Genomic DNA, 56,035 nt, shown 5'->3' with positions numbered 1-56,035 from the left:
GCCGTGGGTGGTCAGATCCGCCAGCAGCGCGTCGACCTCGCTGGCCGGCACGTCATAGGGCGGATCGGCGAACACCAGGTCGACGGCCATCGGCGCGTCCACCCCCAGCAATGACCCGGCCGTTCCGCGCCGCAGCGACCCTCCCGGCAGGCCGAGAGTGGAGATATTGCCGTCGATGACCGCGGCCGCGCGCGCGTCGGACTCGACGAACACCGCGCTCGCCGCGCCGCGGGACAGCGCCTCCAACCCGAGTGCCCCCGACCCGGCGAACAGGTCCAGCACCGCCATGCCGTCGAAGTCCAGCCGCGCTTCCAGCATGTTGAACAACGCCTCGCGCACCCGATCGGTGGTGGGCCGGGTGCCGCGCTGCGGGACGGCGATGCGACGTCCGCCGGCCGCCCCGCCGATGATGCGGCTCAGCGCAGCACCAGCAGCAGATCGCCGCCCTCGACCAGGGCGCTGTCGGCAGCGACGATCCGGGCGACGGCGCCGGAGCGCGGCGCGGTGATGGCCGCCTCCATCTTCATCGCCTCCAGGATGGCCAGCGGCTGACCGGCCGACACCCGCTCCCCCGCGCGCACCACCAGGGTGACCGCGCCGGCGAACGGGACGTTGACCGGTGTCTCAACCACGGTGGTCACGGCGCGCTCCTCTCGTCGGCGGGTGTGCGGGTGCTCAGATCAGTGTCGACCAGTAGCTCCAGAACCGGACCAGGATCAGCAGGATCAGCCCGGTGAACCACAGCACCACCAGCGGCCAGCGCCACTGGTAGATGGCGTGCGCGACGGCGTTTCGGGTGGCCAGCGGGCGCAGCGCGATCCCGGCGGCGACCACCAGCAGCGTCATGGTCATGGCCCAGACCACCATGCAGTACGGGCACAGCGCGCCGATCCGGTACAGGCTTTCGAAGATCAGCCAGTGCACCAGCGCCGCGCCCAGCACCGTGCCGATCAGCAGCCCGTTCCAGTACCACCGCGGCAGACTGACCTTGCCGATCGCCAGCATCCCGGTGGTGATCACGACGGAAAACGCCATCAGCCCGATCAGCGGGTTCGGGAAGCCGAACACCGAGGCCTGCCAGGAGCTCATCACCGGGCTGCAGGACATCACCGGGTTCAGACTGCAACTCGGCACGTAGGCCGGGTTGACCAGCAGTTCGAGCTTCTCGACGGTCAGCGTGAACGACGCGGTCAGGCCGACGATGCCGGCGATCAGGATCCACCAGGCGCTCGCCTTGCCGACGATCACCGCGTCGCCGTCGTCGGCAGCCCCGTCATCCAGGACGACCTCCTCGACGGCGGCATCGGAGACGGTGACTTCCTCGACGTTCTCGCCGGCGTCGGTCACGGCGCGGTCTTGGTCGCGGCCTTCAGCCCCGGCACGTCGCCGACAACGTCGGTGATCTGGGCGATGAACTCGTCGGTGCTGATGAAGTTGCCCTGGTCGTCGGCGAACTTGATGTCCTCACCGTTGAGCCGCACGGTCGGGGTGCCGCTGATGCCGGCAGCCTTCGCCAGGCCCAGGACCATGTCGTCATTGCGGCCGGCCCGGATGCACTCGGGCACCTTGCCGACGATGCCGGACTGCCGCGCCAGCTCGGTCAGCGCCTTGTCGTCGAGGACCTGCGCGCCTTCGGTGCGGACCTTGGTGAACACGCCGGAGTGGAAGCGGCGGTAGGCCTCCTTGTTGGCCGAGGTGTCCTCGGCGCCGACGCAGTAGGCGGCGTTGGCCGACCGGGTGGAGAACTTGGACGCGTCGTCCATGATCGAGACGGAGTAGTAGTCGACGGCGGCGGCGCCGCTGTCGATGATCCGGCTCAGGGTGCCGCCGAAGGCCTCTTCGAATTCCTGGCAGTGCGGGCAGCGGAAGTCCTCGTAGACCGACAGGACGGCCTTGGGCTCGCCCTGCTCGTTCTTGATCACGTTCTCCGCGGCCGCGCGCACGGCGAGCACTTCGCCGGCCTGCTTGGCCTTCTCACCGCTGAGCAGGATGTAGCCGACGAGTCCGACGGCGAACACCACGACCAGGGCGGTCAGGCCGACCTTCACGAACAGGTCGCGCTTGCCTTCGGCGGCCTTCAGATCGTACTTGGCGGGGCGATTCGATTTGCTTGCCACAGTCTCCGGTGTTCCTCGCGCTGGGCGGCTGAGCCGCTTCGGGTTAAGCCGTTCCAGGGTACCGGCTGGCGGCGGTGGCTCAGCCGCGGCTCAGGTGGGCGCGCAGCGCGGAGGTGATGTCGGCGATTGAACGGCTGACCTCGCCGCCGAACCCGTTGAAGTTGGTGAACCCGTGGATCATCGGCCGGTACCGCCTCAGGTCGACGGCCACGCCCGCCTCGCGCATCCGCTCGGCGTACGCCTCGCCCTCGTCGCGCAGCGGGTCGAATCCCGCGGTGACGACCAGCGCCGGCGGCAATCCGGCCAGGTCCGCGGCCCGCAGCGGCGACACCCGCGGATCCTCGAGGTCCAGCTCCGAAGCGCCCAGGTAGTAGTTGATGAACGCGGCGATGTCCAACGCGGTGAGCAGGAAACCGGCGCCGAACAAGGTCCGCGACCGGGTGGTGGCCAACTGGTCGGTGATCGGGTAGAGCAGCAGCTGCAGGGCGGGCAGCGGATCCCCGGCGTCGCGGGCGGCCTGGGCCACCACGGCCGCGAGGTTGCCGCCGGCGCTGTCCCCGCCGACCGCCACCCGAGCCGGGTCGGCGCCCAGCTCGGCGGCGTGTTCGACGGCCCACAGATAGGCGGCGTAGGCGTCCTCGAACGCGGCGGGTGCGGGATGTTCGGGCGCCAGCCGGTAGTCGACGGACAGCACGTGCACGTCGGACTCGCGGCAGATCTGGCGGTAGAAGCCGTCCCAGCCGTCCAGGCCGCCGAGGGTCCAGCCGCCGCCGTGGTAGGCGACCAGCAGCGCGCGCAGCTCCCCGTCGCCGGGGTGATAGTGGCGGGCCGGGATCGGCCCGGCCGGGCCGGGGATGGTCAGCTCCGCGACGGCGACGGCCGCCCGCTGCCCGGCGTACTTGACGGTGGCGTCGTCGAGGTTGCGCCGACTGGCGGCCACATCGCCGTCGACGATCAGCCCCTGGAATCCGGAGAGCCGATAGGCGTTCAGGAACAACTGCAGCGACGGGTCCAGGGTGTTCCCATCGATCACCACCGACCGGCCGCCGGACAACAGCTGCTTGGCCGGTCCGGGCAGCGTCGACAGCACCCGGCCCATGCCGCGATTGGCGATCCGCAACACCGGTTCGGGTAGGCGGAGTCGCGAATTGTCCGACGGCGGGACGCTGGGGAGGGTCACAGCTTCCGAACCTATCGACCCCGCCCTGCCGGCCGGGCGCCGGGACCGTTCAGAAGCTCAGCTTTTCCCGCTGCCGGCCGTCGGCGTCGAAATTGTCCGGCGCCAACCACCGCCGGTAACCCTCGCGCAGCCGCGGCCACTCGGAGTCGATGATGGAGAACCAGGCGGTGTTGCGGTTGAGGCCCTTGACCACCCGGTCCTGCCGGAACACTCCCTCGAAGGCGAACCCGAAGCGCTGCGCGGCGCGCTTGGACGGGACGTTGAGGTCGTCGCATTTCCATTCGAACCGGCGGTATCCGAGGCCGAAGATGTGGTCGGCGAACAGGTACAGCGCCTCGGTGGCGATTCGGGTCCGGGTCATCGCCGGCCCCCACATGATGTTCCCGATCTCGGCGACGCCGTTGGCGGTGTCGATCCGCATCAGCGCCTGACGGCCCTCGGCCCGGCCGGTGGCCCGGTCGATCACCGCGAAGAACATCGGGTCCGAGGTTTCCACGGCTCGGCGAATCCAGTCTTGCAGGTCCGCGCGGTCGACCGGCGGGCGGTCGGGCAGGTAGCGGAACCGCTCCTGCGCGCCCTCGGCGCTCGCCGCTTGATACAGCGCGTCGACGTGCCGGTCGGGGTCCAGCGGTTCCAGCCGGGTGTAGCCGCCCTGCAGCGGCGCGCGTTGCGGGAAGGGCACACCGGACCAGTCGGTCAGGTCGGAAGCGGGGTTCATGCCCCTAGCTCATCACGGCGTGCCGGGTCCGGGCCACCGATTTCAGCTCAGCTTGCCCGCCATGGTGATCAGCTGGTTGAGCACGTTGTCGAGTTCTTTCACCCGGCGCTCCTGCGGAGCGAAGCCGCCGTCGGCGAAGTCGGTGAACAACGACAGCGCCAGCTGGGCGCGGACGTCGACCATGTAGAAGTTCACCACGATCTGCCGCCACTGCTCCACCGCCCGGACACCGCCGTCGGCGCCGTAGGAGACGAATGCGACGGCCTTGCCCTGCCATTCGCTCGCCAGCGAGTCGATCGCATTCTTGAACGCGCCGGGCACCCCGTGGTTGTACTCGGGGGTGACGAAAACGAAAGCGTCGCAACCATCGATCGCCTCGCTCCACCGCCTCACCTGCGGGGATTCGTACTGCCGATTGGCGGTCGCCGGGATGACGGCGGTTGTCAGCAGCGGCACCTCGAAGCTCTTCAGGTCGATCACCACGAACTCCGCTTCGTCACGGCTCGCGGCCTGGGCGGCCACCCATTCGGCGACACCAGCGCCCAGACGGCCGTCGCGGATGGACCCGATGATGATTCCGATACGCACTTCGCTTGCTCCTCCGGTTCGATCCCCAACGGTTGTCTCTGTTGTTTCTATCCGATCGGGCACGTCGCCGCGGCGTCTCGCAGCGCCCGGGCCGAGCGCTGGTCCACCGGAAGGTGATAGCCGCGCAGCACCTCGATGAACTGGATCGAATATTGGCACCAGAACGCTTGATTCGGCGGCATCCAGGAACCCGGCGGCAGATCGCCCTTGTCCTGGTTGGCCTGACCCTGCACCGCCAGCAGGTTCGCCGGATCGTTGGCGAACCGGGCCCGTAGCTGCGGGGTCCAGTCCCGGGCGCCCATGTCCCACGCGTACGCCAGCGGCACAATGTGGTCGATCTGCACCGACTGGCCGATGGTGTCTCCGCGGGTGAAGTCGACGGTGGTGCTGGTGTACGGGTCGCGCAGCACGCCGGTTGCCACCGCATTCGGGCATCGCGACGTCATCTTGTAGGTCTTGTCGATCAGGTCCCGGTTCAGGATGTCGTTGCGGGTGTCGCAGCCGTTGCGGCCACCGGGGGCGTCGGTGTCATCGGTCCAGGATTCGCCGAACATCCCCCGCTGGTAGTCGCGTCCACGAATCCTCTTGGGCACCACCGTGATTCCTGCCAGCACATCGGATCCGGCGGCCACCGAGGGCGGGTAGGTGTCCACGGCGGACGACGATCGGTTGCGGTTGTAAATGACTTGTGCGGCCACCACCACGGCCAGCACGGCTGCAAGACAGAGCAGCAGCGTCATTTTGCGCCGAGTCATCGCAGCACCACCCCCGGCCCGAACCCACCAGCTCCCGTCGTCGGCGGCCTGCCATCGGCGGATCCGCGTCAGACGACCGGGACGATCTTGCCGAGGAGGTTACCGCGGGGCATGGCCTAAACGCCGTCAGCTCCGCGGCCGCCTGTGGAATTCTCCGCGCGGCAGGCGCGAAATTCACGTCCGGGGCGCTGTACCGGCCCTGCGTCCAGCGGCGGCCCTAGCGTGCTGGGCCTTGGGGCGGGTCCGTCCCGGGTGGGTGTTGGTGTCGGAAGCGTTTGTGGAAGTGGGCGAGCATGTCGGCCGGCTGGTGATACGGATTGACCCGCGGCTGCCCGCGATCCAAGTGTGGTGGTGGGATCCACTCCACGCGGCCGTCGGTGTTGAGTCGGGTGCTCCAGTTCTGTTGGTAGGCCATCCGATTGTCCGGGCCGCAGTCCAGCCCCAGCTCGTCGACATTCGTCTGGCCGTCCTGGCTGAAATTGTCGAGGTGATCGGCCTGGCACCGGTAGGCGCTGGCTGTGCACCCCGGCCGGGTGCATCCCTTGTCCCGGGCGAACAGGACCAGCCGCTGATCGGCTGACGCGAGACGCTTGGTCCGACCCAGCCACAACGGTCGGCCACGTCCGTCGAAGATCACCAGGTAATGCAGGGCATGCGATGCCATTCGCAGGAAATCACTCATCGGAACCATCGACCCGCCCGCAGTCACCGCCCACCCCGTGAGCGCCGCGGGGACGTAGGGGGTCGGGAGTCCGGCAGGATCAGTGGCAGTCGGGTTCTCGGGCGGTTCCGGCACGGCCGGGGTCACCGGGCCGCCGCTCGGGGCGCCCGGGCCCGCGATCGTCACCACCGGGTCGGTGACCGCCGCGCCCCCGAGATCGGCGGGCACCCCACCGTGGGCCGCGGCGTTCAGCTCCGCAAGTGTCGTCGTCACAATCACCGTGACGGGTAGTCCGTTGTGTTGCCCGAGGTCGCCGGAGGCCAGCAGTGCCCGCATCGCCGCGACCAGGGCGTCGTGGTTGCGCTGGGCGATCGTGCGCCGATCACCCTGAATCTGCTCCTCCGACGGTGTTCCCGAGACACAGGGGTGTTCATCGTCGGGATTGCACATGCCCGGCGCCGCCAACTTTTCCAGGATGGGTTCCAGGGTGGCCCAGGCTTCGGGGGTCAACCGCGCCCGCAGGTTGCGCATCCCGTCATGGGTCTGTGCGCCGACGGACAGGCCGCGGGCGGCGGCGCGGCGCCGATCGGCGAAGTCCCCGTCCGGATCGAGGACCATGAGCAGCATGGTCGCCAGTTTGCTCAAATGCGAGGGCCCGTACTGCGTGGCGAGCTCGGCCAACTCCTTCTCGGCATCAGCCCGGGTCTCCGGATCCACCGCCGCCGGGATCTTCGCGTAGGTGTCTCGCACGATCGCGACCTGTTCCGGGCCGATCACCCCGTCCGCCACCCCTTCAGCAACCGACGGCATCACCGGTTCCAGGGGTTGCCCATCCAACGCGACCCGGGGTCCGAGGTCGGCGGCCTCAGCCAGACGCCGTCGGGCGACGCCGCGGGAGATCCGCAGACGCTCCTCCAACACGAGGGTGAGGTTCGCCGCCCCCAACACCCCCGGATTGCCGTCAGCCACCAACCGGGCGAGCAGTCGGTGGTCGGCCGCCGGGGCCCGCCACGCGAGCGCCTCCCGGCGCGCGAGCACCTCCAACACCTCCTCCGACGAGAGCGCGTCGAGGGACGCCGAAGCCAAGACACGGTGAGCAGTTTCGGCCTGCGCGAGGGCGGCGAAGATCGCCTCCCGGTCGGCGTAGGCGTTGCTGCTCATAGCAAGAACGCTATACCTCGGGTCCGACAAGTTCCGTTGCGAGACAACGGAAAACAGACCATGTGGGTTGAGAGTTCTATGAGAAAATTCGACCCTCACACGGGCACCGTCTCACCATCAGCGACACCCGCCCGAAACCCGCCGTGTTTAGGACTTCTCCAAGTACTGCATGCGCTCGTCCTCGATGAAATGCGCTGCCAGCTGGTCCATCCCGGGCTGATTCGACAGGTCGGGATCCTCGGCGGCGATCTCGTCGCATAGCAGCCGGGCGGTCTCGATGATTTCCCGATGCTCCAGCAGCGACAGCAGTCGCAGTCCGACGCTGCGCCCGGATTGGTCGCGCCCCAACACATTTCCCTCCCGGCGCTCGGCGAGGTCCAACTCGGCCAGCGCGAACCCGTCGAGGGTGTCGGCCACCGCCTTGAGTCGCACTCCGGCCTTCGACGTCGAGGGCAGTTCGGTGAGCAGCATGCACACGCTGGCGTGCTCGCCGCGGCCGATCCGCCCACGCAGCTGATGCAGCTGGCTGATGCCGAACCAGTCGGCGTCGACGATGGCCATCGCGGTGGCGTTCGGGACGTCGACGCCAACCTCGACGACGGTGGTGCAGACCAGCACATCGATCTCGCCGTCGCGGAACGCGGACATCGCCGCGTCCTTCTCCTCCGCGCTGAGTTTGCCGTGCATGAGGCCCAGCCGCAGGCCGCGCAGCTCGCGGATCCCGAGCTGCTCGTACAGCGTGGTGACCGCGGTCGCCTTCCGGACGTTCTGCCGGTCGGCGGGGGCGTCGGTGTCACCATCGTCGGGATGCTTGGCGTCGTCGTCATCGTCGATCCGCGGCGCGACGACGTAGGCCTGACGGCCCTGCGCCACCTCCTCGCGAATCCGATCCCACACCCGGTCGTACCACTTGCGCTTGCCCTCATCCCGGAAGAAGACCGCGCTGGTGCTGATCGGCTGGCGCCCCTTGGGCAGCTCACGCAGCGTCGAGGTTTCCAGATCGCCGTACACGGTCAGCGCGATGGTGCGCGGAATGGGAGTGGCGGTCATCACCAGCAGGTGCGGGGTGATCCCCTCTTTCGCCTTGGCGCGCAAGGTGTCTCGCTGTTCCACCCCGAAGCGGTGCTGTTCGTCGACCACCACCATGCCGAGCTTGTGGAACTCCACGGTGTCCTGCAGCAGGGCGTGGGTGCCGATCACAATGCCGGCCTCCCCGGAGGCGATCTCGTCGCGCACCTCGCGCTTCTGCGCCGCGGACATCGAGCCGGTCAGCAGAGTGACCCGGGTGGCGTGCTCGGCGCCGCCGAGTTGGCCGGCCATCGCCAAGGAGCCCAACACATTTCGCATCGATCGGGCGTGCTGCTCGGCGAGCACTTCAGTGGGCGCCAGCAGCGCGCACTGGTATCCGGCGTCCACCATCTGCGCCATCGCCAGCAGTGCCACGATGGTCTTGCCGGAGCCCACCTCACCCTGCAACATCCGGTTCATTGGTCGGGTCCGGGCAAGGTCGTCGGAGATCACCTCCAGCACATCCCGCTGGCCGGCGGTGAGCTCAAATGGCAGCCGCGCCACCAAGTCCGAACGCAGACCGGAACTCAGCACCGCAGCAGACGGTCCGGATTCGGACTGTTCGCCGTATCGCCGGCGGGCCAGCGCCCACTGCAAGCCCACCGACTCGTCGAACCGGATCCGGTGCAACGCGCGTTCCCGCTCCCCCGGATGCTCGGCCAGGTGGATGGCGCGCAGCGCCTCGTCTTCGGACATCAGTCCGTAGCGCGCGACGATCCAGTCCGGCAATGGATCCGGCACCGGGTCCAGCATCGCCAGCACCTGCCGCACACACAGGTAGATGTCCCAGCTCTGCAGCTTCTTGGTGGCCGGATAGATCGGGAGGGAATCGCGTTTGAACGCCTCCAGCCCCACCACGCCCTCGGTGTCCCGGGCCGCGGTGGCGACCTTGACCATCGAGCGTGACCCCTTGCCCGCATGCCCCAGTGGGGATTTCAGGATCAGGAACTCCGGATGGGTGAGCTGCAGATCGCCGCGGAAGCTGCCCAGTTCGCCGGAGATCATCACCAGCGACCCTTCGAGCAGGATCTGCTTGAGGAACCGCGCGTTGAAGAACGTCGCGCTCAGCTTGGGCCGATGATGCCCGAGGGTGGCGACGATGAATTCGCGCGACGGTTTGCCGCGGGTCCAGCGGGAAGTGACGCCGGTGACGGTGTCGACGAAGGTGACGTGCTCCCCCTCCTTGGGGATGTGGCCGTCGTCGATGACCGTGGTGCCCTGAATGTACTTGCGCGGGTAGTGCCGCAGCAGGTCGTCGACGGTGCGGATGCCGAGGTGCTCATCGAGTTCGGCCGCCGCCTTCGCGCCGACGATGAAGTCCAGCTGATCGCTCAGTTTCGCCATCGAGACCCCGTCACTCAACTCCGATGAGGATCTCGTCGCCGCGGTGACCGCTGACGTAGCAGACCAGTTCGGCGGCCAGGTGGTAGCGGCGCACGTGCTCGGCCAGCAGCTCACCGATCCGCGGGTCGACTCCCTCTCCCAGCAGCACCGTCACCAATTCCCCGCCGGGCCCCAACATCAGGTCGATGAGTCCGCGCGCGGCGGCGGTCAGGTCATGACGCACCACCATCACCTCGTCGCCGGTGATGCCCAGACCGTCGCCGACCCGGCAGGATCCGGCCCAGGTCAGCGCCTGCTCGGTGGCCACCCGGACCGAGCCGTGCCGGGTGACGCCGGCGACCTGCGCCATCGCGTAACCGTCGTCGACGGCGCGGCGGGCGGGATCGTGCACCGCCATCGCCGCCAGGCCGGCGACCATGGAGCCGGTGGGCAGCGGGACGACGTCGATGCCCCAGCCGATCGCGGCGGTGCAGCCCGCGACGAGTTCCTCGACGGCGACGTAACCGTTGGGCAGCACCATCACCTTGGCCGCGCCGGTGTCGACGATCGCGCGCAGCAGCTGGTGCGCGCTGACGAACGGGCCGTCGCCGGTGTGCTCGGGCCGCAACACCACCGCGCCCTCATCGGCGAACAGTTGCGCGGCGCCGTCGCCGTCGACCACCGCCAGCACCGCGCGTTCGCGCTGCCAGCCGGCGGGCGCCACCTCCGCCTGACCCGGGCCGGTCAACGAGGCGACCCGGATCCGGGACACCGCGCCGTGCGCCAGGCCTGCTTCGATCGCGGCGCCCGCGTCGTCGGTGTGCACGTGCACGGAATGTTCGCCGGCGCCGTCGGCGGCGGCGGCGATGGACACCGAGTCGCCGAGGTCCTCCAGGCGGCGGCGCAACTGGGGCACGGCGCGCTCGGAGAGCCCAGACAACAGGTACATCACCTCGAATGCGGGCGCGGACGGCGAGAGCTCAACCGGCTCAGCATGCTCGGCGTTCCACCGCTCGGCGGCCTCCGGCGTCATCCCCGCGCAGGTGATGTCCACCTGCGGCTCGTAGGCGGGCCGGTCGGAGGCGTCCTGCCCGGTGACCGTCGCGCGCAGTTGGTCCAGAAGCACCAGCAGCCCGCGACCGCCGGCGTCGACCACCCCGGAGCGGGCCAGCACGTCCAGCTGATCCGGGGTGTGGTCCAGGGCGGCGGCTGCGGCGTCGGTGACCGCGCCCAGCACCGCGGGCAGGCCGTCCCCGGAGGCCGCGCCGCGGTCCGCGGCGTCGCCGGCGGCCTGCAGCACCGAGACGACGGTGCCCTCGATCAGCTCACCGCCCATCGCGGTGACCGCGACGGCCACCCCGTGCCGGAGCCCGGAGGCCAGCACCGCCGCGTCGATGGCGTCGAGCGTGCCACCGGCCTTGGCGGCGGCGAAGGCGGTGACGTCGGCCAAGCCGCGCAGGATCTGCGACAGGATCACCCCGGAGTTTCCGCGGGCGCCGCCGAGCGCACCTGCGGCCAGCGCGCCGGCCACCGCCACCACGTCGGCGCCGTCAGCGCAGCGATCGGCCTCCGCTGCCGCGGCGCGCATGGTGAACAGCATGTTCGTGCCGGTGTCCCCGTCGGGCACCGGGAAGACATTGAGGCGGTTGATCTCGTCGGTGTGGGTGATCAGCGCGCCGACGCAGGCGTGCGCCCACTGGCGCAGCGCGGAGCCGTCGAGCTGACGTTCCGCCATCGCCGCACCCCTTCCGCGCCGCCGTGTCCAACGGGGCCATGCTAGCCACTGTGACCGACGGACCTGACTCCGGATTTTGGCTATCTGTGCATCCTCGGTATTCTGGTCAGGTTGTCGGGCCACCCGTGAGGTCGTTGGCCCGGAAAGTTATCGACTTCGAGGAGTGCTACATGGCTGCCGTCTGCGACATCTGCGGAAAGGGCCCCGGCTTCGGCAAGTCGGTGTCGCACTCCCACCGTCGCACCAACCGCCGGTGGGATCCGAACATCCAGGTCGTGCACTCTGTTGACCGCCCGGGCGGCAACAAGAAGCGCGTCAACGCCTGCACCTCGTGCATCAAGGCCGGCAAGGTCGCGCGCGGTTAGTCGGCGTTGCGGGTGCCCGCACCCGCTTCCCTGAGCGTCACCAGGCGCCTCGTCACCTTTCGGTGGTGGGGCGCTTTTGGCGTGCCCGCACCCTCCCTGTCAGGGCAGCTGCCAGTCGATGGGCCCGGCGCCCGCCTCGGTCAGCAGGGCGTTGGCCCGGCTGAACGGCCGGGACCCGAAGAAGCCGCGGGAGGCCGACAGCGGCGAGGGGTGCGGGGACTCGATCACCGCGCAGCGCGGCCCGAGCATGGGTTTGAGGGTGCCGGCGTCACGGCCCCACAGGATCGCCACGTACGGCTGCGGGCGCTCCGCGAGCGCCCGGATGGCGCATTCGGTGACGTCCTCCCAGCCCTTCCCGCGGTGCGATGCGGGGGTGCCGGGCCGCACCGTCAGCACCCTGTTGAGCATCATCACGCCACGCTGCGCCCACGGCGTGAGGTCGCCGTTGGACGGCATCGGCAGGCCCAGGTCGGACCCGTACTCGGTGAAGATGTTCTGCAGGCTGCGCGGTATCGGCCGCACGTCGGGCGCGACGGAGAAGCTCAGTCCCATCGCGTGTCCGGGCGTGGGGTACGGATCCTGGCCGACTATCAGCACCCTGACCTGCTCGAACGGGAAGGTGAACGCGCGCAGCACGTTCTCGCCCGCCGGCAGGTAGCCGCGGCCGTGGCTCAGTTCGGCGCGCAGGAACGCGCCCATGTCGGTGATCCGGTCCCGTACCGGGGCCAGCGCCGTCGCCCAGCCGGGGTCGACGAGTTCTTCCAGCGGACGCGGGCCTGCTGCTTCAGTCACCCGGTCAACCTAACGGGTTGCGCCGTATGAGTCCCAGCCCGCCGGACCCTGCCACGCCTGCCCGTCCACCCGGATCCCGGGCTGCTCGACGACCTGCCCAATGGCTCGCCAGCGCTCCGGCAATTCGATGTGCGACGGGAACGTGGCGGCCAGCGCGTGGTCCTCGCCGCCGCCGAGCACCCATTCGTTGACGACGGCCGGGTCCAGCGACAGCGCCGCCGCGGCGACGACGAGCGCGTCGGTGTCGGGCGCCAGCTCCGTGGTGGACAACTCGATCCCCACCCCGGACGCCTCGGCGAGCTGGGCGAGGTCGGTGATCAGACCGTCGGAGATATCGGTCATCGCGGTCGCGCCCGCCGCCGCGGCCACCGCACCCTGGCCGTACGGCGGGACCGGGGTGAGGTGGCGCTCCACCAGCGCGGACAGCTCCGGGCCCAGCTCCGTGGCTCCGGCTGCCAGCAGCGCGTACCCGCCAGCGGAGCGGCCCAGTTCGCCGCTGACGGCGACGACGTCACCGGCACGGGTGCCGGAGCGCAGCACAGCGGGGCGGCCGCCCAGGTCTCCGAGCGCGGTCACCGACACCACCCACTGCGGCGCGGTCACCAGGTCCCCGCCGACGACGGATGCCCCGACCTTGGCAGCCTCCTCCGACAGTCCGTCGGACAGTTCGGTGGCCATCCGCGCGGGCGTCTCGGCCGGGGCGCCGAACGCGACGAGGAATCCCGTCGGCATCGCGCCCATCGCCTCGATGTCGGCGGCGTTCTGCGCGATGGCGCGGCGGCCGATCTGCTGCGGGGTGGACCAGTCCAGCCGGAAGTGGCGGTCCTGCACCAGCATGTCGGTGCTGACGACAGTCCGCCCGTCGGGGGTAGCGAGCACCGCGGCGTCGTCGCCAGGCCCGACCAGCACCCCGTCCGGGTGTGCCCTACCTGCGGCGACGGCGTCGATGACGGCGAATTCGCCCAGCTCACCGAGGGTGGGATCGTGCTGGGTCACGGCGGTCTCCGGTCAGGTCGCTGCGGTACGTTGGCCCGAGTATGGCATTGCAGAGACGCGAGGCGAGGAGACGGCTGTGACGGAACCGGAGCCCGACGCCGACGCAGAGCGGCCGGATTCTCCAGCGTCTGACGGCCCGTCGACCACCACGATGATCATCGCGGCGCTGTTGGGGATCGGCGTGCTCTCGACGTTCCTGGTGGTGGCGCGCAGTAAGTCGCACGATTTCGGTCCCGTGCCGGTCGCCACCGTTCCCGCCCCGCAGGCCGAGTCACCAGATTGTGCGAAATTGCTAGACGCCGTTCCGGATCAACTGGGCGACTATGAAACCGCGGAGATCGCGGACCCGGCCCCGGCCGGGGTGGCCGCATGGCGTGACTCGGGCGAGTTCCCCGTCATCATGCGCTGCGGGCTGGACCGGCCAGGGGACTTCGTGGTCGGCTCCCCCATCCAGCAGGTCGACGACGTGGGGTGGTTCCGGGTCGCCGAGGGCGATCGGGTGACCTGGTACGCGGTGGACCGGCCGGTGTATGTGGCGCTGACATTGCCCGACGGGTCCGGTCCGGCCCCGATCCAACAGCTGTCTCGGGTGATCGCCGAGGTGCTGCCCGCCCAAGCGATCGATCCCGCTCCCCCGCGCTGAGCTTCCAACGCAGACCGGGCCCCCTCGGTGAGGGGGCCCGGTGCTGTTGGTGCGTTTAACGCTGGTTGGCTTAGCTTTCGCTGCCGGAGTTGCCGCTGTCCTTCTTACCGGACAAGCTCGACGCCGCCTTCTTCACGGAGTCGGTGACCTTCTTGACCGAGGACTCGACCTTGCCGGTCAGCTTCTTAACCGAAGCCTTGGCATCATCGCTGGCCTTCTTGAGACCGGTGCTCAGTTGCTTCACCGGATCCTTCGAGTCGCTGCTGTCAGCGGCTGCGGACTTGGCCAGCGTGGTGGCGGTCGCCGCGTCCTTCTTACCGAGGATGCCGTCGAGCTTCAGTGCGTCCTTCAGCTTGTCCAGACCCAGACCCGAGCCGCTGAGCAGCGACTTCTTGGGAGCGTTAGGGGTGTTGTCAATTGACGTTGCCACCGACTGCCCCATTCCGGTCAGTGCCTGGTAGATCAAGCCACCGGGGTGCTGCTGCCCCTTGGGGGCAAACAATCCCGGCCAGGACTCAACGCCAGTTTCACTTCCGCAGTTGCGCGCACAAGTATCGTCCGGCAGATAGTCAAACCCGTTGACCAGGGCATTGACCGTCATCCCCGGGGAATTGACGACGACGTTCAGGGCCGTCTTGAAGTCCTGGTCTTGGATGGCCGTGGACAGTTCGCTGATGTTGCGGGCCATCTCATAAGGCACCCCGCCGAATGACGACCATGTCGAGTAGAAGATTCCGTTGTTGACGGTCTTGGTGTTGAACAAGGTGTTCACAGCGTCAGCGACGTTCTGCGCCATAATTGCTGGAATCCCCGGGACCTCGGCCGTCTGGCCTCGGGGGACGGTGCTCAGGAACAGCCCGGCAATCGGGGTGCTCGCAATCGTGTTGCTGTACAGAACCATGGTGTTGAACTCTTCGTATGCCGTGAAGATATCGCCGGCCTCGATAGCCTCCAGCATTCGCGTACCGTGAACGTAGCCGTTGCCCTGCTGAATGCCAGTCTGGTCCGGATTGGTGTCCTGGTCGGAGAAGAAGTTGCCAGCGTTCTTCTGGATCGTCTCGAACGCCTTAACGACCCGCTCAAAGTAGCCCTGCTGGTTCTCACCGATCTGCGTCAGCAGCGGGAACGGGTTGGCGATGATCGACTCGCCCAGTCCGGTCAGGTTATTCACCGTGATGTCGAAGATGCCGTTGTAGACGGTGCCTGGATCCTGGGTCACAACCGGGTTGGGGATGTATCCCTGGTAGGCAGCGGTCAACGCGACATCGCGATCCTGGGACATGGCGATATTGGGACCCGCGGCAATCGGGGTGATGGCGATCGCGCCTGCGCTGAGCGCGGCGGCACCGGCGATGGCTGCCCTCTTCTTGCGGCTGACGACCTTGGCTGGCGCCTGGTCGGGACGTGGTGCGAGCTGCACGGAGATTCTCCTTGAATCGATCAGTGTTAGGTCACCCTCCGGTAACGGGAGACGCCTGAAAGTTAGCTGAGTGCAAGCTTAGAAACAATAGGGCTGCCTTACCTAAGCGTCAGATACTGCCGAGTAGCAAAGACCTAAAGTGAGTTAGCACACACGCTCCCGTCATGGGTGCCTACCTTCATGGTGATCACTTCCAAAATCGACCAAATATGCTGCACCACTGCAGATTTCAAGAGCATGACAAAGTCTGCAAAGTGGTGCGTCGGCGCCATTTTCGCAGCACATCGGCCAACAGGGCGACCGCCGCACGTATGGGTCAATGGCTGGTACAAATTAGGTACCGCTAACCTAAGAAATACTATCCTGTGAGTTTGCTGATTGTTTGCTGGATGTACCCTGTCCATGCCCCGACCTGGGGTGCGCGGTCACGGCTGTGGCGGCCGTCACCGACGGCACAAACGGCGGTTCAAAGACGCCAAAACAATCACTCAGGGGCAAAACCTGAGCGAAACCCCGGAAGTGGGAGCAGCTCTCAGCGCAGGCCGGTGCCGCGCGCCAGGGCGGTGTCGACCATCGCCGACAGCAGCGTCGGGTAGTCCACCCCGCTGGCCGCCCACATCCGCGGGTACATCGAAATGGTGGTGAATCCGGGCATGGTGTTGATCTCGTTCACCACCGGACCGTCGTCTGTCAAGAAGAAGTCCACCCGCGCCAGGCCCTGGCCGTCGATCGCCCGGAACGCCCGGATCGCCAGCTCGCGGATCTCGTCGGCGACCTCGGGCTCGATTTCGGCGGGCACATCCAGCTCGGCGCCGGCCTGCAGGTACTTGATCTCGAAGTCGTAGAAGCCGTCGTCGTGGCCTTCCACCCCGGCCACCCGAATCTCACCCAACACGCTGGCCTCCACCCGGCCGTCGGGCAGCTCCAGCACGCCGCACTCCACCTCGCGGCCCACGATCGCGGCTTCGACGATCACCTTCGGGTCGTGTGCGCGGGCGTCGGCGATCGCGCCTTCGAGCTGGGACCAGTCGGTCACCCGGCTGACCCCGATGGAGGAACCGCCGCGGGCCGGTTTGACGAACACCGGCAGCCCCAGGCGCTGCTCCTCGGGATCGCTCAACGCCTTGCGGTCCGACCGCAGCACCACATAGTCGCCGATCGGCAGGCCCTCGGCCGCCAGCAGCTTCTTGGTGAACTCCTTGTCCATCCCGGCCGCACTGGCCAGAACCCCGGCGCCCACGTAGGGCACTCCGGCCATCTCCAGCAGGCCCTGGATGGTGCCGTCCTCGCCGTAGGGGCCGTGCAGCACCGGGAACACCACGTCGACCTGGGCCAGCACCGCGCCCGGATCGCGCCCCAGGGACAGCAGTTCGCCGCGGCGGGACGGGTCCGCGGTCAGCGCCAGCGCCGACCCGGACTCGGCCGTCACCTCCGGCAACCGGCCGTCGACGATGGCCAACTGCTCGGCGGTGGCCGAGCTCAGCACCCACGCGCCGTCGGGGGTGATGCCCACCGGGATGACCTCGAAGCGCTCCGGGTCCAGATTGCGCAGGATACTGCCCGCCGAAACGCAAGAAATGGCGTGCTCAGAGCTGCGCCCACCGAACACCACGGCAACGCGTTTGCGGGAATCGGCAGTCACAGTTTCAACACGGTACCCGTCGACTCAACCCAATGCGCGCGTGAAGTCGGCGATCACGTCGTCGGTGTCCTCGATGCCCAGCGAGATGCGAGCGAACCCGTCGCCCACCGGATCACCCCAGCGAGCACGGCGGTCGATCGAGGTGTGCAGCCCGCCGAAACTGGTCGAGGAGACCAGCAGCTCGCTGCGCGCGACGAGATCGTGTACGGCCGCCGCGTCGGCCAGCTCGATCGACACCAGCGCGCCGAAGTGCTGCATCTGGGCGCAGGCCAGCGCGTGCCCCGGATCCGACGGCAGGCCGGGATAACGCACCGAACTCACCGCCGGGTGGCCGGACAGCACGGTCGCCAGCGCCTGGGCGTTGGCGCACTGGCGGCCGAACCGCAGCCCGGCGGTGCCCAGACCGCGCAGCAGCAACCAACTGTCGAAGGCGCCCAAGATGGCCCCGGACAGCAACCGCTCCCGCGCGATGGCCTCCATCAGCTCCGGCCGGCTGCCGGCGACGTACCCGCCGAGCAGGTCGCTGTGGCCGGCCAGCGCCTTGGTCGCGCTCGCCACCACCAGGTCCGCGCCGAGCGCCAGCGGCTGCTGGCCCAGCGGGGTGGCGGCGGTGTTGTCCACGATCAGCCGCTTGTCGCGGCCGCGGCAGATTCCGGCCAACCGGTGCAGGTCGACGACGTCGAGGTTGGGGTTGGTGGGCGTCTCGGCCAGCACCACGTCGGCGCTCTCGGCGGCCGCGTAGATCTCCTGATGATCCGCCTCGATGACGGTAACCCCCATCGGCACAAGGGATTCGGAGGCGTACCGGCGGACCTGGTAGTACCCGTCGGACGGGATCACCACGACCGAGTCCGGGCGGGCCAGCACGCGCAGCGCTGCGGTGATCGCGGCCATCCCGGAGCCGAACACGACGGCCGCGGCGGCGCCCTCCAACTCGGCCAGACCGGCTTCCAGTTGCCGCCAGTTCGGATTGGAGGCGCGCCCGTAGAAGTCCAGCTCGGCGGATTCCTCGGGGTCTAGGTGATACGCCGAGACGGGGACCGGGCCGGGCGACACCGGAGCTCCGGGCCGAGCCGGCGGGGTGGCCGCGCGCAGGGTGCGGGTGGACTCGCCGTAGCGGCGCGGCAGCGTGGTCAACGCCGGCTCCTCTTCACTCGGGTTTGGTGCGCCGGCCGAGCAGCAGGGCGATCGCCTCGATGACGGACAGTCCCTCGTGGCAGACCTGTTCGACGGCTTCGGTCAGCGGCATTTCGACGTCGTAGCTGGTGGCCAGCGCCAGCACGGACTGGCAGGACGCCACCCCCTCGGCGACGTGCCCCTCCCCGGCCTTGCGCGCCTCGGCGACGGTCATGCCGGCGCCGAGGCGGTGACCGAAGGTGAAATTCCGCGACTGCTTGGACGTGCAGGTGGCCACCAGGTCGCCGACGCCGGCCAATCCGGCCAGGGTGGCCGGCTGCGCGCCGAGCGCCATGCCCAGCCGCATGATCTCGGCCAGCCCGCGGGTGATGATCGCGGCGGCGGTGTTCTCCCCCAGTCCGATCCCGCTGGCCATGCCGCAGGCCAGCGCGATGACGTTCTTGCACGCCCCACCGATCTCGGTGCCCACGACGTCGGCGTTGGTGTACGGCCGGAAGTACCCGGTGTTCAGGGCCCGCTGCAGGGTGACCGCGCGACCGGAGTCGGTGCAGGCGATGGTGGTGGCCGCCGGCTGGCCCTCGGCCACCTCGATGGCCAGGTTCGGCCCGGACAGAACCGCGACCTGGCTGGCGTCGAATCCGGTGACCTGCAGGATCACCTGGGTCATCCGCATCAGGGTGCCCAGCTCGATGCCTTTGGCCAGGCTGACCAGGGTGGCGTCCGGCGAAAGCAGCGGCGCCCAGTCCGTGAGGTTCGCGCGCAGCGATTGGGCCGGCACGCCGAGCAGCACCGTGTTGACGCCGTCGAGCGCCTCGGCCGGGTCGGCGGTGGCCTGCACCTCCGGCGGCAGGATGAGGCCGGGCAGATAGTCGTCGTTGCGGCGGGTGGTGTTGATGGTGTCGGCGACCTCGGCCCGACGGGCCCACAGCCGGACGTCGGTTCCGCCGTCGCCGAGCACTTTGGCGAGCGCCGTTCCCCACGCCCCGGCGCCCATCACCGTCGCCGTGCCCACCGTGCCGGTCATCGTCGTATCTTCACCCGTCCGCCGTGGCGCCGCCGGACGGGCCCGGCGGCGCGCGCCATCCAGCGCCCCGCCAGCGTACCCAGCGGCACTGGCAGGATGGCCGACATGAACCCGATCCCGCCGGAGCGGCGTCCGGTCGGCGTGATCATCGCGGTCAAGCGCCTGGCCCGGGCCAAGACGCGGCTGTCGCCGGAGTTCGACCCGGACGTTCGCGAGCGGTTGGTGCTGGCCATGCTGCTGGACACCGCGTCGGCGGCCGCCGAGGTGCTCGGCGCGCCCGCGGTCACCGTCGTCACCCCCGACCCGACGGTGGCGGCCGCGGTGCGGGCGCTCGGCATGGTCTGCGCGACGGACCCGACGCCCGCCGGGCACCCCGATCCGCTCAATCAGGCGCTGCGCGCCGGCGTGGGCGCCATTGATTCGGTGGTGCTGCACGGGGATCTGCCCGCGCTGCGGCCCGAGGAGTTTGCCGCCGCGCTGGAGTCGGCCCGCGCGCACCCGCGCAGTTTCGTCGCCGACCGCCACGGCGACGGGACGTCGGCGCTCTTCACCTTCGGCGCGTCCTTCGACCCGCGATTCGGGCCGGGTTCGGCGGCGCGCCACCGCGAGTCCGGCGCCGTCGAGCTGGCCGGTGATTGGCCGGGTCTGCGCTGTGATGTCGACACCCCGCAGGACCTGATCGCCGCCGCCGCGCTCGGTGTGGGCCGGCACAGCCAGAACTTCATCTCCGGTTCATCGGCGCGACATCCACACTCTTCTAGCGGCGGCCACCGGGATGGGGAATGATCACATCCGTGACCGAGACCGATGCCACCACCGCCGACCAGAACGCCAACGCCGACGACGTGATCATCGAGGACGCGCTGAAAACCGAGCGGGCCGTCGAACTCGACGAGCTTCCCGAGGACCGCTATCTCAACCGTGAGCTGAGCTGGCTGGACTTCAACAACCGGGTGCTGCAACTCGCCGAGAACACCGAGCTGCCGCTGCTGGAGCGGGCGAAGTTCCTGGCCATCTTCGCGTCCAATCTCGACGAGTTCTTCATGGTCCGGGTCGCCGGTCTCAAGCGCCGCGACGAGATGGGGTTGTCGGTGCGCTCGGCCGACGGGCTGTCCCCGCGCGAGCAGCTCAAGCGGATCGGTGAACGCACCCAGGACCTTTCGGTGCGGCACGCCCGGGTGTTCACCGATTCGGTGCAGCCGGCGCTGGCCGAGGCCGGCATCACGGTGGTGACGTGGGCCGAACTGTCCGACGACGAGCGCGACCAGTTGTCGACGTACTTCCACGAGCAGGTGTTCCCGGTGCTGACCCCGCTGGCGGTCGACCCGGCGCACCCGTTCCCGTTCGTCAGCGGACTGAGCCTGAACCTGGCGATCACGGTCCGCCAACCCGAGGACGGCACGCAGCATTTCGCCCGAATCAAGGTGCCCGACAACGTCGATCGGTTCATCAAGCTGCAGGGCAGCCAGCGTGAGGACGGCCATCACAACGAGCGCTTCCTGCCGATGGAGGAGCTGATCGCCGCGTTCGGCCCGCAGTTGTTCCCGGGCATGGAGATCGTTGAGCAGCACGCCTTCCGGATCACCCGCAACGCCGATATGGAGGTCGCCGAGGACCGCGACGAGGATCTGCTGCAGGCCCTGGAGCGCGAGCTCGCGCGCCGGCGGTTCGGCAAGCCGGTGCGCCTCGAGGTCGCCGACGATATGACCGAGAACGTGCTGGAGTTGCTGCTGCGCGAACTCGATGTCGACGCCGACGACGTGATCCAGGTGCCCGGGCTGCTGGACCTGACCTCACTGTGGCAGGTGTACGGGGTGGACCGCCCCAAGCTCAAGGACCGGCCGTTCGTGCCGTCCACGCCGGCGGTGTTCTCCGAGTCGGCCAAGAGCCTGTGGCGCAATCTGCGTGAGGGCGACCTGCTGCTGCATCACCCCTATGACTCGTTCTCCACCACGGTGCAGCGGTTCATCGAGACCGCCGCCGCGGACCCGAATGTGTTGGCCATCAAGCAGACTCTGTACCGCACCTCCGGCGATTCCCCGATCGTCAACGCGCTGATCGACGCGGCCGCCTCCGGCAAGCAGGTGGTGGCCCTGGTGGAGCTCAAGGCCCGCTTCGACGAGCAGGCCAACATCAAGTGGGCGCGCAAGCTGGAGCGCGCCGGCGTGCACGTCGTCTACGGGCTGATCGGGCTGAAGACGCACTGCAAGACCGCGCTCGTGGTGCGCCGCGAAGGTTCGGCGATCCGGCGCTACTGCCACATCGGCACCGGCAACTACAACCCCAAGACCGCTCGGCTCTACGAAGACGTGGGCATCCTGACCGCCTCGCATGAGATCGGCGCCGACCTGACCGATCTGTTCAACACTCTGACCGGCTACTCCCGCAAGGACTCCTACCGGAATCTGCTGGTGGCGCCGCAGGGCATTCGCCGCGGAATCCTGGAGCGCATCGACCGGGAGATCGAGGCCGCCGGCCGCGGCGAGGACGCCCGGATCCGGATGAAGATGAACTCCCTGGTCGACGAGCAGGTGATCGACGGCCTGTACCGGGCCTCGCAGGCCGGGGTGCGGGTCGAGGTCGTGGTGCGCGGTATCTGCGCGCTGCTGCCCGGGAACCCCGAGTTCTCCGAAAACATCACCGTGCGTTCGATTCTCGGGCAGTTCCTGGAGCACTCCCGGATCATCCACTTCAACGCGATCGACGAGTTCTGGATCGGCAGCGCGGACATGATGCACCGCAACCTGGACCGCCGCGTCGAGGTGCTGGCTCAGGTCGAGGATCCGCGGTTGACCGCCCAGCTCGACGAGGTGTTCTCCTCGGCGATGGATCCCTCGACCCGGTGTTGGGAGCTGGGTCCCGACGGCGGCTGGACCGCCTCGCCGGGCGCAGGCGAGCCGTCCTTCGACCACCAGGTGAAGATGATGGAGCGTCGCCGCCACTGACCGAGCGCGTCCCGTCCCCTCCGAAACGACTTGCAGGAGAACAGGTGACGCTCAACGGAAGCGTTCGGTCCGGTTCCAACGGTGTGGTGGTGCTCGCCGCCGGCGCGGTGCTGTGGCGTCCCGGCGCCGACGGTGAGCCGGAGGTCGCCCTGGTGCACCGGCCGCGCTACGACGACTGGTCACTGCCCAAGGGCAAGGTCGACCGGGGCGAGAGCGAGCCGGTGACCGCGGTGCGGGAGATCCTGGAGGAGACCGGATTCGGGTCGGTGCTGGGCCGCAGCCTGGGCTCGGTCAGCTACCAGGTTCGGCAGGGCGGCAAGCGGGTCAGCTACTGGGTGGCCCGTGCCGTCGACGGCGAGTTCACCCCGAACCACGAGGTGGACGAGCTGCGCTGGCTGTCGGTCCCCGACGCCGCCAAACTCGCGACCTACCCCTATGACCGCAAGCTGTTGCGCCGCTTCGCGAAATTGCCGCCCGACACCCAGACGCTGCTGGTGGTTCGGCACGGCACGGCCGGGCGGAAGGCGCGATACAAGGGCGACGACCGAAAGCGTCCGCTGGACAAGCAGGGCCGCGCCCAGGCCGAGGCGCTGGTGGGCCTGCTGCTGGCCTTCGGCGCCGAGCACCTGCACGCCGCCGACCGGACCCGCTGCGCGCAGACGCTGCAACCGCTGGCCGACGAGTTGGGCGTGAAGATCGCGGCCGAGCCGGCGCTGACCGAGGAGGCCTACGCCGAGAAGCCGAAGAAGGCCCGCAACCGGTTCGCCGAGATCGCGGCGGCCGACGGCATCGCGGTGGTGTGCTCGCAGGGCAAGGTGATCCCGCACATCATCGACTGGTGGTGCGCCAAGGATTCGATTCGCCCGGACAAGTCCCGCAACCGCAAGGGCAGTGTCTGGGTGCTGTCGTTGCACGACGGGAAGCTGGTGGCCGCCAACCACATCGGGTCGCCACTGCCGGTCCGCTACTGAGCTTCACCGAGCCAAAAGAGCGCCGCGGGACTTTTGTCCCGCGGCGCTCTTTGGTGCTGAGATTACTTGCGGCCGCGCTTGGCGGGCGCGGCCTTCTTGGCCGCGGTCGCCTTCTTGGCGGGCGCGGCCTTCTTCGCCGGGGCCGCCTTCTTGGCGACGGTCTTGGTCACGGCCTTCTTGACCGGAGCCTTCTTCGCGACGGTCGCCTTCTTGGCCGGAGTCTTGGTGGCCGCCTTCTTGGCCGGCGCCTTGGTCACGGCCTTCTTCGCGGGCGCCGCCTTGGTGGCGGCCTTCTTGGCCGGGGCCTTGGTCGCGGCCTTGCGAACCGGAGCCTTGGTCGCGACCTTCTTGGCCGCAGCCTTGGTCGCCGTCTTCGCCGGCGCCTTGGTCACGGCCTTCTTGGCGGGCGCGGCCTTGGTGGCGGTGGTCTTCTTGGCGGGCGCAGCCTTCTTCGCCGGAGCCTTGGTGGCCGCCTTCTTCGCGGCGGCGGCCTTCTTCGCGGGCGCCTTCTTGGCGGCGGTCTTGGTCGCCGCGGCGGCGGTTCCACCGCGCTTGACGGCAGGTCCGGACGCCGGAAGTCGCTGAGCCCCACCGACAACAGCCTTGAACTGCGCGCCCGGACGGAAGGCCGGAACAGAGGTCGGCTTCACCTTGACGGTCTCACCGGTGCGCGGATTGCGCGCCACTCGGGCTGCGCGCTTACGCCGCTCGAATACGCCAAAGCCGGTGATCGTCACGCTCTCGCCGCGGTGCACGGCGCGAACGATGGTGTCGACGATATGCTCGACGGCCGCAGTCGCTTGCCGACGATCCGAGCCCAATTTCTCTGTCAGTTCGTCGATGAGCTCTGCTTTGTTCATGCAAATCCTCCGAAGCCGATGGCCCCGCGATGGGCCGACTAACGGACACGGTAAACCCTGGCAACCCTGATTTCCAAGCGCCACGCGCATTTTCAGGTAATGCCAGCGAACATTTCAGCAATCCGGTTGGGCCACTGACTGATTGGGACAACCGTCCCAAAAGCCGCGCTATGCGGTGAAATTCCGTGAATCGGACTTGGTCACGGAGCCGGAAGTGTGCGCGGCTTCCAGCTCGGGCGGCGCGCTTCATATGCCTCGATATCTTCGAGTTTCCGCAGCGTAAGGCCGATATCGTCAAGACCTTCGGACAGTCTCCACGCGGTGTAATCGTCAATCGTGAACGGGGCCACCACCGTTCCGGCGGTGATCGTTCGATCCGCAAGGTTCACAGTGAGTTCCATACCGGGATTCTGTTCGATCAGCTTCCACAGCAGTTCGACATCGTCTTGGCTGACCTGCGCGGCCAGCAACCCGGCCTTGCCCGCGTTGCCGCGGAAGATATCGGCGAATCGGGACGAGATGACCACCCGGAACCCGTAGTCCATCAGCGCCCAGACCGCGTGTTCGCGTGAGGATCCGGTGCCGAAATCGGGCCCGGCGACCAGCACGGTGCCCTTGTCGAACGGCGCCTGATTGAGAATGAATGACGGATCATTGCGCCACGCGGCGAACAGGCCGTCCTCGAATCCCGTTCTGGTGACTCGCTTCAGATACACCGCCGGAATGATCTGGTCGGTGTCGACATTGGATCGGCGCAGCGGCACCGCGACGCCGGTGTGGGAATGAAAGGCTTCCATGGTGATTCTCCTTCGAGCTTCGCGGTTCTAGGCCAGGTCCGCCGGCGAGGACAGCGTTCCGCGCACCGCGGTCGCGGCGGCCACCGCCGGGGAAACCAGGTGCGTCCGCGAGCCTTTGCCTTGGCGGCCCTCGAAATTGCGGTTCGAGGTGGAGGCGCTGCGCTCGCCCGGGGCCAGCTGATCGGGGTTCATGCCCAGGCACATCGAGCAGCCGGCCTGCCGCCACTCGGCACCGGCCGCTTCGAACACCTCACCGAGTCCTTCGGATTCGGCCTGCAACCGCACCCCGACCGAGCCGGGCACGATCAGCATCCGCACGCCGTCGGCGACCCGGCGGCCGCGCAGCACCTCGGCCACCGTCCGCAGGTCCTCGATGCGTCCGTTGGTGCAAGAGCCGACGAACACGGTGTCGACGGCGATGTCGCGCATCGGGGTGCCGGGCGTCAAATCCATGTAGGCCAACGCCTTCTCGGCGGCCTGCTTCTCGGCGTCGTCGGTCATCATCTCCGGATCGGGCACCGCCGCCGACAGCGCCACGCCCTGCCCCGGATTGGTGCCCCAGGTGACGAATGGGCTCAGTTCCGCGGCGTCCAGGTACACCTCGGTGTCGAATTCGGCCCCCGGGTCGGTGCGCAGCCGGTCCCACGCGGCCACCGCGTTGTCCCAGTCGGCGCCGGTCGGCGCGTGCGGGCGGCCCTTCAGGTATTCGTAGGTGATCTCGTCGGGGGCGACCATGCCGGCTCGCGCGCCGGCCTCGATGCTCATATTGCAGATCGTCATCCGGCCCTCCATGGACAGCGATTCGATGGCGCTGCCCCGGTATTCGATGACGTGGCCCTGCCCGCCGCCGGTGCCGATCTTGGCGATCACCGCCAGGATGATGTCCTTGGCGCTGACGCCGGCCGGCAGCACGCCGTCGACGTTGACCGCCATGGTCTTGAACGGGCGCAGCGGCAGGGTCTGGGTGGCCATCACATGCTCCACCTCGGAGGTGCCGATGCCCATGCCCAGCGAGCCGAAGGCGCCGTGGGTGGAGGTGTGGCTGTCGCCGCAGACGATCGTCATACCGGGCTGGGTCAGGCCCAGCTGCGGGCCGATGATGTGCACGATGCCCTGGTCCCGGTCGCCCATCGCGTGCAGCCGGACGCCGAACTCCTCGCAGTTGCGGCGCAGCGTCTCGACCTGGGTGCGCGACACCGGGTCGGCGATCGGCTTGTCGATGTCCACCGTCGGCACGTTGTGGTCTTCGGTGGCGATGGTCAGATCCGGGCGGTGCACCGGTCGGCCGGCCATTCGCAGGCCGTCGAACGCCTGCGGGCTGGTGACCTCGTGCACGAGGTGCAGGTCGATGTAGATCAGGTCGGGTTCGCCGGGTTCGGAGGCGACGACGTGGTCGGCCCACACCTTTTCAGACAGGGTTCTCGGCTTGTTCTGCGGCTGTTCGGACATCACAACTCAATTCATTCGCGTGGGATCCACGGGGCTGGTGATCTCACAATGCGGGACGTTAGTATCTCCCTATGAGACAGAATAGCGGCATCGGCGTCCTGGACAAAGCCGTGGGTGTGCTGCACGCGGTCGCCGAGTCTCCGTGCGCGCTGGCCGAGCTGTGCGAGCGCACCGGGCTGCCCCGCGCCACCGCCCACCGGCTGGCCGCCGGCCTGGAGACCCATCGCTTGCTGGCCCGCGACAGCGACGGCCGCTGGTCGCCCGGGCCGGCGCTGGTCGAGCTGTCCGCGCACGTCAGCGACCCGCTGATCGCGGCGGCCGCCACCGTGCTGCCCCGGCTGCGCGAGATCACCGGCGAGAGTGTGCAGCTCTACCGCCCCGAGGGCGCCGCGCGGGTGTGCGTGGCCGCGCTGGAACCGGCCTCCGGGCTGCGGGACACCGTGCCCGTCGGCGCGCATCTGCCGATGACCGCCGGCTCCGGGGCCAAGGTGCTGCTGGCCCACGCCGACGCCCGGTTGCAGGCGGCGATCCTGCCGGAGGCCAAGTTCACCGAGAAGACCCTCGCCGAGGTCCGCCGACGCGGTTGGGCCCAGAGCGCCGCCGAGCGCGAGTCGGGCGTGGCCAGCGTCGCCGCCCCGGTCCGCGACCGCTCCGGAACGGTGATCGCCGCGGTCTCGGTGTCCGGGCCGATCGACCGGATGGGACGACGCCCCGGCGAGCGCTGGGCCGCGGACCTGCTCGCCGCCGCCGACGCCCTGGCGCGCCGGCTCTAGCGCGCAAAAAAGGGTTAATGGCCAAAATGTGTGTATAGATCCGCCGATTTCTGGTCTCTGATCTGCGGTGATGGTGGCCTGAACATGCTCTGAAAGCATGTTCGGTGTCTGGTGCTCGTAATTCCCCGACCTGTGGTGTATGCGGTCGCAAGCTGGTCAAGAACGGCACGACGTCGGCCGGGAGGACGCGGTGGCGCTGCACCGTCTGCGGGGCTTCGAGCACTCAGGCCCGCTCCGACATCACCGGCAAGGCCCAACTGCGGGCGTTTCTGGCCTGGCTGCTCGACGGCCAGAGCCCGGGGACGCTGGCTTCCAGTGCGCGCACGTTTCGTCGCGAGACCGCCTGGTGTTGGCGCATCGAGGTGCCCGCGCCACCGCCGCCGGCGGCGGCTCCGGAGGTGGTGATCCTCGATGGCACCTACTTCCAGGACTGGTGCCTGCTGATCGCCACCGACGGCCACCATGTCCTGGACTGGCAGTGGTGTGACCGGGAAAAGAAGATCGCCTGGCAACAGATCCTGGCCCGACTCCCGGCCCCGCGGATGGTCGTCGTCGACGGCGGTACCGGTCTGCACGCCGCCCTGGCCACCGACTGGCCGGCCACCCGCATTCAGCGCTGCTATTTCCACATTTTCCAAACCGTGCGCCGTCACCACACCTTGCGGCCCCGCTTGGATCCCAGCCGCGAAATCCTGTCCCTGACACGCGCTTTGATGCACGTCCGCGATATCGACCAGGCTGTGTTCTGGCTGACCGAGTACGCGGCCTGGGAAGCCCGCTGGGACCAGTTCCTGCGGCACCGCACCTACCCGCGCGCTCACACCGAACGGCCCGCCGGGATCTCCGAGCACCAGCACTGGTGGTACACCCACCGCGACCTCCGCAAGACCCGCGGCCTCTACCGCGCACTGATCCGCAACAAGCAGCTGTTCACCTGGATCGACCCGGCCCTCACCGGCCCCGGCGATCCGCTGCCGCGGACCACCAGCTCGCTCGAAGGCGGACCGAACCGGGCCCTCAAAGACCTCTTCCGCGCCCACCGTGGCCTGCCCACCGAGCACGCCCGCCGGGCAGCGGAATGGAAACTCAACAGCCTCACCGCCACACCACGGGACCCCTGGAGCCTGGTCCGCCCCGAACACCGCAACCCGCCCCGGCGACAACGCGTGGAGCACCTCGACGACGAACCCCTCGGCCCAGCCCTCGGCACCGGATTCAGCTGGGAAGACGGCAACGGCATCCAACACGGCTGGGCCGGCCGATCACGACCCTAAACACCGACAACACGCCGACAGCCATACACACATTTTGGCCAATAACCCACACGCCGAGCGCCGTACACACATTTTGGCCATTAACCCGCAAAAAATCCCCTCCCGGACTCCGGGAGGGGATCGGCTGTACCCCCGATGGGATTCGAACCCACGCTACCGCCGTGAGAGGGCGGCGTCCTAGGCCGCTAGACGACGGGGGCTAGAACATTTGTGGCCCGCGCCGATCGCTCGGCGAGAACCGTGTGACAGCTTAGCCCAACGGATTCCGTTGGCCTAATCAACGCCTCACCCGCGAGCGGATGAGACGTCTTGCTGGGGTACCAGGACTCGAACCTAGAATGGCTGAACCAGAATCAGCTGTGTTGCCAATTACACCATACCCCATTGGCTACCCATTCCCGCTGGTCAGAACCCCTTTTCTGCGTCGATCCGCAGAATGTGCGAGGTGCTGGCCCAGCCGGTGCGGGCCGACGAGCAGACTATCAAAGATTTCCGCAGGCCCTTAATCGCCCTGCTCGTCGAGCCTCGCTCGTGCTTACTGGCGGCCGGCCTCTTCCTCGCTCGTCCCTCGCTCGTCGAGCCGGCTCGTGCTTACTGGCGGCCGGCCTCTTCCTCGCTCGTCCCTCGCTCGTCGAGCCGGCTCGTGCTTACTGGCGGCCGGCCTCTTCCTCGCTCGTCCCTCGCTCGTCGAGCCGGCCGCGCGCCTCACGCAGCCGGGACAGGCTGCGGTCGCGGCCCAGCAACTCCATCGACTCGAACAGCGGCGGGCTGATCGTCGACCCGCTGATCGCCACCCGGATCGGGCCGAACGCCTTGCGCGGCTTGAGCTCCAGCCCGTCGATCAGCGCCGCCTTCAGCGCGGCCTCGATGGCCGGGGTGGTCCAGTCCCCCACCGGCCCCAGCGCGTCCAGGGTGGCGTCGAGCACCGGGGCGGCATCGGCCGTGAGTTCCTTGGCGGCGGCCTTCTCCTCGATCCAGTAGTGCTCGTCGTCGAGGAACTTCAGCAGCCCCCAGGCGTCGCCGAGCACCACGATGCGGGTCTGCACCAGCTCGGCGGCCACCGCGAATTGCGCCGGCGTCAGATCCAGATGATGGCCGTGGGCCAGCAGGTAGGCCCCGAGTCGGTCGGCGAACACCTCCGGGTCCAGCCGGCGGATGTGCTCGGCGTTGATGGCGTCGGCCTTCTTCTGGTCGAAGCGGGCCGGGTTGGAGTTCACGTCCGCGACGTCGAACGCCTCGGTCATCTCCGCCAGGGTGAACACGTCGCGGTCCTCGGCGATCGACCAGCCCAGCAGCGCAAGGTAATTCAGCAGACCCTCGGGCAGGAATCCGCGGTCGCGGTGCAGGAACAGGTTGGACTGCGGGTCGCGCTTGGACAGCTTCTTGTTGCCGTCGCCCAGCACCGACGGCAGGTGCGCGAACTGCGGCACCGCCTCGGCCACCCCGATCCGGATCAGCGCCTGGTACAGCGCGATCTGGCGCGGGGTCGACGGCATCAGATCCTCGCCGCGCAGCACGTGGGTGATCTTCATCATCGCGTCGTCGACGGGGTTCACCAGCGTGTACAGCGGATCCCCGTTTCCGCGGGTGAGCGCGAAATCGGGCACCGAGCCGGCAGGGAAGACGACCTCACCGCGCACCAGGTCGGTCCAGGTGATGTCTTCCTCGGGCATCCGCAGCCGCACCACCGGCGAGCGGCCGGCGGCGCGGAACTCCGCGCGCTGCTCCTCGGTGAGGTCGCGGTCGTAGTTGTCGTAACCCAGCTTCGGGTTGCGGCCGGCCGCCAGGTGCCGCGCCTCGACCTCGTCGGCGGTCGAGTACGCCTCGTAGGCCTCGCCGGACTCCAGCAGCCGGACGACCACGTCGAGATGCAGGTCCTTGCGCAGCGACTGCCGGTAGGGGCCGTAGGGTCCGCCGACCTCGGGGCCCTCGTCCCAGTCCATGCCGAGCCAGCGCAGCGCGTCGAGCAGCGCCAGGTAGCTCTCCTCGCTGTCCCGGGCGGCGTCGGTGTCCTCGATCCGGAACACGAACGAGCCGCCGGTGTGCCGGGCGTAGGCCCAGTTGAACAGCGCGGTGCGGATCAGGCCGACGTGCGGCGTGCCGGTCGGCGACGGGCAGAAGCGAACGCGAACGGTCACGGTTTTCCTTTGACGGGATGGGCTTCGGCGGGATTGGCTTTGCGGACGACGGGGTTGGTCAGGGTCCCGATGCCTTCGATGGTGATGCTGACGGTGTCGCCGTCCTCGATCGGTCCGACCCCCTCGGGGGTTCCGGTCAAGATGATGTCGCCGGGCAGCAGCGTCATCACCGCCGACACCCATTCGATGATGGCGCCGACGTCGTGCAGCAGGAACGCGGTGTTGGAGTCCTGGCGCAGTTGGCCGTTGACCTCGGTGCGGATGTCACAGTCCGACGGGTCCAGCGCGGTCTCGATCCAGGGCCCGACCGGGCAGAAGGTGTCATGCCCCTTGGCCCGCATCCACTGGCCGTCGGCAGCCTGCTGGTCGCGGGCGGAGACGTCGTTGGCGATGGTGTAGCCGAGGATGAACTGCGCGGCCTTGTCGGCCGGGACGTCCTTGCAGGGACGTTCGATGACGACGGCCAGCTCGCCCTCATGATGCACCGGATTCGCGTTGTGCGGCAACTGAATCGGGATGCCCGGGCCGATGATCGCGGTGTTGGGCTTGAGGAAGATCACCGGGTCCTGCGGCGGTTCGCCGCCCATCTCGCGGGCGTGCGCGGCGTAGTTCTTGCCCATGCAGATCACCTTGCTGGCCAGGATCGGGGCCAGCAGCCGAACATCGGCCATCGGCCAGGTCCGGCCGGTGAAGGTGGGATTGCGGGAGAGGTACTGCTCGGCGATCTCCTTGGCCACGGCGTCGTCGCCGTCGCCCTCGATCACCACAAAGGCCACCCCGGCGGGGGTGGCGACACGTCCAAGGCGCATTCTCCAAGCTTAGTGAGGGGTTTCGCCAAGGTTGGTGACGGGTTCGGCGGGTAGCGTTCGGGCCCATCGGCACCTGGCACAACGAGGAGGCGTTCTGATGGGCATCACTTCTCGCGCCGCCTGCGCCCTCACCGGCGCCGCGGCGCTCGCCCTCACCGGCGCGGGGACCGCCGCAGCGGCCGAAGACATTCCGGTGCACCAGGTTCCGGCCACCGGAACGGCCGTCAGCGGCCTGGCGGTGCCGGGACCGTGGACGGCGGCGCTGCGGGTGATGAGCACCGACACCCCCGGCGAGGTGGAGCTCTCGGTCCCGGTCACCCCGGAGATCTGCGCGACCACCGCGGGCAACGCGCTGGTGCGGGTCGACTACGCGAATCCGGGGCAGACCCACGGCGCCGCGTTCCTCAATCCGTGCGGCCACGCCGTCGACCCCGCCCCGGTCACCGCGGTGGTGCGCACCGAGAGCGGGTTCACGCACTTCACCACCACGATCATCGGGTCGCAGGCCTATCCGAACGCCGGGCTTCCCGCCACGATGGGCACCGGGAGCTTCGTCACCCCCTGAGCGCGGTCCGCAAATCACGGGCGGGCGACGGGGACAACTTCCAGAATGCGGTCGAGACCCTCGAAGTCCTTGGGGTTTGTGGTGTACAGCGGCAGCCGAGCCGCAATGGCCACCGCTGCGATCATCTGGTCGGCAACCCGAGCCCATGGCGAACGACCGACCTCCCGAACCGCAGCGGCCACCAGCCCGTAGGCGCGAGCGGCGTCAACGTCGAACGGGATCGGTTCGAATGAGCTCTCCACCCGCTGGAGCAACTCGACGCGCATCGCCCGTTCCACGGCATCGCTGACGGCGTGCACCCCGGCGGCGAGCTCAGCCAACGTCACGGTGCTCACCGCGATCGTCGCCGGGAGCAACTTCTGGCTCAGGCGGCTGTACTGGATGACGATATTGGTATCCACAAGTCCGGCGCCAGCGACGTGGGGATCATCGCCCATAGGGGTCGTCCGCGTACGGATCTACCACCGCGTCAAGGTCAGCGCGGAATCGCTGCGCATCGATGGCCGGAAGACTCCCCAACAGCGCCTGGACCTCATCACGCGGAATGAAGGTCCGCCGCTGTCGCAGGGGAATCAACTGCCCGATCCCCCTGCCATCCCGGGTCACGACGAAGGAGTCACCCCGTTCGACCGCGTCCATGATCTCGCGCGACCGCATTCTCAGATCGCGCTGACTGATCTCAGCGGGTTGCCCCATGGGGGCATCGTACTCCGCCGTGCCACACGGTGCTACACGTTGCCGCCGGCCTTCAACGGGTCGTCCCGCACCGGAATCAGCGGCAGCGCCAACAACGGGAAGACCGCGCACACCGCGAAGGCGGCCGCGTAACCGGACACCCCGATCAGCGCGCCGAACGCCGGCGGGACCACGCCCGCGGCGAACAGCTGATTCGTGTTCTGCACGCCGAGCGCCCGCCCGCTCCAGAACGGCCCGGCGATCTCGGCGATGGCGGTGAACGCCAGTCCGTTGTCGGACACCGTCACCATCGAGGCGATCAGCATCAGCACGACCGACAGCGGCGAATCGAAGAACTCCGTCACCGCGAGCAGGCCCATGGTGACCCCGGCCAGCGCCGCAATGGTCCGGATCGGACGCAGCCGCGAACCCACCCGGTCCGACCACCGTCCGGCCGCGATTCGGCCTGCCGCGCCGAGCAATTGCGCGACGGTCACCAAGGCGCCCGCCGCGCCGGCCGACCATCCGCGCGACGTCATCAGCCACACCAGGGTGAACGTCCACACCAGGACCTGCGGCACCACCAGCAGCACCGACACCGCGTGGATGCGCCACAGTGTGTTCGACCCGCGGTACGGATTGGCCAACTCCGCCGGGTCCGCGTCGGCGCGCTCTGGCCGCGGGGGGTCGATGAGCCCGAACCACGATGCCACCGCCGCCACCGCGCATACCGCTGCCGGGAACAGCAGCGCAACCGAAACCCCCTGTGCGGCAGCCAGTTGCGGGATCACCAACGCGCCAAGGCCGACACCGAGGGGCTGCGCGGTCTGCCGGATGCCCATCGCGAGGCCGCGCTGGCGCGGCGGGAACCAACCCACCACCATCCGCGCGCTGGCGGCGTTGCTGCTCGCCGCCGCCATCCCGCCGACGAACAGCAGCACAGCCACCAGCACCAGCGAATCCGCCAACGCGGCGCCGAACGCGGCCAGCGCGGTCAGCGCGGCGCCCAGCGCCAAGACCGTCCGCTCACCGATACGGTCGACGGCGTATCCCCACGCCACCAGGGTCCGCACCATGCCGAAACTTGGCATGGCCGAGATCAATCCGGCCTGCGCCAGATCCAGTCCGGCGTCGCGGTGCAGGGTGGGGATCAGGAACGCGATGCCGTTGATGAAGACGTTGGCGAACAGCGTCGCGCCGAGCGCGATGCCCAGAATCGTCCAGCGCCGGGCGGTGCTGATCGTGTCCATGTCCACCCCGCCATGGTGCCACGATCATCTCAAATTGTTGAACTTGAGTCTCATATAATGAGACGTTTAGCTGACTGCCGCCAGCCGGTCATGACGACGGTAGGACCGATCCCCGCCGGTCATCGCCAGCCCCTTGGTGACGAACCCACGCCGCGCGCGCTGCCCCATCTCCTCGGCCAGCCAGGTCATTCCCGGCACCAGCCGGTGGTAGTCGAGCACCCGATTGGCCGCCGCCGTCGCCAGCACGGCCGCCTGCAGCGCCTTGTTGTCGGCCAGCCCGAGCCGGTCGGCGTTGGTGCGGCCCAGCATCAACCGGCTGTAGGCCGACAGGTAGGACCGCGCCATCTGGGTGAGCGCGTCGTCGTCGCGGCGATTGTGCAGCGCCTGCGCAAGTTTCAATGAGTCCTCGTCGGGCACGAACTCGGTCTCGGCCTCCAGCCACATCAACTTCCAGGTGTCGGCCTCCGAGGTCGGCACCAACTCCGGGTGCACACCCATCAGCAGGCCGACATAGCGCCAGAAGTGGAACACCGCGTCACGCTCTCGGTCGTTGAACCGCATGCCCATCGCCTGACAGCCCACCAGGTTCGCCAGGGAGAACAGCAGCAGCGTCCCAGCCAGCTGCGCCTGGTTGATCGGAGTGTCCCAGTTCTGGTGATCCCAATCCGGGCGACGGTTCATCGCCGCGCGCACCTGTGCGTGCATCAGCCGCACTCGCAGCGCCCCGGTGAACCCGTCGGCGAACCGATCCAGGCCACCGGGTGAGGTGACGTCGATGTACCAGGTCGCCGTCTCGTTGAGCCGACGCGGGGCCATCGCGTAGAGGTCGCCAGTGCCGACCAGCGGCTTGTCCGCCCGCGACGCCAGGTAGCCGCCGGTCAACGCCAGTCCGGGCAGCGCGAGGCCGATGCCGACCAGGCCGGTGCGCATGCTGACGCGGGCGGCCAGCGCCAGTTTGTCGTAGTCCAGCCAGTACGGCTGATTCTCAACCTGGTTGAAGAACGCCACCAGTTCCTCGGGTGGATCCTCGACAGCGTCCAGACCGCGGTCGACGGCCGTCTCGAACATCGCCCGCCCCACCCGCGGTGGCATCCTCGCGATCATCGCGACCACGTCGTCGGCCAGCGGATCGCCCATGTCGGCGAACTTGCGGAAATCGCTGCGCTGAGCCGCGGTCGCCCGCACGTCGCCACTGGCCAGCAGCGGGACGAAGTATTTGAAGGGGAACTCCCTCAGCGCTTGCGGATTCGGCAGCTTGCCCTGGCTCGACTCCATTGACGTCGTCCTCCAATCACTGCAGGCGGTATCTGGTGACAGTGTCAACCAGATATCGCCTGCGGTCAAGGATGCGACAATCTAGGCATGTCGAATCCGGAACGCACCTACGGCGGAGCCACCGCCGGGGAGCGCGCCGCGCGCCGCCGATCGGCGCTGATCGACGCGTGCCTGGACATCGTCGCCGAGTCCGGGGTGGCCGGGCTGACCGTGCGCGGGGTATGCGCCACCGCCCGGCTCAATGACCGCTACTTCTACGAGAGCTTCGCCAGCGTCGACGAACTGCTGGTGGCGGCGTTCGACCAGCAGACCGTCGAGTCCTCGACGGCCATGGTGCTGGCGATCGCCGAGGCGCCGGCCGACCCCGAGCTGCGAGCGCGGGCGGCCATCGGCACCGGACTGGAGTACCTCACCGCCGACCCGCGCCGCGGACGGCTGTTGGTGGAGTCACAGGCCACCGAGGGGCTGCGGACCCGGTCTCGCGAGGTCATCCGGTCGCTGGCGAAGATCATGGCCGATCAGGGCCGGGCGCTGCTGGCCATCCCGGACGAGCAGGAACCCGATATGGATCTGGCCGCCTGGACGCTGGTCGCCGGCGGCTTCGACCTGGTCACCGGCTGGCTGCGCGGCGAGCTGGACATCAGCCGGGAGCACCTCGAGGACTTCCTGGTCACCATGGTGACCGCCCGCCGAGCGTCCTGATCCCCCCGCGACCGCTCGGTTACGTACACGACCCGACGTACACAGCCGAGCGCTGGCGCACGTCCAGCTCCGCGACCGCTCGGTTTGGCACACGACCCTGCGTACTCAACCGAGCGCTCGCGCCAGACGATGCCGGCGAGCGCTCGGTTGCGTACGGCTAGAGCAGCGACAGGACGCGGTCGCCGACCTCAGCGGTGGACATCTTCGTGTCCCCGCGGGTGGCCAGGTGCTCGGCGACGGCGGCGTCCACCCGTGCGGCGGCCTCGTCCTCGCCCAAATGCGAAAGCAGCAGCGCCACGCTCATCACCGCGGCGGTCGGATCGGCGATCCCCTGCCCGGCGATGTCCGGCGCGCTGCCGTGCACCGGCTCGAACATCGACGGGTTGGTGCGGGTGCCGTCGATATTGCCGCTGGCAGCCAGCCCGATCCCGCCGGCCACAGCGGCGGCCAGGTCGGTGATGATGTCGCCGAACAGGTTGTCGGTGACGATCACGTCGAACCGGCCCGGGTCGGTGACCATGTGAATGGTGGCGGCGTCGATGTGCTGGTAGGCGACCTCGACGTCGGGGTACTCCGCGCCCACCTCGGCGACGATCCGAGACCACAGCGAGCCGGCGTACACCAGCACGTTGGTCTTATGCACCAGGGTGAGGTGCTTGCGGCGGTTCTGCGCGCGGGCGAACGCGTCGCGGACCACCCGCTCGATGCCGAACGCGGTGTTCAGGCTGACCTCGGTCGCCACCTCATGGGCAGTGCCGACGCGGATCGCACCGCCGGTCCCGGTGTATGGGCCCTCCGTGCCCTCGCGGACCACCACGAAGTCGATCGCCGGCTCCCCCGACAGCGGGGATGTCGCCCCGTCGAACAGCTTGGACGGCCGCAGGTTGATGTGGTGATCCAGCGCGAAGCGCAGCTTCAGCAGCAGCCCGCGCTCCAGCACGCCGGACGGCACCGACGGGTCACCGATGGCGCCCAGCAGGATGGCGTCGTAGCCGCGCAGTTCCTCGACCGTCTGGTCGGAGAGCAGTTCCCCGGTCGCGTGGTAGCGCCGCGCGCCCAGGTCGTAGTCGGTGCGATCCACTCCGGGCAGCACCGCGTCGAGCACGCGGGTGGCCTGGGCGATCACCTCGGGTCCGATGCCGTCGCCGGCGATGACGGCGAGTTTCACGAGAAGTCGACCACCTTGAGCATGCTGGCGCCGACCTCGTCGGCGATGGCGGCGCGGACGTCCTCGGGCACGTCGCGGTCCAGCCGCAGCATGATGGTCGCCCCGTCGCCCTCGGCGTCCTGGGACAGCTGGGCGGCTTCGATGTTGACCTCGGCGGCGCCCAGCAGGGTGCCGATCTTGCCGAGCGCGCCTGGACGGTCCAGGTAGTTGACGATGAGGTTGTGACCCTCGGCCCGCAGGTCGAGGTTGCGCCCGTTGATCTGGATGATCTTCTGGACCAGCGCCGGACCGCTCAGGGTGCCCGACACGTTCACCGTGGAGCCGTCGGAGGCCACCGCGCGGACGTCGACGACGCTGCGGTGGTTGCGGCTCTCCGGGGACTTCTCCAAGGTGGCGCTGACGCCGCGGGCCTCGGCCAGCGCCGGGGCGTTGACGAAGGTGACCTGCTCGTCGACGACAGTGGAGAACAGTCCGCGCAGGGCGGCCAGGCCCAGGATGTCGGCGTCCTCGGCGGCCAGCTCGCCGTAGATGTGCACCACGAGCGACACCGGGGGCTCCGCGGACAGCAGGCCGGCCAGCACGCCGAGCTTGCTGACCAGGTCCAGCCAGGGGGCGACCTCGTCGCCGACCACGCCGCCGCCGACGTTGACGGCGTCCGGCACGAACTCGCCGGCCAGCGCCAGCTTCACGCTCTCGGCGACGTCGGTGCCGGCGCGGTCCTGGGCCTCGGCGGTGGAGGCGCCCAGGTGCGGGGTCACCACGACCTGCTCCAGTTCGAAGAGCGGGCTGTCGGTGCAGGGCTCGGTGCCGAACACGTCCAGGCCGGCGGCGCGGACGTGGCCGCTGACGATGGCGTCGGCTAGGGCCTGCTCGTCGATCAGCCCGCCGCGGGCGGCGTTGACGATCACCACGCCCGGCTTGGTCTTGGCCAGGGCTTCCTTGTTCAGCAGCCCGGCGGTCTCCGGCGTCTTGGGCAGGTGCACGGTGATGAAGTCGGCGCGGGCGAGGACCTCGTTGAGCGGCAGCAGTTCGATGCCGAGCTGGGCGGCGCGGGCGGCCGGCACGTACGGGTCGTAGGCGACGACGTGGGTGTCGAAGGCGGCGAGCCGGTGCGCGACGAGCTGGCCGATGCGGCCCAGGCCGACGACGCCAACGGTCTTGCCGAACAGTTCGACGCCGGAGAACTTGGAGCGCTTCCAGGTGTGCTCGCGCAGGGTGGCGTCGGCGGCCGGGATCTGCCGGGCGGCCGAGAGCAGCAGCGCGACGGCGTGCTCAGCGGCGCTGTGGATGTTCGACGTCGGCGCGTTGACCACCAGCACACCGCGGGCGGTGGCGGCCGGCACGTCGACGTTGTCCAGGCCGACGCCGGCGCGGGCGACGATCTTCAGCTTCGGCGCGGCGGCCAGCACTTCGGCGTCGACGGTGGTCGCCGAGCGCACCAGCAGCGCGTCGGCGTCGGCCACGGCGGCCAGCAGCGCGGGGCGGTCCGGCCCGTCCACCCAGCGGACCTCAACCTGGTCTCCCAGGGCGTCCACGGTCGAAGGGGCCAGCTTGTCGGCGATCAGTACGACTGGAAAGCTCACCCGGACAGCCTAAACGGCGCCGCTGGTCGCTCAAAAAGCGGTCACGGAGCGCCTACCTGGCGAAAGGGGCTCCTATGACCGATGTCACTGTCGTCGGCAGCGGTCCGAATGGTCTGGCCGCCGCTGTTGTCTGCGCCCGCGCGGGGCTGCGGGTTCGAATCATCGAGGGGCAAACGACGGCCGGCGGTGGGGTCCGCACTGTGGCGGACCCGGAGTTCGCGGGCGTATCGCACGACGTGTGCTCGGCGATTCATCCGATGGCGCTGGCGTCCCCGTTCTTCCGTTCGTTCGGCCTGGCCGAGCGGGTGGCGTTGGTTTCGCCGTCGGTCTCCTACGCCAATCCGCTGCCGGGGCGCCCGGCGGCGCTGGCCTATCTCGATTTCGAGCGCACCTGCGCGGGGCTGTCGGATCCGGGTTCCTGGCGGGCGATGTTCGCTCCCCTGGTCCGTGACTCCGATGCGGTGGTGGAAACCATGCTGAGCGACAAGCGCTCGCCGCCGGGGCACCCGGTGGCGGCGACGCGGCTCGGGCTGCGGGTGGGCCTGCAGGGCAGCCCGGGCTGGCGGTTGCTGCGTGGTGAGGACGCCCGCGCGTTGTTCGCCGGGGTGGCCGCGCACGCGGTCTCGCCGCTGCCGTCCCTTCCGGCGGCCGGGTTGGGAACCGTGTTGGCGACGTTGGCGCACACCGTCGGTTGGCCCGTTCCGGTCGGTGGCAGCCAGGCGATCGCGGACGCGATGCTGGCCGACTTCTTCGTCCACGGCGGCGAGCTGGTGCTGGATGAGCCGGCGACCTTGCCGCCCACAGGTGTCGTCATCTATGACACCCCGGCTCGCGCGCTGCTGGACATCTACGGTGACCGGCTGCCCGCCCGGTATGCCGCGCGGCTGCGCCGACTTCGCCACGGCGCGGGCGTCGCAAAGGTGGATTTCGTTCTCTCCGAGGATATTCCGTGGTCGGATCCGCGGCTCGCGGAGACGGCGACGTTTCATCTGGGCGGAACTCGGGATCAGATGGCCACCGCCGAGGCTGCGGTGAACGCCGGCCGGCACGCCGATTCACCGATGGTCCTCGCGGCCTCACCGCACGTCGGGGACCCGGGCCGCATCGACTCCCAGGGTCGACGGCCGTTCTGGACGTACGCCCATGTGCCGCACGGTTCCCCGGTCGACCAGGCCGAGGCGGTGACGGCGGTGGTGGAACGGTTCGCCCCGGGTTTCCGCGACATCGTGGTCGGAGTGCGCAGCGTCCCGGCCGCCGAAATGGCCTCCCACAACGCGAATCTGGTCGGCGGGGACATCACCGGCGGCGGCAACTCCATGTGGCGGGCGCTGGCGGGCCCGACTTTGCGCGCGAACCCGTGGGCCACCCCGATCCCGGGCGCTTACCTGTGTTCGGCCGCCGCCCCGCCCAACGGCGGGGTGCACGGCATGGTCGGCTTCTACGCCGCCCGGGCGGTGCTCAAGCGCGAGTTCGGCCTCCCGACGCCGCATTTGGGACCCTGACCGCGAAAGGCCCGCCCCGACGAATCGGGACGGGCCTCTGGCGAACCGCAATTAAGCGGTTTCGGTGATCGGGCGATCCACCCAGCTCATCAGGTCGCGCAGCTTCTTGCCGGTGACCTCGATCGGGTGCTCGGCGTTCTGCTTGCGCAGGCCCTCGAGCTCCTTGTTGCCGCCCTCGACATTGGCGACCAGGCGCTTGACGAAGGTGCCGTCCTGGATGTCGGTGAGGATGGCGCGCATCCGCTCCTTGGTGTCGGCGTCGATGACGCGCGGACCGGAGATGTAGCCGCCGAACTCCGCGGTGTCGGACACCGAGTAGTTCATCCGGGCGATGCCGCCCTCGTACATCAGGTCGACGATCAGCTTCAGCTCGTGCAGCACCTCGAAGTAGGCCATCTCGGGGGCGTAGCCCGCCTCGACCATGACCTCGAACCCGGCCTTGACCAGTTCCTCGGTGCCGCCGCACAGCACGGCCTGCTCACCGAACAGGTCGGTCTCGGTCTCTTCCTTGAAGGTGGTCTTGATGACGCCGGCGCGAGTGCCGCCGATGCCCTTGGCGTAGGACAGCGCCAGCGCCTCGCCCTCGCCCTTGGGGTCCTGATCGATGGCGATCAGACAGGGCACACCCTTGCCGTCGACGAACTGCCGGCGCACCAGGTGGCCGGGGCCCTTGGGGGCGACCATGCCGATGGTGACGTTGGCCGGCGGCTCGATCAGGTCGAAGTGGATGTTCAGGCCGTGCCCGAAGAACAGCGCGTCGCCGTCCTTGAGGTTCGGCTCGATGTCGTTGGTGAAGATCTCGGCCTGCGCGGTGTCCGGCGCCAGCAGCATGATGACGTCGGCCCACTTGGCGACCTCCGCGGGGGTGTCCACCTCCAGCCCCTGCTCGGTGACCTTCTCGCGGGACTTCGAGCCTTCCTTCAGGCCGACCTTGACCTCGACGCCGGAGTCGCGCAGCGACAGCGAATGGGCGTGGCCCTGGCTGCCGTAGCCGATCACACCGACCTTGCGGCCCTGGATCAGCGACAGATCCGCGTCGTCGTCGTAGTACATCTCAACTGCCACTTGGGTTTTCCTATCTTGTGAGGGGTCGTGAAAAAAGCTACTTGGAGGTGGCCATGCCCCGCGGCCCGCGGGACAGCGACACCATGCCGGATTGGACGATCTCCCGGACGCCATAGGGCTCGAGCACCCGCAGCAGCGCGTCGAGCTTCTCCTGGGTGCCGGTGGCCTCGATGGTCAGCGACTCGGTGGACACGTCGACCACCTTGGCGCGGAACAGATTAACGGCCTCGATGACCTGGCTGCGGGTGCCGGCGTCGGCCCGGACCTTGATCAGCGCCAGCTCGCGGGACACCGAGTTCTCGACGTCCTGCTCGACGATCTTGATCACGTTGATCAGCTTGTTGAGCTGCTTGGTGATCTGCTCCAGCGGGAAGTCGTCCACCGAGACGACGATCGTCATCCGCGACATGTTCTTGTGCTCGGTGGCGCCGACGGCCAGCGACTCGATGTTGTAGCCGCGGCGGGAGAACAGCGCCGCGACACGGGCCAGGACGCCGGGCTTGTCCTCCACCAGGACGGACAGGGTGTGGATTGTCATCAGACCTGATCCTCATTGTCGAACAGCGGACGGATGTCGCGGGCGGCCATGATCTGGTCGTTGCCGGTGCCGGCGGCGACCATCGGCCATACCTGGGCGTCGGCGCCGACGATGAAGTCGATGACCACCGGGCGGTCGTTGATCTCACGGGCCTGCCGGATCACGTCGTCGACGTCTTCGGCACGCTCGCAACGCAATCCGACGCAACCCATCGCCTCGGACAGCTTGACGAAGTCCGGGATGCGCTGACTGTGGGTGGCCAGGTCGGTCTGGCTGTAGCGCTCGCCGTAGAACAACGTCTGCCACTGCCGGACCATGCCCAGGTTGCCGTTGTTGATCAGCGCGACCTTGATCGGCACGCCCTCGATGGCGCAGGTGGCCAGCTCCTGATTGGTCATCTGGAAGCAGCCGTCGCCGTCGATGGCCCACACCTCTTTGTCCGGGCAGGCCATCTTCGCGCCCATCGCGGCGGGCACCGAGTAGCCCATGGTGCCCAGGCCGCCGGAGTTCAGCCAGGTGCGCGGCTTCTCGTACTTGATGAACTGCGCGGCCCACATCTGGTGCTGGCCCACGCCGGCGACATAGATTGCGTCCGGTCCGGCGATCTCGCCGAGCCGCTCGATGACGAACTCCGGGCTCAGGCTGCCGTCGGACTGCGGGCCGTAGCTCAGCGGGTAGGTGGCCCGCATCCCGGACAGGTACTCCCACCAGGACTCCAGGTTCAAGTTCCCGGGGGCGCCGTCTTTGCGCAGCGCGGCGATCAGGTCGGTGATGACGGCCAACACATCGCCGACGATCGGCACGTCGGCGTGCCGGTTCTTGCCGATCTCGGCGGGGTCGATGTCGGCGTGGATGACCTTGGCGTCCGGCGCGAAGGAGTCCAGCTGGCCGGTCACCCGGTCATCGAACCGGGTGCCCAGCGCGATCAGCAGATCGGCCTTCTGCAGCGCGGCGACCGCGGTCACCGCGCCGTGCATGCCCGGCATGCCCAGGTGCTGCGGGTGGCTGTCGGGGAACGCGCCGCGGGCCATCAGGGTGGTGACCACCGGGATGCCGGTCATCTCCGCCAGCTCCAGCAGCTCGTCGGTCGCCTCGCCGCGGATCACGCCGCCGCCGACGTAGAGGACCGGCTTGTTCGCCGCCGCAATGTATTTCGCGGCTTCGCGGATTTGGCGGCTGTGCGGCTTGGTGTTCGGCTTGTAGCCGGGCAACTCCATGGTCGGCGGCCAGCTGAAGGTGCACTGCCCCTGCAGGATGTCCTTGGGGATGTCGACCAGCACCGCGCCGGGACGGCCGGAGGAGGCGATGTGGAACGCCTCGGCGATCATCCGGGCGATGTCGTCGCCGTTGCTCACCAGGAAGTTGTGCTTGGTGATCGGCATGGTGATGCCGGAGATGTCGGCTTCCTGGAACGCGTCGGTGCCGATCAGGCCGCGGCCCACCTGCCCGGTGATGGCGACGACGGGGATCGAGTCCATCTGCGCGTCGGCCAGCGGGGTGACCAGGTTGGTCGCGCCGGGGCCGGAGGTGGCCATCATGACGCCGACGCGGCCGTTGGCGTGCGCGTAGCCGCTGGCGGCGTGGCCGGCGCCCTGCTCGTGGCGGACCAGCACGTGGCGCAGCTTGGTCGAGTCGAACAGCGGGTCATAGACCGGCAGCACGGCGCCGCCGGGGATGCCGAAGATGGTGTCGACGCCCAGCTGCTCCAGGGATCGGACCACCGCTTCGGCGCCGGTGAGCTGCACCGGCGCGACGGCGTCGCCCGGCACCGCCGGGTTGGCCTTGCCGTTGGGGGCCGGCTTGCCCACCGCGGCGCCATTGGCCGAGGTGGGGGCGTTGTTCCCCTGCTGTTCCGGTGGTCGCGTCGTGGGAGCGCTCACGGTGTCCTCTTCAATCTCGTTCGATATGCCGGGCAACAAAAAACCCTCGCCAGCGTCATGTGCTGCACGAGGGTTGCGCGTTGGAGCTACAGGTAGCTACGACCGGTCACGCACCAACGCGCCGACCAAGTACTACCAGCTTCTGCATGCACGCGACGGTAGTCCTCGCACCACAGATGCGTCAAATCGCAACCCATTCCACTTCGCCTCGGCGGTTTGACCCGGCTACGTATGATGGCCTGCGTGAACAAGCCGGTGGTCATCCGCATCTCGCCGATGGCACACATCGCGGCTTTCTTCATGGTGCTGATCCTGCTGTTGCCGGCGTTCCTGTGGCCGCCGTCGACGGTGCTGATGGTCCTGCCGCTGCTCGCGTCGGTCGCGATCGCCCGGCTGCGCACCGAGGCCGACGCCGACGCCGTGACCGCCCACGAGTTGTTGGGCAGCACCCGCATTCCGTGGGAGGACATCGACGGACTGCACTTCGTGAAGGGCAAATGGGCGCGGGCCCGGCTGCGCGACGGCGGCCGGGATGTCCGGTTGCCGGCGGTCACCTTCGCGACACTGCCGCTGCTGACCCAGGCCAGCCGCGGCCGGGTGCCCAACCCCTACCGCTGAGCTAGCGCCGCAGGGCCTTCCCCGACAGCCAGTTGCCGAAGAATTGCGCGGCCTGCACCAGGATGATGATGGCCGCCACCGCGATCCAGGTGACCGTCCAGTTGAACCGCTGGTAGCCGTAGGTGATGGCGAAGTTGCCCAGCCCGCCACCGCCGACCGAACCGGCCACCGCGGTCATGTCCACCACCGCGATGAACACAAAGGTGTAGCCCAGGATCAGCGGTCCCAGCGCTTCGGGCAGCAGCACCCGGGTGATGATCCGCAGCGGCCCGGCGCCCATCGCCTGGGCGGCCTCGATCACCCCCGGATCCACCGACACCAGGTTCTGCTCGACGATCCGGGAGATGCCGAAGGTGGCGGCGATGCACAGCGCGAAGATCGCCGCCTTGGTGCCGATGGTGGTGCCGATGACGTTGAGGGTGAGCGGGCCGATCGCGACGATGAAGATGATGAACGGGATCGGCCGGATGAAGTTCACCAGCACATTCAGGATGGTGTAGACCCAGCGGTTGGCCAGGATCCCGCCGCTGCGGGTGGTGTAGAGCAGCACGCCGACGATCAGCCCGAAGAAGCCGCCGACCACCAGCGTGACGACCACCATCTGCAGCGTTTCCCACGTCGACTGCCAGAAGATGGGACTCAACGTCGCCCACTCGGTGCTCATCGCGCCAGCTCCTCCACCGTGGTGTGTTCCCGAAGCCGCGCGATCACGTCGTCGACGCGCGAGTCCGGGCCGGTCAGCGCGAGGGTGAGATTGCCGACCGAGCGTCCGCCGAGCGCCGAGACGCCGCCGTAGACAATCTCGAAGCCGACGCCGTCGGCCGCGCGGAGGGCGTCGGTCAGCGCGGCGCCGAACCGCAGGCCCTCCCCCACGCCGACGGCGATCAGCCGGCCCGGGTGCGCGTCGGCCAACAGCGCGGTGTCCTCGGCGGACGGCCGGTTGTGCATGGCGGTGGCGACGAATCCGGCGGTCAACTCGGCCTGGGGCGCGGCGAAGATGTCGTAGACCGAGCCCTCTTCGATCAGCCGGCCGTCCTCCAGCACCGCGACCCGGTCGGCGATCTTGCGCACCACATCCATTTCGTGGGTGATCACCACGACGGTGATGCCGAACTCGGCGTTGACCTTCTGCAGCAGCCGCAGCACATCGTTGGTGGTCTGCGGGTCCAGCGCGGAGGTGGCCTCGTCGGCCAGCAGGATCCGGGGGTTGGCGGCCAACGCGCGGGCGATGCCGACCCGCTGCTTCTGCCCGCCGGACAGTTGGCTCGGGTAGGACCAGGCCTTTTCGGCGAGACCGACGAAGTGCAGCAGCTCGGCGATGCGGTCGCGGTGGCGGGCCTTGTCGATTCCGGCGGCCTCCAGCGCGAACGCGATATTGCCGTACACGGTGCGCGAGGACAGCAGGTTGAACTGCTGGAACACCATCCCGATGCGGTTGCGCAGCTTCCGGATCTCCTTGGCGCTCAGGGTGGTGATGTCCACGCCCTCGACCAGCACCTTGCCGCCGGTCGGCCGCTCCAGCGCGTTGATCATCCGGACCAGCGTCGATTTGCCCGCGCCGGAGCCGCCGATGATCGCCGAGATGCTGCCGTCCTCGATCGCGAGGCTGATATTCGACAGCGCGTCGAAGGAACCGGCGTCACCGCGCACCGGGTAGGTCTTGCTGACGTCGACGAACTCGACGATGGGTGCCACCAGAACCTGCTTCCTGCCGCTACTCGTCGCTCAGTTGTTCTTGCAGGCCGACGGTGATGCGCTGCAATTCGTCGGCCGGCAGGTCGACGATGACCGAGGTGTTCCGGGACGCCTCGCGCACCGCCTTGATCACCTCGGGGTCGTGGTACAGCTCGACGATCCGCGCGAACAGCGGGTTGTCCTTGTCCTCGGCGCGGGCGGCGAACGCGTTGATGTAGGGCTGCGCGGCCGGCGAGGTGGCGTCGTCGTTGTAGATCGCCGACGACGGGTCGATGTCGGCGTCCATCGCGAAGCCGTTGTTGATGACCGCCGCGGCCACCGACGGCAGCGAGGTGACGGTCTGCTGGGCGCTGATGGGCACCACCTTCACCCGCGAGCCGGCCGCGTCCACATCGGCCGGGGTGGACGTGACGCTGCCGCCGCCGACCAGCCGGATCAACCCGGCCTGCTGCAGCACCAGCAACGCGCGGGCCTGGTTGGTGGGGTCGTTGGGGATGGCGATCTCCGCGCCGTCGGGAATGTCGCCGACGGCGGTGTACTTGCGGGAGTACAGGCCCAGCGGCACCACCACCGTCGAGCCGACCGGAACCAGATCCTCGCCCGCCTCCACGTTGTAGCTGGCCAAGAACAGCAGATGCTGGAACAGGTTGAGGTCGGTCTGGCCCTGGGCGAGCGCCGGGTTGGGTTGGGAGTAATCGGCGAAGTTGACGACCTTGATGGTGATGCCTTCTTCGGCGGCCAATCGCTGCAGCACCGGCCAGTAGTCCTGGCTGCCCTCGGTGGTCCCGATGACGACGGTCTGCTCCGCGTCGCCGGCGCCGAGGATGGCGTTCGCGCCCCCGAACAGGGAGAACAGCAGTCCAGCGACCAGCGCGATCGCGATGCCGACACCAGCGACCACGAGCGAACGGTCCCGGCGCGGCTTTGGCGGCAACCACAGCGGATCGCCTGGGTCGTCCGGCGCCGGATCCTGCGCGCTGCTCACCGCGTCCTCCCGAGCGTCGACGTTGACCGGCGCGCACGAGGTGTCGACCGGCGAGCGCCCATTATGAAACGTCAGATCGTGTCCGCGGGGCGATACCCGCCGCCAGCGGTGAGATTGGCGGTGGTCAGCGGTTTTGCGACGGCTGCGCCGAATGCGGTCAGTAGTCGCGCAGCAGGCGGCGGATCTCGCGCTGGCGGCGCACCCGGAGCACGACCACCAGCAGCACCAAACCGACCACGCCGGCCGCGGTCGCCTTCACCGCGGGCTGATTGATGGTCGCCAACGCCTTGGATTTGGCGTCGTCGGCGATCCGGCGCGGGTTGGCCCGCTCAGCCAGCGCGTCGACGGTGGACGCCAACTGATTTCGGGCGACGTCGATCTGGGCCTTGATGGCCTCGGGATCCTGATCCGCCACTTGCGGCCTCCTTCTCACCTGCGCGCCGTACCTGCCGCACTACCCTAGTCCCCATGACCGAGAACGTTCGCCTGCAACCCGGTGACACTGCCCCCGCGTTCGCGCTGCCCGACGCCGACGGCAACGTCGTCAAGCTGTCGGATTACGCCGGACGCAAGGTCATCGTCTACTTCTATCCGGCGGCGATGACCCCGGGCTGCACCAAGCAGGCCTGCGATTTCCGGGACAATCTGAGCGAGCTGGAAGGCGCCGGGCTCGACGTCGTCGGCATCTCCCCGGACAAGCCGGAGAAGCTGGCGAAGTTCCGCGACCGCGATTCGGTGAACTTCCCGCTGCTGTCGGACCCGGACAAGGACGTGCTGACCGCCTGGGGCGCGTACGGCGAGAAGAAGCTGTACGGCAAGGTCGTCACCGGCGTGATCCGGTCCACCTTCGTCGTCGACGAGAACGGCAAGATCGAGGTCGCGCAGTACAACGTGAAGGCGACCGGCCACGTCGCCAAGCTGCGCCGGGATCTGGCGGTTTAGCGCGGCTCGGCGTTGAAACCGCCAACGGAACTTGCGATCTGAAGCGTCGCCGGGCGGCAATAGCCTTGTTTCATGACCGCTGAAGTGAGGATCGAGGACGAGGCCGGCCCGTCGCCGAGCGGATTCACCGCCAAGATCGCCGTGGAATCGTCCTTCGAAATGGCCGCGGGTCCGGTCAACACGGTGGTGGGACGCCTGATCGCCGCCGTGCTCATCGCCGTGCTGGCGCTGTTGCCCAGCACCCTCCGCTGGTGCCGGTGGCGGCCCTGGGGCGGCTGGGCCGAGAAAAATTCTGTCCGGCGATAATTTCTTGCTCCGGGCCTACCGCCGTCGTCAGCGGTTTGCCATGCTGGGGGCGTGACCGACTCGGCGCCGACGCCCCGCTTCCTCGATGACCGCCTGAACCACTGGGCCCAGACCAATCCCGACGGCGAGGCGGTGCACTATCTGGGCCGCACCTGGACCTGGTCACAGTGGAACGATCGGATCCGGCGACTCGCCGGCGCGCTGCGCGAGCGCGGCATCGGCCGCGGCCACGTCGTCGGCTTCCTGGACAAGAACCACCCGGCCGGCGTCGAGCTGACCATGGCCGCGCTGTCGCTCGGAGCGGCGACGGTGGTGGTGAACTTCCGACTTTCCGGCGACGAGTTGGCCTATGTGCTCGATGACGCCGACGCCGAACTCCTGGTGGTCGGCGAGGAGTTCCGTCCCACCATCGAAGGCATCGCCGGCAGACTGCCGAAGCTGCAGACGATCGTTGGCCTGACCCCCGAGGGCGGCGACGGCGACGAATACGAAGCCCTGCTGGCGAGTTCGGCCCCCGTAGCGCGCGCAGAGGACCGCGACCCGGACGACGTGGTGCTCATCATGTACTCGTCGGGCACCACCGGCCGGCCCAAGGGTGTCGAACTCACACACGCGAATCTCATTGCGCACACGCTGTATTCGCACGACGGCTGGGCCTTCGACGAGGGCGACAAATGCATGGTCGCGATGCCGCTGTTCCACGTCGGCGGCTCCTCCTACGTCCAGGTGCCGATTCACGACGGTTTCCCGGCGGTGATGACCCGCGAGGTGGACGGGCTGTCGCTGGCCGGGGCGATCCTGGCCGGCGCCAACCGCGCGTTCCTGGTGCCGGCGGTGCTGGCCAAGGTGCTCGAATCCGGGCCGGACGCGGTGAAACTGTTCAGCGCGCTCAAGACCTACAGCTACGGGGCGTCGCCGATGCCGCTGCCGCTGCTGCGCGCGGCGTTGCAGGCCTGGCCGGACACCGACTTCATCCAGGTGTACGGCCTGACCGAGGTGTGCGGAGTGATCAGCCACCTGATGCCCGAAGACCACCGCGACACCGAGCATCCGGAGCGGCTGATCAGCGCGGGCACCCTGGTGGACCACTGCGAACTGCAGGTCGTAAATCCGGACACCGGCGATCCGCAGCCGACCGGCACCCAGGGTGAATTATGGTTCCGCACACCGCAATTGATGAAGGGCTACCGCAAACGCCCGGAGGCCACCGCGGAGGCGATCACCGCCGATGGCTGGTTCCGCACCGGCGATATCGGGCGCATCGACGCCGACGGCTACCTCTACGTCGAGGACCGGCTCAAGGACATGATCATCACCGGCGGTGAAAACGTGTACTCACTCGAGGTGGAGCGGGTGCTCGCCGAACACCCGTCGGTGATGGAGGTCGCGGTCTACGGCGTCCCCGACGAGAAGTGGGGCGAGGCGGTGCACGCCACCATCGCGCTGGACCCGGAGTCCGATCCGAACCTCGTCGACCCCGAGTTGCTGATCGCCTGGTGCCGGGAGCGACTCGCACACTACAAGTGCCCCAAGCAGATCGACCTGATGGAGGCGCTGCCGCGCAACCCCACCGGCAAGATCCTGAAGAAGGATCTGCGCCAGCCATACTGGGCCGGCCACGACCGTCAGACCGTCTGACTCGTCGAGTGGGCGAGGGATGAGCGTGTGAGACAGGTCAGGCGGCCGGGGCAAGCGGCCAACGCCGCCTGGCTCAAGCCCCCTCCGTCGAGTGAGAAATCAGGTCGGCTGGTGAGAAACGTTGGCGCACAGCCTCATCGACTGAGAAACCAGGTCGGTCGGTGAGAACTCAGGTACGTCAGTGAGACCTCAGGTAGGCGTTTCTCATCGACTGAGACCTGACGCACACCCCTTCTCGAACAACGTGTACATAATTTCTCAATCGATGAAAAGGGCCGCCGCCACGTCTCACTGAGGTGCGTCATGTCTCACCGACGTACCAGGGTTCTCACTCGATGACCGCCTCCGCCAACACTTCTCACGGACGCACAGCACTCACGCGATATCGCCCAGCGCCGCCAGGAAGAGGGTCTCCGCGGTGGCGGCCTTGGCGAGCACGGCGAGGTCCTGGCTCTCGTTGACGCTGTGCGCGGCGCTGGCCGGGTCCTCCGGCCCGGTCACCACGATAGTCGCCGACGGGAACGCGGCCGCGAACTCGGCGATGAACGGGATCGAGCCGCCCATGCCCATGTCCACCGGCGCCACCCCCCACGCGGCGCCGGTCGCCGCGCGGATGGCGTCGTACACCGGGCCGGTCGCGTCGATGGCGTAGGGCTGGCCGAGTTCGCCGTCGGTGACGGTGACCCGCGCGCCCCACGGGGCGTGGCTTTCCAGGTGCGCGCGCAACGCGTCCAGGTGCGCGCCGGCGTCGCCGCCCGGCGCGACCCGCATGCTGATCTTGGCCCGGGCCCGCGGGATCAGGGTGTTCGACGCCGACGCGACCGGGGTGGTGTCGATGCCGATGACGGTGATCGCCGGTTTGAACCACAGCCGGGCCGACGCCGGACCGGCGCCGATCTCACCGACCCCCTCCAGCAGGCCCGCCTCGGCGCGGATCTGCTCGGCGGGAATGTCGAGTGCCTGCTCGGGCGCCGGTGGCTCGAAGAGGCCGGCGACCGCGACGTTGCCGTCGTCGTCGTGCAGGCTGGCCAGCAGGCGCACCAGTGCGCTGAGCGCGTCCGGGACCACCCCGCCCCAGATCCCGGAGTGCAGGCCCTTGGCCAGCGTGGCCACCTCGACCTCGCAGTCGACCAGACCGCGCAGCGACACCGTCAGCGCCGGGATCTCGGTGCTCCAGTTGCCGGAGTCGGCGATGACGATGACGTCGGCGGCCAGCGCCTCGCGGTGCTCGGCCAGCAACGCGCCGAGCGTCGGAGACCCGGACTCCTCCTCGCCCTCGACGAAAACCGTCAGCCCCACCGGCGGCTTCCCGTCGAATGCCCGCATCGCCGCCAGGTGGCAGGCGATGCCCGCCTTGTCATCGGAGCTGCCCCGGCCGTACAGCCGGCCGTCGACCTCGGTGGGAACGAACGGCGCCGAATCCCATTGCGACGGATCGCCTTCGGGCTGCACGTCATGGTGCGCGTAGAGCAGCACGGTGGGCGCACCCGCCGGGGCGGGATAGCGGGCGATCACCGCGGGCGCTCCCCCGGCGCTGACCACGCTCACGTCCGGGAAACCGGCGCCGGACAGCAACGAGGCCACCGTGTCGGCGCAGCGGATCACCTCGGGCCGGCGGGCCTCGTCGGCCCACACCGACTGGATACGAATGAGGTCCTCCAGGTCGGCGCGCACCGACGGCAGCAACTCGGCCACCCGGTTCCCAAGCTCAGACATGCCGCACACCCTAGTCCCGCCGCCGCGCCGTCCCGGCAAAAGGCGTCTCGCGACCGTCCGCGGGCAAACTAGGCTGTTGCGCGTGAAGTTGCGAAGCAAAACCCTGATGGCGATCGCCGGGGTCGCGATGGTGGTGCTTTCCGGCTGCGGCGGCATGGTCGACGGCAAACCGACCTCCGGGCTGTACAACCCCAATCGGGTCGGCGGCATGGCCGTCACCGAGGGGCCCAGCGGCGTGCGGCCGAACTCTCCGCCGCCAACCGGCACCGTCGAGGGCACCGACAACGGCGACATCGACAAGCTGGCGCTGCTGTCGGTCAACGACCTCGAGGATTACTGGCACGAGAACTACTCGCCGGTGCTGCCGGGGACGTTCACCCCGGTCTCGGGCCTGCAGTCCTATGACTCCGAGGTGCCCGGCGACATGGTGTGCGGCAATGACACCTACGAGTTCGCCAACGCGATGTACTGCTTCGAGAGCCGGATCATCGCCTGGGACCGCGGCGTGCTGCTGCCGGTGGCGCAGAAGTTCTTCGGCGAGATGGCCGTCAACGGCGTGCTCGCCCACGAATACGGGCACGCCCTGCAGATGATGGCAAACCTGATCAACCGCAGAACCAGCACCCTGGTCGCCGAGCAGCAGGCCGACTGCTTCGCCGGGGACTATCTGCGCTGGGTCGCCGAGGGCAATTCCACCCGGTTCCAGATGAGCACCGGCGAGGGGCTGAATTACGTGCTCGCCGGCCTGCTGGTGCTGCGCGACCCGCTGCTGACCGTCTTCGACAATCCCGACGACGGCCACGGCACCGCGCTGGAGCGCATCAGCGCGTTCCAGCTCGGCTTCACTTCGGGGGTGTCGGCCTGCGCGGGCATCGACGAGGACGAGATCGCCAAGCGCAACGGCGACCTGCCGGAATCCACCAAGGTTGACGTGACGTTCGGCACCGGCGGCGACGTCGAGATCGACGAGCAGGTGCTGACCGATCTGATGGAGGTGCTCGGCGTGGTCTTCTCCCCGTCGGACCCGCCGAAGCTGTCGACCGATTCCTCGGACTGCCCGGACGCCGAGGACACTCCGCCGGCCTCCTACTGCCCGAGCGACAACACCATCTACGTTGACATGGCGGCGCTGCAGGAACTCGGCACGCCGGCCAATGAGGCGAATTTCGTTCTGCTCCAAGGCGACAACTCGGCGCTGTCGGTGGTGACATCGCGCTACGCGCTGGCCCTGCAGCACGAGCGGGGCATGGATATGCGCGGCGCGGAGGTCGGACTGCGGACCGCCTGCCTGACCGGCGTGGCGCAGCGCGCGATGTCCGAGGAACTCGAGGTGCCCTCGGGCCGCGGGCTGTACCTGTCCGCCGGTGACATCGACGAGGCGGTGGCCGGGTTGCTGTCCAACGGGCTGGCCGCCAGTGATGTCGACGGCGGGACGGTGCCGGCCGGTTTCACCCGGATCGTCGCGTTCCGCAGCGGCGTGGTCAACGGCGACGCCGAGGACTGCTACACCCGCTTCGACCAGTAGGCCGCTCGCTGATCCTCGTTGTGTTTAGAAGGGTGTGCTCACCGCGATATCAGGCGCAATCTCCAGCACCAGAAGCGCAGCGGCTACGTGGGTGGGGTTGTCTTCCACTTTGACCGTGGACAGTTCGTTGGCGCGCGACACCCGGCGCTCGACGGTGTTTCGGTGTGCGTAGAGGATTGCCGCCGCCCGAGTGGTGTTGAAGCCGCACTGCACGTAAGTCAGTAGCGCCTGCCGTATCGCTTCGTCTGCTTCGGTCAGCGGGCCGAGGGTGTTGGTGACGAAGCGTCGTGCGCTGGCAGGGTCCTTCGTGATGCTGTCGATGAGCTCGACGTCTGCGTACGCCGTGAAGCGCCGGTCGGATCCGAGTCGAACGACCAGTGCCTGGGCGGCGAGGGCGTCTTGGTGGCTGGACCTGAACCCGTCGAGTCCTCGTCCCGGCCTTCCGACGGCCGCTCGAACATTCTCCGCCTTCGCCACCACCTTCTCGATGTGGCGAAGGTCAGGTGTCGCGGCCCCGGATAGCCAGATCCAGCGCGAGGTGGCAGTGGCCCGGGCTATCAGGGCGCTTCCCCCCGCCGAAGCGGAGCGAACGGCCGCGACCGCCTCGTCCAACGCGTTGGCCCGCTGAGGGTCGTCGGTCCACAGGACGAGGCCGACGTGCGAGCGGGCCAACCGGTACCTCAGGCGTGACTCCCTCGCTTCGGTCATGACATGACCGCGCTATCGGTCAGCGGTCCAGATAGTCCGCGAGCTCGCTGTAGTCGACCTGCCAAAGTCCCGGAGAGCCGGTCGGGTATTGCGAGCGGAATCCGATGAGGCTCTGAACGCGGTCCGGGAGCGATCGCGCGAGTTCGCGGTCGACCAGGAACGGGTAGGCCTCCTCGCCTACCAAGAAGCCCGGGTTGAATGCGAAGCTGACCGCACGGCGATACTCGTCGGAAGTGCGGTTCGCGCCGCCGCCGTGGGCGGTCTTGCCGCTGAAGAACAGCGCGTCACCAGCACTCATCTCGGCCGGAACGGTCTGCTCGGGCGCGCCGCGGTCCTCGAAGTCATCCCATTTGTGGCTACCCGGAATCACCCGGGTGGCGCCGTTCTCCTCGGTGAAGTCGGTCAGGGCGATCAGGAAGTTGACGGTCACCTCGGGCCCGGCGGGTCCCATGCCGACGAACGGAAACCAATTCTCCAGGTCGCCGTGGAGCATCTGGGCGGCGTTGCCCGGACCGATCTCGATCACCTGTGCCGTCGTCATCCAGTAGGTGCCCGATTCTTCGAGAAACACCGCATCGGCCAGCGCATGAACGAGGTCGTGATCGATCACTTCGCGGCGGAAGGTCTCGCTTCGGGTGACCAAGTTGGTGAGGCGCTTGGTGTTCCGACCGTGAAACTCCGCGACGATTTCGTTGTCGTGCTTTGAACCGGCATCCAAACCCCGCAGGGCCGGGTCGATCTCGGCGTTGAATCGTGCGACCTGATCCGGTGTGAGAAGTCCCTTCACGATGACGCCGCCATCCGCGCGGACGATCGACAGAATCTCGTCGATCGGAGCTGTGCTGGCGATCGTGCGTAGTTTCGCGGTGGTGGTTGCGGGCATGGCGGCGTTTCCTTGCTGTGGTCGGTGTGATCCGGGACCTTCACAATGGCCGAAACGCGGCCCCCGCGACTACAGCATCCGGTCGCAGATTTCGGTCGCAGGGGTGCACACTGCACTACCCGCGGTGACGGCATATCCGCCCTGGCGGACGTGCCGCGTCGGGATCATCGGATGACCACGGCCCCATCAGCACAGCCGACGTGACCAGCAGGTTTACGGCGCTTCGAGGATGGCCACCGCCGCGGCGGTGTCCTTCTCGTGCGTCAGCGACACGTGGATGGTGACATCGGCCAGGTGCCGGCCGATGTCCCCGGACAGCCGCACCTTGGGTCGGCCCCACATGTCGGTGACGACCTCGATGTCGCGGTGGATCGCCTCCGGGAGCACCGGCCGCTGGGCGAACCGTGAGCCCGACCAGGCCTTGATCACAGCCTCCTTCGCCGCCCAGCGCGCCGCCAGGTGCCGGGCCGCCACCGACGATTTGTCGGCGGCGTCCCGGCGCTCACCCGGGGTGAAGGTTTCGGCGAACATGGTGCCGGGCTGGTCGACCTGCTCGGCGAACTCCGGGATGGACACGACGTCGATCCCCACTCCCACAATGGCCACGGGCGAACCTTAGCCGACGTAGACGTTGTCGTCGCCCAGCCGCGAGGCCGGGTTCAGCAGCATCGAGGCCTCCTGCGCCCTCTCCGGCGCATCGTGGTCGAACCGGCGATCGGCGGGCCGCTCGAACATCGGCTTGCCGCCCGCGATCGCCGACGCCAGCCGCCGCTGCCCGTCGAGCACGCGACGGTTGGACCGCGCCTGGTAGTCCGCGCGCTGCTCGGGGGTCAGCGTGGCCAGGAAGGCCTGCGGGTGCACCAGTGCCACCATGCCGGAGACGTGCCCGAACCCGAGGCTGGTCAGCAGACCGGCCTTCAGGCCGAACTTGCCGCCCATCCGCAGGGTCTCGCGGACCCAGACGAAGTGGCCAGAGGTGGCCAGATCCTCGTCGACGCAGTCCAGGCTGCGGTTGGGCGGGATGACTCCGTCGCGCAGCACCTGGCACAACCCCAGCGTCTGGAACGCGGCGGCGCCGCCCTTGGCGTGCCCGGTCAGCGTCTTCTGGCTGATGATGAACATCGGCGCCCCGGCGGAGCGGCCCATCGCGTCGGCCAGCCGTTCGTGCAGTTCGGTCTCGTTCGGGTCGTTGGCCAGCGTCGACGTGTCGTGCTTGGAGATCACCGAGATGTCGTCGGGTCCCACCCCGAGCCGGGCCAGCGAGCGGGCCAGCTGCGATTCCCGCCCACCGCGACCGGCGCCCAGGGCGCCGAGCCCCGGAGCCGGAATGGAGGTGTGCACGCCGTCGGCGAAGCTCTGCGCGTAACCGACCACGGCCAGCACCGGCAGACCCATCCGCAGGGCCAGGTCGCCCCGGGCCAGCAGGATGGTGCCGCCGCCCTCGGCTTCCAGGAAGCCGAGCCGGCGCCGGTCGT

General features: G+C 68.7%; 54 protein-coding genes, 2 tRNA genes and 1 pseudogene (2 of these 57 only partly in view). 15 read left to right on the top strand and 42 right to left on the bottom strand.

Features of this window, described 5'->3' with window-relative positions; all coding sequences use genetic code 11:
• The 11 genes and pseudogenes from rsmD to L2Z93_RS05560 form a co-directional block, all read right to left on the bottom strand.
• Positions 1 to 420: the 5' portion of a 16S rRNA (guanine(966)-N(2))-methyltransferase RsmD gene (gene rsmD / locus L2Z93_RS05610; RefSeq protein WP_090585417.1), read on the bottom strand. Its footprint begins 138 nt before the window's first position; 420 of the gene's 558 nt are visible here — the first part of the coding sequence; it begins with the start codon at positions 418 to 420; its stop codon lies off the left edge, out of view.
• Positions 417 to 617, bottom strand: a pseudogene (locus L2Z93_RS05605) (biotin/lipoyl-containing protein); the annotation flags it as partial. The pseudogene L2Z93_RS05605 and the gene rsmD, both read right to left, overlap by 4 nt.
• 58 nt (positions 618 to 675) lie before the next feature.
• The gene (locus L2Z93_RS05600; protein WP_090585631.1) at positions 676 to 1,281 is read right to left on the bottom strand and encodes a vitamin K epoxide reductase family protein; all 606 of its coding nucleotides are present in this window, start codon (positions 1,279 to 1,281) and stop codon (positions 676 to 678) included.
• Positions 1,282 to 1,343: 62 nt separating this feature from the next.
• Complete coding sequence (locus tag L2Z93_RS05595; protein WP_090585421.1) at positions 1,344 to 2,117, bottom strand: DsbA family protein; 774 nt, start codon at positions 2,115 to 2,117, stop codon at positions 1,344 to 1,346.
• 79 nt (positions 2,118 to 2,196) lie between these two features.
• Positions 2,197 to 3,297: an alpha/beta hydrolase gene (locus L2Z93_RS05590; RefSeq protein ID WP_234785983.1), complete on the bottom strand. Its 1,101-nt coding sequence runs from the start codon at positions 3,295 to 3,297 to the stop codon at positions 2,197 to 2,199.
• A gap of 49 nt (positions 3,298 to 3,346) precedes the next feature.
• Positions 3,347 to 4,015, bottom strand: a complete 669-nt coding sequence (locus tag L2Z93_RS05585) for a GNAT family N-acetyltransferase (RefSeq protein ID WP_090585423.1) — start codon at positions 4,013 to 4,015, stop codon at positions 3,347 to 3,349.
• Positions 4,016 to 4,057: 42 nt separating this feature from the next.
• Complete coding sequence (locus L2Z93_RS05580) at positions 4,058 to 4,603, bottom strand: NADPH-dependent FMN reductase (protein WP_090585425.1); 546 nt, start codon at positions 4,601 to 4,603, stop codon at positions 4,058 to 4,060.
• A 47-nt stretch (positions 4,604 to 4,650) separates the two neighbouring features.
• Complete coding sequence (locus L2Z93_RS05575; protein ID WP_090585427.1) at positions 4,651 to 5,358, bottom strand: HNH endonuclease family protein; 708 nt, start codon at positions 5,356 to 5,358, stop codon at positions 4,651 to 4,653.
• Positions 5,359 to 5,575: 217 nt separating this feature from the next.
• Positions 5,576 to 7,180, bottom strand: a complete 1,605-nt coding sequence (locus tag L2Z93_RS05570) for an HNH endonuclease signature motif containing protein (protein ID WP_090585429.1) — start codon at positions 7,178 to 7,180, stop codon at positions 5,576 to 5,578.
• Positions 7,181 to 7,327: 147 nt separating this feature from the next.
• The gene (gene recG, locus L2Z93_RS05565; protein ID WP_090585431.1) at positions 7,328 to 9,592 is read right to left on the bottom strand and encodes an ATP-dependent DNA helicase RecG; all 2,265 of its coding nucleotides are present in this window, start codon (positions 9,590 to 9,592) and stop codon (positions 7,328 to 7,330) included.
• 10 nt (positions 9,593 to 9,602) lie between these two features.
• On the bottom strand, positions 9,603 to 11,306 hold the full coding sequence (locus L2Z93_RS05560; protein WP_090585433.1) for a fatty acid kinase ATP-binding subunit FakA: 1,704 nt from the start codon (positions 11,304 to 11,306) through the stop codon (positions 9,603 to 9,605).
• Between the two features lie 170 nt (positions 11,307 to 11,476).
• Here L2Z93_RS05560 and rpmB point away from each other — a divergent pair, with 170 nt between their 5' ends.
• Entirely contained in the window at positions 11,477 to 11,671 is a 195-nt protein-coding gene (rpmB, locus tag L2Z93_RS05555; protein WP_090585435.1) for a 50S ribosomal protein L28, read from the top strand.
• Between the two features lie 99 nt (positions 11,672 to 11,770).
• On the opposite strand, the gene L2Z93_RS05550 is transcribed toward rpmB, so the two are convergent.
• Both L2Z93_RS05550 and L2Z93_RS05545 read right to left on the bottom strand, forming a co-directional pair.
• The gene (locus tag L2Z93_RS05550) at positions 11,771 to 12,463 is read right to left on the bottom strand and encodes a uracil-DNA glycosylase (RefSeq protein WP_090585437.1); all 693 of its coding nucleotides are present in this window, start codon (positions 12,461 to 12,463) and stop codon (positions 11,771 to 11,773) included.
• Between the two features lie 9 nt (positions 12,464 to 12,472).
• A complete protein-coding gene (locus tag L2Z93_RS05545; RefSeq protein WP_090585439.1) occupies positions 12,473 to 13,459 on the bottom strand; it encodes a thiamine-phosphate kinase in 987 nt (328 codons plus the stop codon).
• Between the two features lie 151 nt (positions 13,460 to 13,610).
• Here L2Z93_RS05545 and L2Z93_RS05540 point away from each other — a divergent pair, with 151 nt between their 5' ends.
• Entirely contained in the window at positions 13,611 to 14,102 is a 492-nt protein-coding gene (locus tag L2Z93_RS05540; RefSeq protein ID WP_090585441.1) for a DUF3515 domain-containing protein, read from the top strand.
• A gap of 70 nt (positions 14,103 to 14,172) precedes the next feature.
• Here L2Z93_RS05540 and L2Z93_RS05535 read toward each other — a convergent pair whose 3' ends face one another.
• The 4 genes from L2Z93_RS05535 to L2Z93_RS05520 form a co-directional block, all read right to left on the bottom strand.
• Positions 14,173 to 15,522, bottom strand: a complete 1,350-nt coding sequence (locus tag L2Z93_RS05535) for a hypothetical protein (RefSeq protein ID WP_090585444.1) — start codon at positions 15,520 to 15,522, stop codon at positions 14,173 to 14,175.
• 532 nt (positions 15,523 to 16,054) lie between these two features.
• Positions 16,055 to 17,164, bottom strand: a complete 1,110-nt coding sequence (locus tag L2Z93_RS05530; protein ID WP_090585446.1) for a D-alanine--D-alanine ligase family protein — start codon at positions 17,162 to 17,164, stop codon at positions 16,055 to 16,057.
• A gap of 24 nt (positions 17,165 to 17,188) precedes the next feature.
• A complete protein-coding gene (locus L2Z93_RS05525; RefSeq protein WP_090585635.1) occupies positions 17,189 to 18,292 on the bottom strand; it encodes a cystathionine gamma-lyase in 1,104 nt (367 codons plus the stop codon).
• A 22-nt stretch (positions 18,293 to 18,314) separates the two neighbouring features.
• The gene (locus L2Z93_RS05520) at positions 18,315 to 19,325 is read right to left on the bottom strand and encodes an NAD(P)H-dependent glycerol-3-phosphate dehydrogenase (protein WP_090585448.1); all 1,011 of its coding nucleotides are present in this window, start codon (positions 19,323 to 19,325) and stop codon (positions 18,315 to 18,317) included.
• A gap of 96 nt (positions 19,326 to 19,421) precedes the next feature.
• Between L2Z93_RS05520 and cofC the strand changes: the two genes are divergently transcribed.
• The 3 genes from cofC to mutT1 are packed head-to-tail and all read left to right on the top strand — an operon-like array spanning position 19,422 to position 23,241.
• Positions 19,422 to 20,111, top strand: coding sequence for a 2-phospho-L-lactate guanylyltransferase (gene cofC, locus L2Z93_RS05515; RefSeq protein ID WP_234785985.1), 690 nt, complete (start codon positions 19,422 to 19,424; stop codon positions 20,109 to 20,111).
• Positions 20,108 to 22,270, top strand: coding sequence for an RNA degradosome polyphosphate kinase (locus tag L2Z93_RS05510; protein ID WP_090585450.1), 2,163 nt, complete (start codon positions 20,108 to 20,110; stop codon positions 22,268 to 22,270). Before cofC ends, L2Z93_RS05510 begins: the two co-directional genes overlap by 4 nt.
• A gap of 44 nt (positions 22,271 to 22,314) precedes the next feature.
• On the top strand, positions 22,315 to 23,241 hold the full coding sequence (gene mutT1, locus L2Z93_RS05505) for an 8-oxo-(d)GTP phosphatase MutT1 (protein ID WP_090585452.1): 927 nt from the start codon (positions 22,315 to 22,317) through the stop codon (positions 23,239 to 23,241).
• 62 nt (positions 23,242 to 23,303) lie between these two features.
• Here mutT1 and L2Z93_RS05500 read toward each other — a convergent pair whose 3' ends face one another.
• From L2Z93_RS05500 to leuC, 3 genes are all read right to left on the bottom strand, one after another.
• Complete coding sequence (locus tag L2Z93_RS05500; protein WP_090585455.1) at positions 23,304 to 24,101, bottom strand: HU family DNA-binding protein; 798 nt, start codon at positions 24,099 to 24,101, stop codon at positions 23,304 to 23,306.
• 200 nt (positions 24,102 to 24,301) lie between these two features.
• Positions 24,302 to 24,898, bottom strand: coding sequence for a 3-isopropylmalate dehydratase small subunit (leuD, locus tag L2Z93_RS05495; RefSeq protein WP_090585457.1), 597 nt, complete (start codon positions 24,896 to 24,898; stop codon positions 24,302 to 24,304).
• Positions 24,899 to 24,925: 27 nt separating this feature from the next.
• Positions 24,926 to 26,347: a 3-isopropylmalate dehydratase large subunit gene (leuC, locus tag L2Z93_RS05490; protein WP_090585459.1), complete on the bottom strand. Its 1,422-nt coding sequence runs from the start codon at positions 26,345 to 26,347 to the stop codon at positions 24,926 to 24,928.
• Positions 26,348 to 26,418: 71 nt separating this feature from the next.
• Here leuC and L2Z93_RS05485 point away from each other — a divergent pair, with 71 nt between their 5' ends.
• Both L2Z93_RS05485 and L2Z93_RS05480 read left to right on the top strand, forming a co-directional pair.
• The gene (locus L2Z93_RS05485; RefSeq protein WP_090585461.1) at positions 26,419 to 27,120 is read left to right on the top strand and encodes an IclR family transcriptional regulator; all 702 of its coding nucleotides are present in this window, start codon (positions 26,419 to 26,421) and stop codon (positions 27,118 to 27,120) included.
• A gap of 104 nt (positions 27,121 to 27,224) precedes the next feature.
• Positions 27,225 to 28,394 (top strand): IS1249 family transposase, encoded by a 1,170-nt coding sequence (locus L2Z93_RS05480; protein ID WP_090585463.1) that lies wholly within the window; start codon positions 27,225 to 27,227, stop codon positions 28,392 to 28,394.
• A 127-nt stretch (positions 28,395 to 28,521) separates the two neighbouring features.
• Here the strand turns inward: L2Z93_RS05480 and L2Z93_RS05475 are convergent.
• The 4 genes from L2Z93_RS05475 to L2Z93_RS05460 form a co-directional block, all read right to left on the bottom strand.
• Positions 28,522 to 28,594, bottom strand: a tRNA-Glu gene (locus L2Z93_RS05475).
• Positions 28,595 to 28,706: 112 nt separating this feature from the next.
• Positions 28,707 to 28,778, bottom strand: a tRNA-Gln gene (locus tag L2Z93_RS05470).
• A 263-nt stretch (positions 28,779 to 29,041) separates the two neighbouring features.
• Positions 29,042 to 30,532, bottom strand: a complete 1,491-nt coding sequence (gltX, locus tag L2Z93_RS05465) for a glutamate--tRNA ligase (RefSeq protein ID WP_090585465.1) — start codon at positions 30,530 to 30,532, stop codon at positions 29,042 to 29,044.
• Positions 30,529 to 31,341 (bottom strand): fumarylacetoacetate hydrolase family protein, encoded by an 813-nt coding sequence (locus L2Z93_RS05460; protein WP_090585467.1) that lies wholly within the window; start codon positions 31,339 to 31,341, stop codon positions 30,529 to 30,531. The genes gltX and L2Z93_RS05460 overlap by 4 nt, the downstream gene beginning before the upstream one ends.
• Before the next feature lie 97 nt (positions 31,342 to 31,438).
• Between L2Z93_RS05460 and L2Z93_RS05455 the strand changes: the two genes are divergently transcribed.
• A complete protein-coding gene (locus tag L2Z93_RS05455; protein WP_090585469.1) occupies positions 31,439 to 31,906 on the top strand; it encodes a hypothetical protein in 468 nt (155 codons plus the stop codon).
• A 14-nt stretch (positions 31,907 to 31,920) separates the two neighbouring features.
• Here L2Z93_RS05455 and L2Z93_RS05450 read toward each other — a convergent pair whose 3' ends face one another.
• From L2Z93_RS05450 to L2Z93_RS05435, 4 genes are all read right to left on the bottom strand, one after another.
• Positions 31,921 to 32,343 carry a type II toxin-antitoxin system VapC family toxin gene (locus L2Z93_RS05450; RefSeq protein WP_090585471.1) on the bottom strand — a complete coding sequence of 141 codons (423 nt, stop codon included), beginning with the start codon at positions 32,341 to 32,343 and terminating at the stop codon, positions 31,921 to 31,923.
• Positions 32,333 to 32,602, bottom strand: a complete 270-nt coding sequence (locus L2Z93_RS05445; protein ID WP_090585473.1) for a type II toxin-antitoxin system Phd/YefM family antitoxin — start codon at positions 32,600 to 32,602, stop codon at positions 32,333 to 32,335. The genes L2Z93_RS05450 and L2Z93_RS05445 overlap by 11 nt, the downstream gene beginning before the upstream one ends.
• A gap of 32 nt (positions 32,603 to 32,634) precedes the next feature.
• The gene (locus tag L2Z93_RS05440; protein ID WP_275984776.1) at positions 32,635 to 33,831 is read right to left on the bottom strand and encodes an MFS transporter; all 1,197 of its coding nucleotides are present in this window, start codon (positions 33,829 to 33,831) and stop codon (positions 32,635 to 32,637) included.
• A 66-nt stretch (positions 33,832 to 33,897) separates the two neighbouring features.
• Entirely contained in the window at positions 33,898 to 35,106 is a 1,209-nt protein-coding gene (locus tag L2Z93_RS05435) for an oxygenase MpaB family protein (protein ID WP_090585477.1), read from the bottom strand.
• Positions 35,107 to 35,193: 87 nt separating this feature from the next.
• Between L2Z93_RS05435 and L2Z93_RS05430 the strand changes: the two genes are divergently transcribed.
• Complete coding sequence (locus tag L2Z93_RS05430; RefSeq protein WP_090585479.1) at positions 35,194 to 35,808, top strand: TetR/AcrR family transcriptional regulator; 615 nt, start codon at positions 35,194 to 35,196, stop codon at positions 35,806 to 35,808.
• A gap of 157 nt (positions 35,809 to 35,965) precedes the next feature.
• Here L2Z93_RS05430 and L2Z93_RS05425 read toward each other — a convergent pair whose 3' ends face one another.
• Together L2Z93_RS05425 and serA are read right to left on the bottom strand one after the other, a co-directional pair.
• Positions 35,966 to 36,976, bottom strand: coding sequence for a 3-isopropylmalate dehydrogenase (locus tag L2Z93_RS05425; RefSeq protein WP_090585481.1), 1,011 nt, complete (start codon positions 36,974 to 36,976; stop codon positions 35,966 to 35,968).
• Entirely contained in the window at positions 36,973 to 38,559 is a 1,587-nt protein-coding gene (serA, locus tag L2Z93_RS05420) for a phosphoglycerate dehydrogenase (protein WP_090585483.1), read from the bottom strand. Before serA ends, L2Z93_RS05425 begins: the two co-directional genes overlap by 4 nt.
• Positions 38,560 to 38,633: 74 nt before the next feature.
• On the opposite strand from serA, the gene L2Z93_RS05415 reads away from it, so the two are divergent.
• The gene (locus tag L2Z93_RS05415) at positions 38,634 to 40,061 is read left to right on the top strand and encodes a phytoene desaturase family protein (RefSeq protein ID WP_090585485.1); all 1,428 of its coding nucleotides are present in this window, start codon (positions 38,634 to 38,636) and stop codon (positions 40,059 to 40,061) included.
• A gap of 51 nt (positions 40,062 to 40,112) precedes the next feature.
• Here L2Z93_RS05415 and ilvC read toward each other — a convergent pair whose 3' ends face one another.
• From ilvC to L2Z93_RS05400, 3 genes are read right to left on the bottom strand one after another with little or no spacing between them, the layout of a single operon-like run.
• On the bottom strand, positions 40,113 to 41,114 hold the full coding sequence (gene ilvC, locus L2Z93_RS05410) for a ketol-acid reductoisomerase (RefSeq protein ID WP_193438918.1): 1,002 nt from the start codon (positions 41,112 to 41,114) through the stop codon (positions 40,113 to 40,115).
• Positions 41,115 to 41,163: 49 nt separating this feature from the next.
• The gene (gene ilvN / locus L2Z93_RS05405) at positions 41,164 to 41,664 is read right to left on the bottom strand and encodes an acetolactate synthase small subunit (RefSeq protein WP_090585489.1); all 501 of its coding nucleotides are present in this window, start codon (positions 41,662 to 41,664) and stop codon (positions 41,164 to 41,166) included.
• On the bottom strand, positions 41,664 to 43,544 hold the full coding sequence (locus tag L2Z93_RS05400; protein WP_090585491.1) for an acetolactate synthase large subunit: 1,881 nt from the start codon (positions 43,542 to 43,544) through the stop codon (positions 41,664 to 41,666). The genes ilvN and L2Z93_RS05400 overlap by 1 nt, the downstream gene beginning before the upstream one ends.
• 276 nt (positions 43,545 to 43,820) lie before the next feature.
• Between L2Z93_RS05400 and L2Z93_RS05395 the strand changes: the two genes are divergently transcribed.
• The gene (locus L2Z93_RS05395) at positions 43,821 to 44,162 is read left to right on the top strand and encodes a PH domain-containing protein (protein WP_234785994.1); all 342 of its coding nucleotides are present in this window, start codon (positions 43,821 to 43,823) and stop codon (positions 44,160 to 44,162) included.
• Position 44,163: 1 nt separating this feature from the next.
• On the opposite strand, the gene L2Z93_RS05390 is transcribed toward L2Z93_RS05395, so the two are convergent.
• The 4 genes from L2Z93_RS05390 to L2Z93_RS05375 all read right to left on the bottom strand — a co-directional run bounded on the left by L2Z93_RS05390 (position 44,164) and on the right by L2Z93_RS05375 (position 47,257).
• Entirely contained in the window at positions 44,164 to 44,826 is a 663-nt protein-coding gene (locus L2Z93_RS05390) for a methionine ABC transporter permease (RefSeq protein ID WP_090585493.1), read from the bottom strand.
• Positions 44,823 to 45,857, bottom strand: coding sequence for a methionine ABC transporter ATP-binding protein (locus tag L2Z93_RS05385; RefSeq protein ID WP_090585495.1), 1,035 nt, complete (start codon positions 45,855 to 45,857; stop codon positions 44,823 to 44,825). The genes L2Z93_RS05390 and L2Z93_RS05385 overlap by 4 nt, the downstream gene beginning before the upstream one ends.
• A 19-nt stretch (positions 45,858 to 45,876) precedes the next feature.
• Positions 45,877 to 46,842: a MetQ/NlpA family ABC transporter substrate-binding protein gene (locus L2Z93_RS05380; RefSeq protein WP_090585497.1), complete on the bottom strand. Its 966-nt coding sequence runs from the start codon at positions 46,840 to 46,842 to the stop codon at positions 45,877 to 45,879.
• Between the two features lie 157 nt (positions 46,843 to 46,999).
• Positions 47,000 to 47,257, bottom strand: a complete 258-nt coding sequence (locus L2Z93_RS05375; protein WP_090585499.1) for a DUF3618 domain-containing protein — start codon at positions 47,255 to 47,257, stop codon at positions 47,000 to 47,002.
• A gap of 53 nt (positions 47,258 to 47,310) precedes the next feature.
• Between L2Z93_RS05375 and bcp the strand changes: the two genes are divergently transcribed.
• From bcp to L2Z93_RS05360, 3 genes are all read left to right on the top strand, one after another.
• Positions 47,311 to 47,784 carry a thioredoxin-dependent thiol peroxidase gene (bcp, locus tag L2Z93_RS05370; RefSeq protein WP_090585500.1) on the top strand — a complete coding sequence of 158 codons (474 nt, stop codon included), beginning with the start codon at positions 47,311 to 47,313 and terminating at the stop codon, positions 47,782 to 47,784.
• 72 nt (positions 47,785 to 47,856) lie between these two features.
• Positions 47,857 to 48,090: a hypothetical protein gene (locus tag L2Z93_RS05365; protein ID WP_090585502.1), complete on the top strand. Its 234-nt coding sequence runs from the start codon at positions 47,857 to 47,859 to the stop codon at positions 48,088 to 48,090.
• Positions 48,091 to 48,141: 51 nt separating this feature from the next.
• Entirely contained in the window at positions 48,142 to 49,728 is a 1,587-nt protein-coding gene (locus L2Z93_RS05360) for a long-chain-fatty-acid--CoA ligase (RefSeq protein WP_090585504.1), read from the top strand.
• Between the two features lie 375 nt (positions 49,729 to 50,103).
• Here the strand turns inward: L2Z93_RS05360 and L2Z93_RS05355 are convergent, their stop codons facing one another.
• Positions 50,104 to 51,444 carry a dipeptidase gene (locus L2Z93_RS05355; RefSeq protein WP_090585507.1) on the bottom strand — a complete coding sequence of 447 codons (1,341 nt, stop codon included), beginning with the start codon at positions 51,442 to 51,444 and terminating at the stop codon, positions 50,104 to 50,106.
• On the opposite strand from L2Z93_RS05355, the gene L2Z93_RS05350 reads away from it, so the two are divergent.
• Positions 51,443 to 52,969: a neutral zinc metallopeptidase gene (locus tag L2Z93_RS05350; protein WP_370745803.1), complete on the top strand. Its 1,527-nt coding sequence runs from the start codon at positions 51,443 to 51,445 to the stop codon at positions 52,967 to 52,969. The two genes, L2Z93_RS05355 and L2Z93_RS05350, sit on opposite strands and share 2 nt — an antisense overlap.
• 24 nt (positions 52,970 to 52,993) lie before the next feature.
• On the opposite strand, the gene L2Z93_RS05345 is transcribed toward L2Z93_RS05350, so the two are convergent.
• The 4 genes from L2Z93_RS05345 to L2Z93_RS05330 all read right to left on the bottom strand — a co-directional run.
• Positions 52,994 to 53,677 (bottom strand): PucR family transcriptional regulator, encoded by a 684-nt coding sequence (locus L2Z93_RS05345; RefSeq protein ID WP_234785987.1) that lies wholly within the window; start codon positions 53,675 to 53,677, stop codon positions 52,994 to 52,996.
• Positions 53,678 to 53,696: 19 nt separating this feature from the next.
• Complete coding sequence (locus L2Z93_RS05340; protein ID WP_090585509.1) at positions 53,697 to 54,560, bottom strand: phytanoyl-CoA dioxygenase family protein; 864 nt, start codon at positions 54,558 to 54,560, stop codon at positions 53,697 to 53,699.
• 213 nt (positions 54,561 to 54,773) lie between these two features.
• Positions 54,774 to 55,166 (bottom strand): holo-ACP synthase AcpS, encoded by a 393-nt coding sequence (acpS, locus tag L2Z93_RS05335; protein ID WP_090585511.1) that lies wholly within the window; start codon positions 55,164 to 55,166, stop codon positions 54,774 to 54,776.
• Positions 55,167 to 55,175: 9 nt separating this feature from the next.
• Positions 55,176 to 56,035, bottom strand: partial view of a type I polyketide synthase gene (locus L2Z93_RS05330; protein ID WP_090585513.1) — the final stretch only. 8,359 nt of this gene lie beyond the right edge of the window; the window shows 860 of its 9,219 coding nt (coding positions 8,360-9,219); the start codon falls outside the window, past its right edge; it ends in the stop codon at positions 55,176 to 55,178.

This window comes from Mycolicibacterium brumae (genome assembly GCF_025215495.1).
Lineage (GTDB): Bacteria > Actinomycetota > Actinomycetes > Mycobacteriales > Mycobacteriaceae > Mycobacterium > Mycobacterium brumae.
The sequence above is the reverse complement of the archived record's forward strand: the minus strand, read 5'-3'. Positions and strand labels throughout refer to the sequence as shown.

Bases quoted from the DNA above. Each gene is read 5' to 3' on its own strand.
- L2Z93_RS05460 (WP_090585467.1), bottom strand. From the start codon at position 31,341: ATGCGCCTTGGACGTGTCGCCACCCCCGCCGGGGTGGCCTTTGTGGTG.
- L2Z93_RS05540 (WP_090585441.1), top strand. From the start codon at position 13,611: ATGATCATCGCGGCGCTGTTGGGGATCGGCGTGCTCTCGACGTTCCTG.
- L2Z93_RS05365 (WP_090585502.1), top strand. From the start codon at position 47,857: ATGACCGCTGAAGTGAGGATCGAGGACGAGGCCGGCCCGTCGCCGAGC.
- L2Z93_RS05500 (WP_090585455.1), bottom strand. From the start codon at position 24,101: ATGAACAAAGCAGAGCTCATCGACGAACTGACAGAGAAATTGGGCTCG.
- L2Z93_RS05450 (WP_090585471.1), bottom strand. From the start codon at position 32,343: ATGGGCGATGATCCCCACGTCGCTGGCGCCGGACTTGTGGATACCAAT.
- L2Z93_RS05390 (WP_090585493.1), bottom strand. From the start codon at position 44,826: ATGAGCACCGAGTGGGCGACGTTGAGTCCCATCTTCTGGCAGTCGACG.
- L2Z93_RS05350 (WP_370745803.1), top strand. From the start codon at position 51,443: ATGCCGCACACCCTAGTCCCGCCGCCGCGCCGTCCCGGCAAAAGGCGT.
- recG (WP_090585431.1), bottom strand. From the start codon at position 9,592: ATGGCGAAACTGAGCGATCAGCTGGACTTCATCGTCGGCGCGAAGGCG.
- L2Z93_RS05430 (WP_090585479.1), top strand. From the start codon at position 35,194: ATGTCGAATCCGGAACGCACCTACGGCGGAGCCACCGCCGGGGAGCGC.
- ilvC (WP_193438918.1), bottom strand. From the start codon at position 41,114: ATGTACTACGACGACGACGCGGATCTGTCGCTGATCCAGGGCCGCAAG.
- L2Z93_RS05355 (WP_090585507.1), bottom strand. From the start codon at position 51,444: ATGTCTGAGCTTGGGAACCGGGTGGCCGAGTTGCTGCCGTCGGTGCGC.
- L2Z93_RS05510 (WP_090585450.1), top strand. From the start codon at position 20,108: ATGATCACATCCGTGACCGAGACCGATGCCACCACCGCCGACCAGAAC.
- L2Z93_RS05520 (WP_090585448.1), bottom strand. From the start codon at position 19,325: ATGACCGGCACGGTGGGCACGGCGACGGTGATGGGCGCCGGGGCGTGG.
- L2Z93_RS05575 (WP_090585427.1), bottom strand. From the start codon at position 5,358: ATGACTCGGCGCAAAATGACGCTGCTGCTCTGTCTTGCAGCCGTGCTG.
- bcp (WP_090585500.1), top strand. From the start codon at position 47,311: ATGACCGAGAACGTTCGCCTGCAACCCGGTGACACTGCCCCCGCGTTC.
- L2Z93_RS05340 (WP_090585509.1), bottom strand. From the start codon at position 54,560: ATGCCCGCAACCACCACCGCGAAACTACGCACGATCGCCAGCACAGCT.
- L2Z93_RS05585 (WP_090585423.1), bottom strand. From the start codon at position 4,015: ATGAACCCCGCTTCCGACCTGACCGACTGGTCCGGTGTGCCCTTCCCG.
- L2Z93_RS05345 (WP_234785987.1), bottom strand. From the start codon at position 53,677: ATGACCGAAGCGAGGGAGTCACGCCTGAGGTACCGGTTGGCCCGCTCG.
- leuC (WP_090585459.1), bottom strand. From the start codon at position 26,347: ATGTCCGAACAGCCGCAGAACAAGCCGAGAACCCTGTCTGAAAAGGTG.
- L2Z93_RS05485 (WP_090585461.1), top strand. From the start codon at position 26,419: ATGAGACAGAATAGCGGCATCGGCGTCCTGGACAAAGCCGTGGGTGTG.
- ilvN (WP_090585489.1), bottom strand. From the start codon at position 41,664: ATGACAATCCACACCCTGTCCGTCCTGGTGGAGGACAAGCCCGGCGTC.
- L2Z93_RS05415 (WP_090585485.1), top strand. From the start codon at position 38,634: ATGACCGATGTCACTGTCGTCGGCAGCGGTCCGAATGGTCTGGCCGCC.
- L2Z93_RS05560 (WP_090585433.1), bottom strand. From the start codon at position 11,306: ATGGCGGAACGTCAGCTCGACGGCTCCGCGCTGCGCCAGTGGGCGCAC.
- L2Z93_RS05445 (WP_090585473.1), bottom strand. From the start codon at position 32,602: ATGGGGCAACCCGCTGAGATCAGTCAGCGCGATCTGAGAATGCGGTCG.
- L2Z93_RS05395 (WP_234785994.1), top strand. From the start codon at position 43,821: ATGGCACACATCGCGGCTTTCTTCATGGTGCTGATCCTGCTGTTGCCG.
- L2Z93_RS05435 (WP_090585477.1), bottom strand. From the start codon at position 35,106: ATGGAGTCGAGCCAGGGCAAGCTGCCGAATCCGCAAGCGCTGAGGGAG.
- rpmB (WP_090585435.1), top strand. From the start codon at position 11,477: ATGGCTGCCGTCTGCGACATCTGCGGAAAGGGCCCCGGCTTCGGCAAG.
- L2Z93_RS05455 (WP_090585469.1), top strand. From the start codon at position 31,439: ATGGGCATCACTTCTCGCGCCGCCTGCGCCCTCACCGGCGCCGCGGCG.
- L2Z93_RS05570 (WP_090585429.1), bottom strand. From the start codon at position 7,180: ATGAGCAGCAACGCCTACGCCGACCGGGAGGCGATCTTCGCCGCCCTC.
- L2Z93_RS05440 (WP_275984776.1), bottom strand. From the start codon at position 33,831: ATGGACACGATCAGCACCGCCCGGCGCTGGACGATTCTGGGCATCGCG.
- cofC (WP_234785985.1), top strand. From the start codon at position 19,422: ATGGCCGACATGAACCCGATCCCGCCGGAGCGGCGTCCGGTCGGCGTG.
- leuD (WP_090585457.1), bottom strand. From the start codon at position 24,898: ATGGAAGCCTTTCATTCCCACACCGGCGTCGCGGTGCCGCTGCGCCGA.